Genomic DNA, 56547 nt, shown 5'->3' on the forward strand with positions numbered 1-56547 from the left:
TCGAGGTTGATCGTGACGTCGTTGCCGAGCGTGAAGCCGCCGGCCTCGAGCGCCGCGTTCCAGTTCACACCGAACTCGGTGCGGTCGATCTTCGTGGTCGCCCCGGCACCGCCCCCGCCCCCGCGTAACGTTGGCACGTGCGACGGCACCGCGGGGAATCCGCACGCCAGACCCCGAGTTGCACGAGTTGCACCAACCACGAACACGCCCGCATGACGAACAGGAGCACCACCATGGCCACCGACTGGATCGCGATGCAGGCCCTCGCGGCAGCCGAGTTCGGCCGCCGCGTCGCCGCCGTCGCCGACTGGGACGCCCCCACCCCCGACTCCGAGTGGACCACCCGCGACCTCGTCGCCCACGTCGTGGACGAACAGCGCTGGATCCCGAAGCTCCTCACCGGGTGCGACTACGCCCAGGCCCAGGCCGACCTCGAGCCGATCGGCGACGACCTGGTGGCCGAGTGGCACCGGTTCGCCACGGCGGCCACCGACGCCTGGCGGAACGCCCCGCAGGACACCCCCGTACACCTCAGCACCGATGTCGTGCCCGCCGCGCAGTACCTCACCGAGCAGACGAGCGACATCACGATCCACACGTGGGACCTCGCCCGGGCGACCGGCACCGAGGAGTCCCTGCCCGACGAGCTCGTCCGCGCCGTGTGGGAGTACTTCGAGCCGCAGATCGAGGACCTCGCCGCCACCGGCCTGTACGCGCCCCCGGTCGACGTCACCGAGGACTCCCCGCTCCAGGTCCGCCTGCTCGCGGTCACAGGCCGTGATGCCAGAGTGACGGCATGACCACCGACACGAAGCGCCTCGGCAACTCGGGGCTCGAGATCAGCAGCGTCGTCCTCGGCATGATGTCGTACGGCGACCCGGACCGCGGCTCGCACGCCTGGAGCGTCGGCATCGACGACGCTCGCCCGTTCGTCCGCCGCGCGTTCGAGGCCGGCATCACGACCTTCGACACCGCGAACGTCTACTCGGACGGCAGCAGCGAGGAGATCACCGGCACGCTCCTGGCCGAACTGGCTCCGCGCGAGGACGTCCAGGTCTTCACGAAGGTCTTCAACCGGATGCGTCCCGGCCGGAACGGCGCCGGGCTGTCCCGCGCGGCGATCATGCACGAGATCGACGCCTCCCTGACGCGCCTGGGCACGGACTACGTCGACCTGTACCAGATCCACCGCTTCGACCCGGTGACGCCGATCGAGGAGACCATGGAGGCCCTCCACGACGTCGTCAAGGCCGGCAAGGCCCGCTACATCGGCGCGAGCAGCATGTGGGCGTGGCAGTTCGCCGAGATGCAGCACACCGCGGAGCGCCACGGCTGGACGAAGTTCGTGAGCATGCAGGACCAGTACAACCTGCTCGAACGCGAGGAGGAGCGCGAGATGCTCCCCTTCTGCGAGCACACCGGCGTCGGCGTGATCCCGTGGAGCCCCCTCGCCCGCGGCCGCGTCACCCGCCCCTGGGACGCCTCCGGGTCCGGCTCGCGCGCGCAGACCGACGAGTTCGGCAAGACCCTCTACAAGCAGGACGAGGACGCCAACCGTGCGATCGTCGACGCGGTCGAGGCCGTCGCCACCGAGCGCGGCGTCCCGATGGCGCAGGTCGCCCTGGCCTGGGTCGCCGGCAAGCCCGCGGTCTCCGCGCCCATCGTCGGCGCGACGAAGGAGCACCACATCGACGACGCGGTGGCCGCAGCGTCGCTGACGCTCACCGACGACGAGGTCACGCGACTCGAGTCCGCGTACACGCCCCGGGTGCCGTCGGGTTTCTGACGCCCCCACGAGCGGACGGGAGGCACGGTGCCAGCTGGCACCGTGCCTCCCGTCCGTCAGGTGGTCGCGGTGACAGCCGTGGTCAGGCGACCGCGCTGCCGTCAGCGCGCTGCAGGCGCGCGATGCGCCGCCGCGCGGCTCGTTCGGACCCGGTCTGGTCGTCGAGCACCGCACCGATCCCGTCGAGCACGAGCTTCGTGGTGCGGACCACCGGCAGCTCCACCGGGCCGACGATCGGCGCACGGAGGCCGAGGAGCGAGCGGTGCCGCGGGTCGAGCGTGGACACCGCTCCCTGGAACACGGCGCGGTAGCCGGGTCGCAGCAGGCGGGAGAGCGGCGGGTCCTTGATGAACCGGACGACGTCGCGGGTGCGCGAGTCCACCAGAAGTTCGCCGCGGTCGAGGTACCCGTTCATCTGGGCACGGAGCTCCGCCTCGGACTCGGGCGGGTCGACGATGCGCATGAGGCGCCCGGCCTCGGCCCACTCGCGGACGTAGGCGTCGGCGCCGCCGGGGATCGGGCCGCCCCAGCGCTGGGCGGCGCGGAGGAACGCGTCGGTGAAGGCGAGGTGCACCCAGCGCGCCAGGTCCGGGTCGTTCGCCGCGTAGGGGCGGGTGGTGCCGTGCGCGTCGACGTACTGCCCGCGGACGCGCTCGTGCAGCCGGAGCACCCAGTCGCTGCCGCTGCGGGCGGTCTGCCGGTCGCCGTACGTGACGGTGGCGATCCACCGACTGGTGCCGGCCAGACGACCGAACGGGTCCTCGCGGTACCGGGAGTGGTCGGCGACGCCGGCGAGTGCGCCGGGGTGCAGCGCCTGGACGAGCAGTGCCCGCACGCCGGCCACGATCCCGTGGCTGCCGCCGTGCACCGCCCACGTGGCGGAGCCCGGACCGAAGAAGCCCGCGTCGGTGCCGTGTTCCAGGTCGTCCATCCAGGCTTCCGTGCCGGTCGAACCACCCGTGAACGTCTGGTTGAGGCGGGACCGGAAGACGTCGGAGACAGTGGACATGTCGTCATGTTCCGTCCGTCACCTGGGCGCGGGGGTGGCATCGCGCAAAGTGGCCCTCCCAGCGTGCACGGGGGTGGCCCACTAGGTTGGGTCGGGTGAGCATCGACACGCCTCGTCCCTGGCTTGCCTCGTACGCCCCGGGGGTCCCGCACGACATCGAGGAACAGAGTGGTTCCCTGTACGACCTGGTCGAGCAGTCGGCCCGGAAGTTCCCCAGGCAGGTCGCCCTCGAGTTCTTCAAGCGCACCACGAGCTACGCCGACCTCGAGGAGCAGATCCTCCGCGCGGCGAACGGCCTGCGGAAGCTCGGCGTGGGCGCGGGTGACCGCGTCGCCATCGTCCTGCCGAACTGCCCGCAGCACATCGTGGCGTTCTACGCGGTGCTGCGGCTCGGCGCGATCGTGGTCGAGCACAACCCGCTGTACACGCCGCGGGAACTCCGCCACCAGTTCGAGGACCACGGCGCCAAGGTCGCCATCGCGTGGGACAAGTCCGTCGCGACGCTGCAGGACTTCCCGGCCGACGTGCACCTCGACGCGATCGTCTCGGTCGACATCACCCGGGCCATGCCCCGGAGCACCCGGCTCGCCCTGGCGCTGCCGGTCGCGAAGGCCCGCGAGTCCCGCGCGAAGCTGACGGCGAAGGTGCGCGGCACGGTCAAGTGGGATGACCTCGCCGACACCCGCAAGCTGTCGAAGCGGCACCCGCGGCCGGCCACCGACGACGTCGCGCTGATCCAGTACACGTCCGGCACCACCGGGACGCCGAAGGGCGCGGTGCTGAGCCACCGGAACCTGCTGGCGAACGCCGCGCAGGCCCGGGCGTGGGTGCCGCAGATCCGCCGCGGCGACAACGTCGTGTACGCGGTGCTGCCGATGTTCCACGCCTACGGCCTGACGCTCTGCCTGACCTTCGCGATGAGCATGGCCTCGCGGCTCGTGCTCTTCCCCGCGTTCGACCCCGCCCTCGTCCTGACGGCGATCAAGCGCCACCCGCCGACGTTCCTGCCGGCCGTGCCGCCGATCTACGCGCGGCTGCAGCACGCGGCCGACTCGGCGAAGGTGTCGCTCAAGGGCATCGAGATCGGCATCTCCGGCGCCATGCCGCTGTCGCAGGACATCGTCGAACCGTGGGAGGCCCGGACCGACGGCTACCTGGTCGAGGGCTACGGCCTGTCCGAGTGCTCCCCGGTCCTGATGGCCAACCCGGTCTCCCCCGAGCGTCGACTCGGATCGATCGGCCTGCCGCTGTCCTCCACCGAGGCGCGCGTGGTCGACCCCGACGACGACACGAAGGTGCTCGGCATCGACGAGCCCGGCGAACTGCAGGTCCGTGGCCCGCAGGTGTTCCGCGGCTACTGGGGCAAGGCCGAGGCCACCGACGAGGTCTTCACGCCCGACGGCTGGTTCCGCACCGGTGACATCGTGGCCATCGACGCCGACGGGTACGTCCGGATCGTCGACCGCCTCAAGGAACTCATCATCACCGGCGGCTTCAACGTGTCGCCGTCCGAGGTCGAGGACACCCTGCTCAAGCACCCCAGCGTCAAGGAGGTCGCGGTCGTCGGCATCACGCAGGGCGGCAACGAGCAGGTCGTCGCGGCCGTCGTGCCGAAGGACCCCTCGACGTTCGACGCGGCCGCGCTCCGGGCCTGGTCGCGCGAGCACCTGGCGGCGTACAAGGTGCCGCGCCGGGTCGTCGTGGTCGAGGACCTGCCGCGCTCGATGATCGGCAAGGTGCTGCGGCGGAAGGTGCGGGACCAGATCCTGGACGGCTGACGGGCGGGCGCCGGGCGCCGCCGCTGATCAGCGGGCGCGCCGCGCGGGCAGCGCCAGCACGGACAGCCCGGCGACCACCAGCACGATGCCGGCCCATCCGCCGACGCCCAGGCGCTCCCCCACCACGAGCACCGCGAGCACCGCGGCCACGACGGGCTCGAGCAGCGACAGCAGCGTCGCGACCGACGCGGTCACCGTCCGGAGGCCGAGCGCGTACAGCGAGTGCCCGATCACCGTCGGCACCAGCGCCAGGTAGAGGAACACCGGCCAGTTGCCGGCGTCGGTCAGGAACGGCCCGCCCGCCACCACGGCGAGCACGACGAGCGGCACTGCGGCCACCCCGAACACCGCGCCGACGAGGCCGCGTTCGTTCGGCCCGCGGGCAGCCCGTGCGGCCGCGACCCCGACGTCCCCGCCGACCGGCATGTTGTCGGACTCCGCGCGACCGACGGCGATCGGCATCCGGCTCGTCGCGGCGTGCATCCCCCGCGCCACCGCCCACGAGTACAGCGCGTACGTCAGACCGGCGACCAGGGCGCTGCCGACGCCGACCGCGAGTGAGCGCCCGCCACCGTCGTGCTCGGAGCGCGCGAGGGTGACGACGACCATGCCGACCACGCCCACCAGGGTGGCGACGACCCACCGCCGGGTGACGCGCCTCCGGTCGGCGACCCACTCGACCAGGCCGGCGAAGACGGGCGACGAGCCGATGGCCAGGGTCGTGCCGAGCGCGACCCCGGCGTCGGCGAGGGCCGCGTAGAACGCGACCGCGTAGACCACGAGCGACGCGGCGCCGAGCAGTGCCCAGTCGCGGGTCCGGCGCTGCGTGACGGCACGCAGCGTGCCCCGACCAGCGGTCGCGGCGAGCACGAGGCCGCCGAGCCCGAAAGTGACCGCACCGAACACGAACGCCGGCACACCGGGCGCGAAGTGCGTCGCGGTCCCGGTGGTGCCCCAGACCGCCGCCGCGACGGCGATCGCCGCCAGGCCGCCGACGGGCCTGGAGGCACGCCCCGCGCCCGGTCCGTGGCTCACGAGACGTGGACGCTCGGCCGTCGGTTCACTTCGGGTTCCGCTTCGCGCAGGACCTCGCGCGTGACGGGGGCGACGTCGCCGGCACCGGTGAACACGAAGCGCAGGGCGTTGCGGATGGGGCTGCCCTCGTTCCACTCGAAGTAGATGCTCGGCACCACCCCGGCGAGGTCGCGGATGGCGAGGAGCGTCGACGCGATGGTGTTCGGGACGTTCCCGGAACGGACCTTGAGCACGCGGAACCCGTGGATGACGTGGCCTTCGACCACCAGGTCCTCTTCGAAGTCGGAGGAGTCGGCGGGCAGGACCTCGAGGAACATCGTCGGCACGCGGGCCGGGATGCCGGAGTCGCGGCGTTCCTCGCGCCCCTTCGCCCGGTACGCCTCGGCCGTGCCGGCACCGGGTTCGTTCGCGATGATGCAGACGGAGCTGAACTGGTCGGCGTCGGCCTCGACGAACTGGCGGGCGGTCGCGTCGAGCTCGATCGACGATGCCCGGAGCTCGAACGAACGCCGCACGCGCGAGATGAGCGACACCACGACGATCGCGATGATGAAGATCGCCGCGATCCGCACGCCGTCGGGCCGCTCGATGACGTTGGCGACGGTGGTGTAGACGAACACGACCGAGATCACGCCGAACGCGATGGTGCGCTTGCGCTGCTGCTTGCGGCGCGCGGACAGCGTCACCGCGACCGCTGCGCTCGTGATGAGCACGAGCACGCCGGTGGCGTAGGCGCCACCCTGGGCGTCGACGTCGGCCTGGAAGATGATCGTGATGACGAACGCGATGAGCGTGAAGATGATCACGAGGGGACGCACCGCACGCGCCCACTGCGGTGCCATGCCGTAGCGCGGCAGGAACCGCGGCACCAGGTTGAGGAGCCCCGCCATCGCACTCGCGCCGGCGAACCACAGGATGGCGACGGTCGAGAAGTCGTAGATCGACCCGAACACGCCGCCCATGTACTCGTGCGCCAGGTACGCCAGGGCGCGCCCGTTCGCACCGCCGCCCGGCTGGAACTCGCGCTGCGGGATGAGGAACGTCGTCACGATCGACGACGTGATGAGGAACGAGCTCATGATGAGCGCCGCGACGGTCAGCAGGCGCTTGGTGCCACGGATCCGGCCCTCGGGTCGGTCGCTGGTGTCATCGGTGGCGTCGCCGCGGACCTGCGGCATCACCGCGACACCGGTCTCGAACCCGGAGAGCCCGAGCGCGAGCTTCGGGAACACGATCAGGGCGATGCCGACCATCACGAGCGGGTTGCCGTGCTGTGCCGTCAGCCCGGACCACCAGTCGCTCGCCACCATCGGGTTCTCGAACACGTGCCAGAGGGCGACGATGATGACGACGGCGTTCAGGGCGAGGAACACCGCGACGAGGCCGACCGCGATGCCGATGGCCTCCTTGAACCCGCGCAGGAACACGATGCCGAGCAGGAGCAGCAGCGCCAGGGTGAGCGGCACCGGGATCTCGGTGAACCAGTGCGGCGTGTACGGGTTCTCGGCGATGTGCGCCGTGGCGTCGGCCGCCGACAGGGTCATCGTGATCATGAAGTCCGTCACGGCGAACCCGAGCAGCACCAGCACGAGCAGCTTGCCCGCCCACCACGGCAGGAGCTTCTCGAGCATCATGATCGACCCGGCGCCCCGGAAGCTGTCGTGCGCGATCCGGCGGTAGACCGGCAGCGCCCCGAACAGCGTGACGAGCACGAGGACGATCGTCGCGATCGGCGACAGCAGCCCCGCGGCGAGCGCGGCGATGGCGGGCTGGTACCCGAGGGTGGAGAAGTAGTCGACGCCGGTCAGGCACATGACCCGCCACCACGGGTGGGTCTTCTCGACCTCGACCTGGTGCGGGCCCTGGTGGGAGGCTCCCTGGTCGGCCCCGTGCAGCATCCACCGGCGCAGGCGGGTGCTGCGGTCGAGGGGCTGCTCGGTGGCGTCGCGCTGGGCGGCCCGCTCGGCGTCTGTCGCGGTCACGTGGATGATGCTAAGCCGTCCGGGTGACCCCCGTGCACACCCGGACGGTCCTGTGGACGGGGCGCTCCCACTACCGCCGTGTGCGGGACAGTGTCGCCACGATCCCGGCCACGACCAGCAGCACACCGGCGGCGATGCAGGCGGCGAGCAGCAGGGTCGTGGTGTCCACTGAGAACATCGGCAGCGCACTCACGGCCATCGCCCCGGCGAACACGAGCATCAGGACACCCCACAGGATCGTGCCGAACCGTGCGCCACGGCGTGCGGGCCGCCGGACGGGCCCGTCGAGAGTGGCCGGTGGAGCCATCGGCGCAGTCGTCTCGTCGTTGGTCGTTCCGTCGTTCGTCATCGTCCCGTTCCTCACTCGCCGACCGTGATCGCCCGCGGCACGTCGACGCCGCCGCCGAGGATCCACAGGTGCACCGTCGTCGTCTCGTCCGCATCGGCCGTGCGTGCCGCACGGTTCTCGAGCGTGGTGGTCCGGAGCACCCCACCGGTGCCGTCGTCGTCGCCCCCGCCGGTGTCGACCCCGTAGCCGACACCGCTCACCTCGACCCGCACCGGCAGGTCGGTCGGCAGCAGCACCTCGGCTCCGCCGGCACCCAGCCAGAGGCTCACGTCGCCCCCGACCGCCGACGGTTCGAGCTCGCGGAGGTCCAGCGTCGGGCCGCCGGCCAGCATCGCGAAGTTCCGTTCAGTCCCCGGGGCGGCCCGTTCCACCTGCCACGTGGTGCCGCCGATCAGCGAGACCTGGGTGCCGGCGGGCAGGACCCCGGTGACCACCAGGGCCACCGCTGCGACCGTCGAGAACAGCCCGAGCACGTCGTCATCGCGGCCGCGGATCCCGGCGACGATCGTGGCGATCGCCAGCACCGCGAGCGCCGCGGCGATCCCGAGGACCGGGACGGACCACCCGGCCTGCTGCGCCCAGAACGCGACCCCGGCTCCGGCGACGAGTGCGAGTCCGAGGGACACGGCGACGTACGCCGCCCCGGGTCGCCGCTCCACCCGCTCGGCCCGCCGTTCGGCCGCCCGCTCGCGTTCGGCGCGCATCCGCTCCTCCTGCTGCCGTCGCCGGTCCTCGGGGCTCGCGGGTGCACCCCACTGCCAGGAGGCCCGTCCCGCGTCCGTCGCGCCGGTCGCCTCCGCGGTCCACGCGTTCCGGGCCGGGTGCGGCTCCTCGGGGCTGGTCCAGAAGTCGCCCCGCGGTGCAGCGGTCGGGTCGTTGCCGGTGCCGGTGCCGGTGCCGGTGCCGCTGCCCGCTGTCCGATCACCGTCCACCCCGCGTCGGGCCAGGACCACGATGAGCCAGACGATCCCGCCGACGAGCACGATGCTCCACGCGGTGGCCAGGGTCGCCTCGAGCCAGCCGGGCATCCCCCAGGCGTCCGGGACCCCCTGCCACCAGAGGCCGCGGGCGGCGGGCACGAAGGTGAGCGCCACGAAGGCGCCGATCGCGATGAGCGCCGGGTCGAGGACCCCGCGGATCATCCGCTCGACGTGGATGCGTCCGGCGGTGTCGGGCAGCAGTGCCCAGCCGACGGCGTAGGCGAGGAAGACCGGCCCGCCCAGCAGCGCGACGACGATCGTCACGCCGCGCACCACGAGCGGGTCGAGCCCGGTGCGGCGGGCGACGGCACCGCACACGCCGGCGAGCCAGCGGTCGTCGGTGCGCGCGATGCCGAGGCCGCGGACCCAGTCGAAGAACCGGGTCGTCGAGTCGGCGCTGCCGGCGGCGGTGCCGGGAGCGGAGTCGTGCTGGTGATCGGTCATGGCCACCAGCATCCCGGCAGTGCTGCGCCGACACCATCGGGGTTCCCCCTGACCGGTCCCTGATCCCGGCCCCGGATCCTGCTGCGACCGCCGTCCGGGTGCCAGGATTGCCCCATGGCCTCCGCGACGATGACGCGCCCGACCCCCAGGGTCGTCGGCGGGGTCTGCACCGGGTTCGCGGCGCACACCGGGTTGCCGGTCGGGGCCGTCCGGCTCGCCACCGCGGTCCTGGTGGTCTGCGGTGGCGCCGGGCTGCTGCTCTACGCCTGGCTCTGGGCGACCGTGCCGAGCGCCGCCGTCGGGGCAACCGCCGGACGCGCATCGCTCAAGTCCGTGCTGACCCCGGCCGCCGTCGTCGACCAGGACGAGACCACCGCGTCCGCCCGGCGTGCCCCGGTCGTCGAGATCCTGCTCGGCGTGGCACTGCTCGCCGCCGCCGGCGCGGTGGTCGCAGCGCGGATGGGGGTGGCCGTCCCCCTCGAGGTCATCGTCCCCGGCGTCGTGGTCGTCACCGGCGCCGCACTCGCCTGGCGGCAGTTCGACGCGCTCCGCAACGTCCGCACGGCCGGGTCCTCCGCCCTCGTGGTCCGGGCGCTCGGGGCCCTGGTGCTCGTCGTGCTCGGCATCCTGCTGTTCTTCACGACGAGCAGCCGCCCGAACGTCTGGACCGTGCTCACCGCGGCGGTGGCCGTCCTGGTCGGGGTCGCCGTCGTGGTCGCCCCGTGGGTGGTCCGACTCGTCCGCGACCTCGCCGAGGAACGCGCCGCCCGCGTCCGCGACCTCGAGCGCGCCGAGTTCGCGGCGCACCTGCACGACTCGGTGCTGCAGACCCTCGCCCTCATCCAGCAGAAGGCCGAGCCGGGTTCGGACGCGGCACGGCTGGCGCGGGCGCAGGAGCGCGAACTGCGGTCCTGGCTCTTCACCGAGCGGGCGGAACCGGCGCGCGACCTCGGCGCGCAGCTGCGGGACGCCGCCGTGGACATCGAGGCCGAGTACCCCGCCCGCATCGAGGTCATCGCGGTCGGACCCGCCCGCAGCGACCTGCCGGACGGGCTCGTCGCCGCCGCCCGCGAGGCGATGCTCAACGCCGCCCGGCACGCCGGTGGGACCGTGAGCGTGTACGCCGAGACCGCCGGTGACCGGGTCGAACTCAGCATCCGCGACCGCGGCCCGGGCTTCGACGTCGACTCCGTGCCCGAGGGCCGGTACGGCGTCCGCGAGTCGATCATCGGCCGGATGCAGCGCCTCGGCGGCCACGCGACCATCGCGCCGGGGCCGGGGCACACCGGCACCGAGGTCCGGCTGACCCTGCCGCTCGCACCCGCGGCCCAGGACGAGGAGCACGCATGACCGAGCCCGCCCCGTTGACCGTCGCGATCGTCGACGACCACTCCATCTTCCGAGCCGGCGTGCGCGCCGGGCTGCCACCGGGCCTCCAGGTCGTGGGTGAGGCGGCGACCGTCGACGAAGCCGTGACGCTCGTCGCGGCCACGCGCCCGCGCGTCGTCCTGCTCGACGTGCACCTGCCGGGCGGCGCCGGCGGCGGCGGTGCCGAGGTCATCACGCGGTCCGCACCGGGGAACCCGGACACCCGGTTCCTCGCGCTGAGCGTGTCGGACGCCGCTGACGACGTGGTGCGGGTCATCCGCGCCGGCGCCCGCGGGTACATCACGAAGAGCTCGTCGAGTGCCGAGGTCGCCGAGGCCGTGACCCGTGTGGCGGACGGGGACGCGGTGTTCTCGCCGCGCCTGGCGGGCTTCGTGCTCGACGCGTTCGGAGCGGTCAGCGGCGAGACGGCGCAGCACGACGCCGAGCTGGACCGCCTGTCCGCGCGCGAGCAGGAGGTCATGCGGCTCATCGCGCGGGGGTACGCCTACAAGGAGGTCGCGACGGAGCTGTTCATCTCGGTGAAGACCGTCGAGACACACGTGTCGAAGGTCCTGCGGAAGCTCCAGCTGTCGAACCGGCACGAGCTGACGGCGTGGGCGCTGCAGCGCAAGCTGCTCTGAGCGCCCACGCCGGCGTCACTTCGCGCTGATCCTGGTGTACTTGTTCACCGCCCACGGCACGAAGACCACGAGCATCACAGCGATCCCGATCAGCACGGTCAGCACGGGGTGCTGCATCGTCCAGATGTCCGGCACCGGGGCGGATCCGACGTTGCCGAAGAGCTCTCGCGCGGCCTGCACGAGCGACGACACCGGGTTCCACTCCGCGAACACGCGCAGCACCAGCGGCAGGGTGTCGCTCGGCACGAACGCGTTCGAGATGAACGTCAGCGGGAACAGGATCATGAACGAGGCGTTGTTGATCACCTCGGGCGTCTTGACGCTCATGCCGAGCAGCGCCATGACCCAGCTGAACGCGTAGCTGAACAGCAGCAGCAGAGCGATGCCGGCCAGGAACTCGAGCGGCGACGAGTTCACCCGCCACCCGACCGCGAGCCCGGTGAGCATCATGATCGCCATCGAGATCGAGTTCAGGACGAGGTCGGAGTTGGTGCGCCCCACCAGCACGGCGGACGCCGACATCGGCAGCGTCCGGAACCGGTCGATCAGCCCCTCCTTCAGGTCCTGCGCCATCGCCGACCCGGAGAACGTCGCACCGAACACCACGGTCTGCGCGAAGATCCCCGCCATCAGGAACTGCGTGTAGTCGGTCCCCTGCACCTGGATGGCACCGCCGTAGACCTGGCTGAACAGCAGCACGAACATGATCGGCTGCAGCACGGCGAACACGAGCATGTCCGGCGACCGCTTGAGCTTGATGAGGTTCCGCTTGGTGACGGTCCAGCCGTCCTCGATCCAGACGGCGAGCGGCGAGGTGACGACGACGGGCAGCTGGCGGCCCGGCGCGAGGGACGTGGTGGTCATCGTGCCGTCTCCTTCTGCTTGGTGGCCGCGGGTGCGCCGGCGTCGTCGTCCGTCGCGGCGTGCCCGGTCAGGCGGAGGAAGACGTCGTCGAGGGTCGGGCGCCGCATGCCGGCGTCGTGGAGTTCGATGCCGGCCTCGCCCAGGTCGGCGAGCACGCGCTGCAGGGCGGCCGGACCGGCCTCCACCGCGATGGCACGGGTGCGGCCGTCGCCCGAGGTCTCGACCTCGCCGACCCCGTAGCGGCGCAGCACCGTGGTCGCCGCGTCGCCGTCGGCCTCGTCCACCAGGGTCACGACCACGCGGTGCCCGCCGACCTGCGCCTTGAGCTGGTCGGCGGTGCCCTCGGCGATGACGGCCCCGTCGTCGATGACCGCGATGTCGTCGGCGAGCCGGTCGGCTTCTTCCAGGTACTGGGTGGTGAGGAGCACCGTCGCCCCCTCGGCCACGAGGTCCTCGATGATGCCCCAGAGCGCCAGACGGCTCCGGGGGTCGAGGCCCGTCGTCGGCTCGTCGAGGAACAGCACGCGCGGGTTCATCACCAGCGCCCCGGCGAGATCGATGCGTCGCCGCATGCCGCCGGAGAAGCCCTTCACCGGACGGTCCCCCGCCTCGGACAGGTCGAAGACATCGATGAGCTCCCGGGCACGATCGCGCGCTGTCCGGCGGCCCAGGTGGTAGAGCCGCCCGATCATCTCGAGGTTCTCGAACCCGGTCAGGTTCTCGTCCACCGCCGCGTACTGCCCGGACACCCCGATCGACCGCCGGGTAGCCTGCGGGTCGGCGATCACGTCGATGCCGTCGATCGTCGCGGTGCCCGAGTCGGGCGTGATGAGGGTGGTCAGTACCTTCACCACCGTGGTCTTGCCCGCGCCGTTCGGCCCGAGCAGCGCCTTCACGGTGCCCTGCGGCACCGACAGGTCGAGCCCGGCCAGCGCGTGCACCGGCCCGGACTTCGACTTGTAGGTCTTGGTCAGCCCGGAGGCTTCGATGATGGCCATGTCGCTCCTTCGTCGGACACGGTGGGTACCCGGGGGTCCGGTGGAGCGACGGACGTCACTCAGACGTCGAAGTCACCACCACCGAAGTCGCTGAAGCCACCGCCGAAGTCGGATCCGCTGTCGCCCCAGCCCGCATTGTCGAAGCCGCCGCCGTCGGATGCGCCGCCGTCGGACGCCCCGGCATCACCGGATTCAGCACCAGTGTCCTCCGAACCACCGTCACCCGCAGCGTCGGTACCGCCATCGAACGAACCGGGGTCCGGCAGGAACGCGCTCATGATCGCCGAACCGATGACGTAGCCGGCCACGGTCCCGAGGATCGAGGCACCGATCATGCTGCCGAACGACGGACCGCCGCGCTGGCCACCGAAGCGTCCGCCGCCACCGCCGACGCCGCCAAGCGAGCGCTCCATGAAGCCCGGCTGGCGGATCTCGGAGCGGGTCGCCGACTGGGCGAGCGAGCGCGGGTCGTCACCACGGGGCGCCTCACCGGGAGGCGCGGTCCGGGTGAACTCGTCGTAGACCATGCGCCGCTGCTCGTCGGTCAGCTTGGCGAAGGCCTCGGCGTGGACCTCTTCGATGCGCTCCGGCGGTGCGGTGCGGAGCAGGTAGCGGTAGCGCTCGACCGCACGTTCGTCGTCGGTCGTCGCACCCTGCTGCTGCGTCGGTGCACCGCCCCACTGCGGGACGCCGTACTGGTCGCCTGCGCCCTGCGGTGCGGACGGCGCCGGCTGCTGGTAGGACTGCTGGCCGTACCGGTAGCCCTGCTGCTGCGGCGGCTGCCCCCACTGGTTCTGCTGTGCGTCAGCGGATCGGTCACGCTCCGGACGTCCGAGCAGGCGGTCGAGGAATCCCATGGTCGATGCTCCTTCGGGTGCACGGTGGGCCCGGTCGGACCCGTCGTGGACTGCAACACTACGAACCCCCGACGTCGGATGACTGAGCGCCCGCTCAGAGTCGGCCGGGAGGCGCGTGCCGGGCTGGCACCGCGCCTCCAGCCCGCACCGTGCGCACCTGCGCACCCCGTGCGCGGTTCGCAGCCCCATGCGCGGTTGCAGCGCCGAACCCAGCAGCCAACCCCACACCGTGCGCACCACCCACCGGCCGGGAGGCGCGTGCCGGGCTGGCACCGCGCCTCCAGTCCGCACCGTGCGCACCTGCACACCCCGTGCACGGTTCCCAGCCCCGTGCACGCTTGCAGCGCCGCACCCGGCAGCCAACCCCGCACCGGATCGCCGACCCCGCACCGAATCGCAGACACCGCACCGTGCCCACCTGCACACCCCGTGCGCGGTTCCCAGCCCCGTGCACGCTTGCAGCGCCGCACCCAGCGGCCAACCCCGCACCGGATCGCCGACCCCGCACCGAATCGCAGACACCGCACCGTGCGCACCTGCGCACCCCGTGCACGATTCCCAGCCCCGTGCCCGCTTGCTGCACCGCACCCAGCAGCCAACCCCGCACCGGATCGCCAACCCCGCACCGCGCGCACCTGCGCACCCCGTGCGCGGTTCCCAGCCCCGTGCGCGCTTGCAGCGCCGCACCCAGCGGCCAACCCGGCACCGGATCGCCGACCCCGCACCGTGCGCACCACCCACCGGCCGGGAGGCGCGTGCCCGGCTGGCACCGCGCCTCCAGTCCGCACCGTGCGCACCTACGCACCCCGTGCGCGGTTCGCAGCCCCATGCGCGCTTGCAGCACCGCACCCAGCAGCCAACCCCGCACCGGATCGCCAACACCGCACCGTGCGCCGCGGCTCACCGCGCGGCTCACCCCGCGGCGAGCGCCGCCGTCCACACCGCGTGCAGCTCGTCCGCGGCACCCGGGTGCGCCACGAGGAACGGCTCCCCCACGGGCGGGAAGCCCTCGACGGGGCCGGACCGCGTCAGCACGACGCCCCCGGCCTCGTGCACGAGCAGCACCGCGGCACCGTGGTCGACCGGGTTGAACGCCGAGACGCAGCCGCCGATCCCCCGCCCGGCCGCGACCTGGGCGATCGTCAGCGTGCCCGATCCCTGCACCCGGAGCGTGCACGACCGGTCGGCCAGGGCGTCGAGGAACGCCCCGAACCCCGGCCACGGGCGGTGCCCGTCGAGCTCGGTGCCGACGACGGCACCGGCGAGCGGCCGGGGTGTGTCGTCGAGTCGGAGCTGGCGGTCGCGCAGGGTGGCGCCGCGGCCGCGTCGGGCCTCGAGCACCTCACCGCGCCAGGGGTCAGCGACGACGCCGACGAGCGGGCGGCCGCCACGGGTCAGGCAGAGCGACATCGAGGTCCACGGCACGCCGTTCGCCAGGTTGGTGGTGCCGTCGACGGGGTCGAGGAACCAGCGGTGGCGGTCGCCGGGGGCCTCGCCGTACTCCTCACCGGTGAAACCGTGCGTCGGGAACACCATCCGCACGCGGGAGCGGACGTGCTGCTCCACCAGGCGGTCGACGTCGGTGACCAGGTCGGCGGGGTTCGCCTTGGTGTGGACCTCGCTGACCGGGTGTTCACGCGTGTAGGCGATGACCTCGTGGGCGATGCGGTGGGCCAGGGCCTGGGCGCGCGAGGCGACCTCGGTCTCGGTGGGCTCGCGGTCGCGCTCGGGCCAGCCGTCGCGCTCGGCCGCCGACAGGGCTGCCCCGATGGACCCGACGTCGTTCGTGGTGATCGAGTCGACACCGAGCCGGGCTGCCCAGATGGCGGGCTCGACGTCGTCGATGGTCCAGACGGCGACGCGCAGACCCAGGGCGTGCGCGACCTCGACCGTGCGCGGGGTGAGGAACGCGACGTCGAGGTTGAGCGTCGACGGGTCGAGCACCTCGAGGTCCGCAGCGACGGGCGGTTCGAGCGACTCCCATGCCAGCCACACGTCGGCATCGGGCAGCACGGAGCGGACGGCCGCCATCGCCGCCGGCGCCCCGCACCAGGCCACCGCGGTGGAGCCGGTGAAGCCCGCGACGGTGCGGGCGGCGACCAGGGCGTCCTCGGCGTCGGTCAGGTCGACGAGCAGGGTCGACCGGCAGCCGTCGAGGCGTTCGAGCGCGCCGTCGAGCCGCGGGATCCGGTCGAGGCCGTTGCCGAGCCGGGCGACGTCGCACCAGTCGACGTCGGACACCCGGCGGGCGTCGCCCCACATCCGGCCGAGGGTCTCGTCGTGCAGCAGGACGGCGACGCCGTCGGCGGTGCGGCGGACGTCGACCTCGATCACCTCGGCGCCGAGCGCCTCGGCGACCGCGATGGCGGGCAGGGTGTTCTCACGCCGGACGCGCGGCGCACCGCGGTGGGCGACGAGGCGTGGCGGACGCACGCCGGGCCTCCCGTCCGGGCTGGTGGCGACCACACGGTCGACCGCAGCCGCAGCGGACTGCGCAGTCGAGACCGTCGACGTCGGGACCCCGGCGCTCATCGGGCGACCTCGAGCAGCACGCCGTCGCGGTGGACGAGCACTTCACCCAGGCGCACCCCGGTCTCGGTGCCGACCGCCGGCGGTGGCCCGGTGACGTAGGCGCGGAGCTCCGCGCCGTCGGTGCTGAGCACGACCTCGGCGAAGTGCCCCCGCATGAGCACCCGCGCGACCGTCGCGCGGATGGGCGAGTCGTCGGTGAGCACGACCTGCTCCGGGCGGACCAGCACCGTGTCGGCCGCCGTCGGGCTGACCGAGGTGCCGGCGAGGAACCGTCCGGTGACGACGCTCGTCGACCCGATGAACGACGCCACGAAGCTCGTGGCGGGGCGGGCGTAGAGCTCGGTCGGGGTCGCGATCTGCTCGATGCGGCCGTCGTGCATCACGGCGATCCGGTCCGAGATGCTGAGCGCTTCGTCCTGGTCGTGCGTCACGATCACGGTCGTGATGCCGAGGCGCTGCTGGATGCGGCGGATCTCGTCGCGGACGCTCACGCGGAGCTTCGCGTCGAGGTTCGACAGCGGCTCGTCGAGGAGCAGGACGTCCGGCTCCTGCACGATGGCGCGGGCCAGGGCCACGCGCTGCTGCTCACCGCCCGAGATCGCGGTCGGCTTCGAGCCGGCGTGGTGGCTCAGGCCGACGAGCTCGAGCGCGTCGCGCACCCGCTCGGCGACCCGCGCCTTCGGCACCCGTCGGGTCCGCAGCGGGAACGCGACGTTCTGCGTCACCGTCATGTGCGGCCAGAGCGCGTAGTTCTGGAACACCATCGCGCTCGGCCGGCGCTCCGGACCGAGCGACGTGACGTCGCGGTCCCCCATGGTCACGACGCCGCCGTCGGCGGGCAGGAACCCCGCCACCATCCGGAGCGTCGTGGTCTTGCCGCAGCCGGACGGACCGAGGAGCGAGACGAGCTCGCCCTTCGCGACGTCGAGGTCGATGCCGGCGACGACGTCGCGCCCGCCGAGCGTCTTGCGCAGTCCGCGAATGGTGAGGCCGCCGGATCGGGTCCGGTCCGTCGTGCTGCCGTCGGCCTGGAGGCCCGGTGCGCGTTCCGCGACGAGCGTTGCGTCCGTCATCTGGTCGCCTTTCGTGCTGGTGTGGGTCATCGGTGTCGGTCCGGGTGTCTGTCCGGGTGTCGGCCCGGTCGGTTGCGGCCGGGTCATCGGATCTGGAAGCCGTCCGCCAGACGGCCGCCCATGATGTGCTTCCGGGCGAGCAGCAGCAGGACCACGGACGGGATGCTCAGCGCGATCGCGAACACCGCCGAGACCTGGCGTGGGGAGTTCAGGACGAGCGAGTACATCGCCGTCGGCATCGTCATGTACGTCGGGGCGCCGACCAGGTACGTGCCCTGCGCCTCGTCGAAGGACGCCAGGAACGACATCACCATCGCGACGAGGATCCCGGGCCAGGCGATCGGGAACGTCACCTTCCAGAAGGTGCGCCAGCGGCTGGCCCCGGCGTCGCGGGCGGCTTCCTCGAGGGACCGCGGCACGGCCGAGAACGCTGCGGCGGGCAGCCAGGTCATGAACACGACGCAGCCCAGGACGTGCACGATCAGGATGCCGGTGACCGTGTTCATGAGGTTCAGCGCGGTGAACATCGCCGACATCGTGACGAAGAGGCCCATCTTCGGGAACGCGTTCGTCGCGAACAGCCCGACGAGCACGAGGCGCCGCCCCGGGAACTCGATGCGGCTGATCGCCCACGCGGCGGGCAGGCAGACCACCGCGGCGATGAGGACCGTGAGCGGGGCGAGGACGAGTGAGTTCTGCACCGCGACGGCCAGGCTGCGGTCCTCGAACACGGTGCCCCACCACTGCAGGGTCCAGCCGTCGGGCAGCAGGTTCGGGTAGGTCCACGTCGTGGCGAAGGCACGGGCGGCCAGCCAGACGAGCGGCCCGAGGATGAACACGGCCAGCACGATCGCGGTCGCCCAGACGAGGGCGTTGCCGGTCAGACGCTTGATCACTGCTGCTCCTGACGCTTCTTGTCGAGCTCGCCCGCGTTCGAGCGGACCGTCGAGCGGAGGTAGAAGACGCTCGCGGCCGCGGCGAACGCGAACACGATGAACGCCATCGCTGTCGACTGCTGCGGACGGTTGTAGGCCTGGAAGTACTTCGAGATGTCGACGCCGAGCATCGTCGGCGCGTTCGGACCGGTGAAGTACGGCACGGTGAACGAACCGAGCACCCCGATCACGGTGAACGTCGTCGCGATGACGAGCGGGGTCGCGGCCATCGGCAGGAGCACCTGCCAGACGACGCGCCAGGTGCTCGCCCCGGCGTCCTTCGCGGCCTCGACCAGGGCGTCCGGAGTGCCCTGCAGCGCCCCGGCGATCATCAGCACCGCGAACGGCAGGCTGGTCCAGACGCTGCCGAACACCACGGCGACGAGGGTGTAGCCCCACACCGGGACGTCGAGGCCGAACTGCGCACCGAGGCTCCGGAGGAACCCCTGCGCGTCGGTGAAGGTCAGGATCGACCAGCTCGCGATGACCACCGGCACGAAGATCGGCACCACCGCGAGGACACTGAGGGTCTTGCCGAGGAAGCCGCCGCGGAGCCGCAGGATCACCGCGACGACGACGGCGAGCCCCACGGTCAGGCCGGTCGACAGCGCGGTGACCCCGAGCGTCGCGACCAGGTCACGCAGGAACGTGGCGTTGCCGAGCAGGGTCGCGTAGACCGCGAACGAGAAGCCGCGCACGGTGTCGCCACCGATGTCGGCGAGCGCCTGGTTCAGGCCGCCGGTGAACCCGAGGCTGAACAGGGCGGCGTTCACCACCGGGACGCCGACGAACAGGACGACGACCAGCACCGGGGCGGCGACGAGGGCGAGGCCCTGCCACCGCCGGCGGCGGGCCAGCCGCTCCTGCGCCGTGCGCCCGATGGCGGGGTGCGACGGGCCCTGGGCGTGGGGCGGGACGGGCGTGAGGCCCGTGGCGGAGTCGCCACGGGCCTCCCGGCCGGTTGCCGGGCCGTCCTGGACGGTCTGGGTCACTGCGGGACCTTCGCGTCCCACGCCGCGTTCATGTCGGCGGCGAAGTCGCTCTGGAACCCGAGGCGGAGCTGCGAGGGGTTCGCGTCGGCGAACTGCTCGGCGACCGACTTGGGCAGGCTGTCGAGCGGGATCACCGGGTAGCCGGAGACGGCGCTCGCGACGAGCTGCTGCCCCTTCGCGCTGAGCACGAAGTCGGCGAGCTTCTCGGCCGCCGCCTTCTTGGCCTTCGGCTCGGTCTTGGGGATGCCGAGGAAGCTCGCGCTGCCGGTGAACGACGGGTCCTCGATCTGCACGGCCTTGGTGGTCTTCGGGATGATGCCGGTCTTCTGCGAGGTGATGAACTGGTCGCTCCAGACCGGGGCCATCGCGATCTGGCCACTGCCGAGCAGCTGCACGACCTGGTCGTTGCCGTTCGGGTAGACGCCCTTCTGATACGTCGACGGACCGAGGTCCTTCAGGGCCGCGAAGCCCTTGTCCCACTTCGACTCGAGCGACTTGTCGTACTTCGTCTGCATCGTCTCCTGCTCGGCGGGCGTCAGGTACTTCGCGAGCACCGTGGCCACGAACGAACCACCCGAACCGCCGGACGACGGGGAGTTGTAGGCGAACTCGCCCGGGTTGGCCTTGATCCAGGCGAGCAGGTCGTCGAGGGTCTTCGGCGGGTCCGTGACCTTCTTCGCGTCGTACGCCAGCAGCACGCTCGAGGCGCGGTACGGGATGGCGCTGTCGCCGCCCTGCTGCTTCGTGGCGTCCGGGACGTCCTTCAGGTTCGGGATCGTGCTGTCGCTGACCGGCGCCATCAGCCCGGCCTTGCCGGCGGTGGTGACGAAGCCGGCGTCGACGAGGTCGTACGCGACGGACTTGCCGGCCTTGACCGCGGTGGCGAGGTTCGCCTGGGTCTGGGCGTCGTGCTCGCCGTGCAGGTCGATGCTCGTGCTGACGTGGATCTTCGGGTTCGCCTTCTCGAAGGCGGGGATGAGCGACTTGTCCCAGAGGTCCTGGACGTTGGTGTCGCCGCTGATGAACACGGTGAGGTCGGTGGTGCCGTCGGTGTCGGAGGCGTTCGAGGCGTTTGCGCTCTGGACGCAGCCGGAGAGTGCGACGGTCGCGGCTGCCGCGATGGCGAGGCCGGCGAGGACTCGGGTCTTCACGTGGGTTCTCCCTGTTCCGTGGTGCGTGGGGTGTGCGGGGTGGGGGCGTGCGGGTGTGCGGGGTTCGTGCGGGCGGGACGTGTGGGAACGTTCCCGCGCCGGGGTCGAGTGTGGCGCTGCCGGGTGAACTCCGGGTGCCGCCGGCGTCGCCGCCGGGTGAACTCCGGGTGCGGTGGGGTGCGGTGCAGGGGCGGCGGGGGCGGGCGCGGTGCTGCGGTGCTGCGCGTCGGATGCGGTGACGGCGCACGGTGCGAGTTCCGCCGACCCGTGCGAGGTTGACGGCTTCGTGCCCGGCTACAACCCTGCACGGAGCGGGCTGCTCGCCCCCGACCGGCGAACGATGCACGGTGCGCGGCCCCGTTCGCTGCCGACGACCCCGCACCGAGCAGCCAGGTCCACGGTGGGCGACGAACCGCGCACCGTGCGCACCGGCAAGCGGCCGAACAATCTCGCACGGTGCGTGGCTGATACCCCTCAACGCGACATGCGGACTCCGGCCTGGCGGAGCTTCGCGCGGAGGACCCACTCGTTGCGCAGGTCCGACCAGGTGAGCCGCACCACGGTTCGCACCTCGGGGAACGCGCGGAGCCGGTCCTCCCGGATCTTCTCGTCGAACAGCGCTTCCTCCGGCGTCCGTCCCCGCAGGTACGCACTGCTCCGGTACTTCACGGCTCCGTCGAACTCGACCACGACCCCGGCATCCGGGAACCAGAAGTCCACGACGATGTCCGGCTCGCCGGGCGCTCGGAAGCGGTGCTGGAGGACCGGCGGCGGTGTCCCGAACTGGTCGAACCGCGCTCGTGCGTACGACTCCCCCGGTGAGTCCGATGCGGGATCGGCGAACCCGATCGCCCGGAGCGCCCGACGTCGTCCCTTCTGCCCGCGCCGCTCGATCGCCGACCGGACGTCTTCGCGCTCGACCTCGCGACGGAGGAGCGCATCGAGGGACACGACTGCGTCGGTGAACGGCAGTGTGAGTGCGAGGTCGGTCGCCAGCCGGTCGAGTCCGCACACCAGCAACCCGTCGGGCGTGGCGACCGGACGCTCGTTCCGTTCGGCGTCGAGGTCGGCGTGCACCACGAAGGTCGCGTTCGTGGTGCGCCGGTCGGCACCGCGTGAGGTCACGTGGATCCGTGTCGGTGGTGGGGTGAGCAGGGGCACACCGAAGACGACGGCGGCCGAGACGTGTGAGATCAGGTCTCCGGGGCGGATCCGGTCGGCGAACGAGCGCAGCCGGACGTGGTGCTGCTCACTGGGGCGGAGCGCGGCCCATCCCGCAGACTCCGCGTACAGGCCGCGTGCTACCCGTGTGAGTTCCCCCGCAGCGGCCCGACGCCTGATGACATCGGACTCGTCGGGGCGCTGTGCGGACGTTCGGAACGTGAGGACTTCGGGGACCGGTGCGAGCTTGAGGTTCATCGACATACTCGTGATGCTCCGGATCCTCCGCCTTCGGAGCAGCACCGCGTGGGCGTGCTGTGGAGGACCAGCCGCGCCGAGCACCTTGTGGAGGAATGAGCGAGCAGCCCGGGGCCTGCGAGAATGAGCGGGTGAACGCACGCACCTGGGGTTGGCTCGCAGCCGTCATCGACGTCGTCCTCATCGTCGTCTTCGCGCTCATCGGGCGCTCGTCGCACGGTGAGGCCAACACGGCACTCGCGCTCTGGACCACCGCCTACCCGTTCCTGGCCGGTTGGGCGATCGGGTACGTGACGAGCGGCGCCTGGGCTCGACCGCTGCGCTTCTGGCCGACCGGTGTCGTGGTCTGGGTCCTCACGGTCTTCGTCGGTCTGGCCATCCGCGTCGCCACCGGGCAGGGGGACGTCGACGGCAACCCGCTGCCGATCTCGTTCGTCATCGTCGCGACGATCGTGCTCGGGGTGTTCCTGCTCGGCTGGCGTGCGATCGCCCGCGGTGTGCTCCGGTTCACCGCGTCGCGGTCGCGACGGGACGCCGCAGCGTCCGACGCGTGAACGGCAGCCGCGGTTCCCAACCGACGATCCTCGACGTCGCCGCACGTGCGGGGGTCTCGAAGTCGGCGGTGAGCCGAGTGCTCTCCGGGACCGGACGGTTCTCGGACGAGACCCGCGAGCGCGTCGAACGCGCGGCAGCCGAGCTCGGGTACGTCGCGAACGCGATGGCTCGCGGGCTGGTCAGCGGTCGCACGAACACGATCGGGATGCTCGTCCGTGATGCATCGTCGATGGTCTACACCGCACTGCACGCCGTGATGGAGCGCCGCGCGTCGGAGCTCGGCTACCGCGTCGTCACCACGACGGGCGTCGGCCGGGTCGAGGACGAGAAGTCCGCCCTCGCCGCACTCGTGTCCATGCGCGTCGACGGGCTCGTCGTGTGCAGCGGCCTGATGCCGTCCGCCGACATCGCCGAGTTCGCGCCCCGCATCGCCACCGTCGTCGCGGGTCGGCCCGAGCTGCACCCGGCGCTCTCGAGCGTCTACTGCGACGAGGTCGACGGTGGGGCTTCCATCGCGGACGCCGTCGCCGATGCCGGCCACGCCACGGCCGTGGTGTTCACCGTCCCGCTCGACAACGCGATCACGCAGCACGCGCGATCGTCGGCGATGCTCGAGCGGCTCCGAGCACGAGGCGTCCGGGTGATCGACATCGACGCGAGCTTCGTGCGGCCACCCGACGACCTCGCCGCCGACCTGGTGGACGCCGTGCAGGAGTCGGGCGTGACCGCGGTGATGTGCCCGACCGACCGGCTCATGCTCGACGTGTGCGAGGCGCTCGCCCGCCGCGGTGTCGAGGTCCCGCGCGACCTCTCCGTCACCGGGTTCGACGGCGTCTACCCACTGGCGAGCGACTGGATCGGCTTCACGACACTCGAGCAACCGATCGAGCGCATCGGCCGCGAGGCCATCGACCTCGTCATCGGCCGCATCGACGACCCCACGCGCCCGGTCGAGCACCGCTCACTGCGCGGCACCGTGATCCCCGGCCGCACCCTGCTCCCCCGCTGACGCCGACCCGCTGATCTCGCACGGTGCGCGTCGACTCGACCCGTGCAGGCTCCGGGCCTGGCGCACGGTGCGAGGTCGCTCAAACCGCGCACGGTTCGTGTTGCGGTGCGAGGCTCGAGAGGCACGCACGGTGCGAGGTCCGTCGAGCGGTGCCACCATGGTGGCTCGGTGCGGCGCTACAAGCGTGCACCGAGCGGACAACCTCGCACGGGCCGACACAGACAGCACCGTGCGGCTTCGGCCCACGGCCGCAGCCGCGCCCGCGCACCGCACCCGCGCCCGCGCCCGCACCTAGAACAGCCCGCTGCGCGGCCCGTCCTCCGGCCCGTCGAACCCGCGGAACATGTCCGACACCAGCGCCTCGATCTGCGGCTCCACCAGGCGTTCGACGGCCTCGGCGATCCGCGGCCGGTGGTCGATGAGCGCCAGGCACACCGCGGTGCCGGTCGACCGCGCGCACTCGTCGGACAGCGCGATCTCGTGCCGGAGCGCAGCCTTCGCTTCGTCGGACAGCGGCTCGCGCGGCGTCTGCTCCCCCGCACCGGTGCCGGCCAGCTCGCCGAGCGTGAACAGGAACGGCGACCCCGGCGACGGCTCGGGGTCCACGTCGAGGCCCTGGAACTCGGGCGACAACCCCTCGGCCGGCTGGTACCCGGCATGCCGCTTCCGGGCCGCCGCCCGCTCGAGTTCCCGCTGCAGCAGCGGCAGGTTCTTCGCCGTGTAGTCGTCGACGGCGTCCTCGACGATGGTCGAGATCCGCCCGATCAGCGCGTGCTGGACGGCGTGCGGCACGTCGGGTCCGAACCCCGCGGCCGCGGCGATCGGGGACCCGGTGCACTTCCGGCAGATGCGCGTGCGCGGGCGGGCGGTCCCGATCTGCCAGCGCGGCAGCCAGCGCAGCCACAGGTCGACCGCGCCCCGCACGCGTCCGTCGATGCCGTCCATCCCTCAACAGTAGGCCTGGAGGCGCGGATCACCCCCGGCACACCGCGCCGGTCGGGCAATCCACCGGTTCTCAGGCCTGTGGTTCCGTCACGAAGTCGATCAGCTCCTCGACACGGCCGAGCAGCTCAGGCTCGAGGTCGGCGAAGGTGCGCACCTGCCCGAGGATCCGCTGCCATGCCCGGGCGATGTCGGCCTGCTCGGCGTGCGGCCAACCGAGCGCCTGGCAGATGCCCGCCTTCCACTCGATCGAGCGCGGGATCGTCGGCCACGCCCGCAGCCCGACCCGTGCCGGCTTGACCGACTGCCAGACGTCGACGAACGGGTGCCCGACGACGAGCACGTGCGCGCCCCACTTGCCGCGCATCACCGCGTCGGCGAAGCGGGACTCCTTCGACCCGGGCACCAGGTGATCGACCAGGACCCCGACCCGGCGCTCCCGCGTCGGCTGGAACTCGTCGAGCACCGCGGCGAGGTTGTCGACGCCGGACAGCTCCTCGACCACGACGCCCTCGACGCGCAGGTCGGCACCCCAGACCTTCTCGACGAGTTCCGCGTCGTGCTTGCCCTCGACCATGATGCGGCTGGGGAGCGCCACCCGAGCACGCTGCGACTCCACGGCGAACGATCCGGACGCGGTGCGGAGGCGACCACCGTCGGACGCCTGCCGCACGGCGGGCGCACCCCCGGGCCTCCAGTCCGAATGAACGGAACCCAGCGAACCCGGCGAGCCGGCAGCGGCTGCGGCCGACCGCCCGACCGGCGCCGACGGCCGCCCCAGCGTCACCAGCTCACCCTCGAGCAGGAACTGCCCGGTGAAGGGGAAGGAGCGCGTGCGGCCCTTCCAGTCCTCGAGCGCGATGTTGCCCGCCTCGAGCCCCACCACGGCACCGGCCCACCCGGAGTCCGGGTCCTCGAGCACCATGTCCCGTTCGAGCGGCACCTGCCGCACCTTCTTCACCCCGCGCGAGCGCCAGTCCCCCGAGAGCACATCGCCGCCGTACCGGTCGTCGTCCACCCGCACGAGGGTACTGTCGACGACGGCCCGGACGACGTCGACCGCGCCGGTTCCCCATCATCTCGACGGAAGGCCCGCCCGTGCGCGCAGCGATCATCCACGCCCCGAACGACATCCGCGTCGAGGAGCGCGACCGACCCGGGCTCCTGTCCGGCAAGGACGTCGTCGTCAAGGTCCTCGCGGCCTGTGTCTGCGGATCGGACCTCTGGCCCTACCGCGGCGTCACCGAGACGAAGCAGCCCCGACCGATCGGCCACGAGCTCGTCGGCGAGGTCGTCGCCGTCGGTGACGACGTCACCGGCCTGCACGAGGGCGACTTCGTCATCTCCCCCTTCACCATGAACGACGGCACCTGCCAGGCCTGCCGCAACGGCATGACCACCGGCTGCGACCACCTGTCCGGGTTCGGCAGCACGGACGCGTACGGCGACCCCGTCGGTGGCGCACAGGCCGAGTACGTGCGGATCCCGGACGCCGACGCCACGCTCGTCGCGGTCCCCGGTCCGGTCGACCCGGCCCTGGTGCCGTCGCTGCTCACCCTGTCCGACGTCTTCTCGACCGGCCACCACGCCGCCGTGTCGGCAGCGGTCGGCCCCGGCAAGACCGTCGTCGTGGTCGGCGACGGCGCGGTCGGCCTGTCCGCGGTGCTCGCCTCGAAGCGGCTCGGTGCGGACCGCATCATCGCGATGAGCCGGCACGCCGACCGTCAGGCGCTCGCTCGCGAGTTCGGTGCCACCGACATCGTGGCGGAGCGCGGCGACGAGGGCGTCGCGGCGGTCCGCGCGCTGCTCGGCGGCGACCTGGCCGACTGCGCCGTCGAGGCCGTCGGCACCGAGGAGAGCATGGACCAGGCGCTGCACTCGGTGCGCCCCGGTGGCAACGTCGGCTTCGTCGGGGTCCCGCACGGCGTACCGACCATCGGCACGCGCTACCTGTTCGACACGAACATCGCGATCGCAGGCGGCATGGCCCCGGCGCGGAAGTACATCCCCGAGCTGCTGCCCGACGTGCTGTCCGGCGCGATCGACCCCGGTCGCGTCTTCGACCTGGAGCTGCCGCTCGACGAGGCTGCCGAGGCCTACCGCGCGATGGACGAGCGCCGGGCCATCAAGGTGCTGCTGCGCCCGTAGCGGCGCGCGTCGTGGACGCACCGACAGACGGACGGGAGGCCCGTGGCGGCGTCGCCACGGGCCTCCCGTCCGTCGTCTGGTCGCGTCGGACCCCCGGCGGCCGCCCGCTCAGGCGTCGCGGATCGCCAGCACCCGGTGCGGCGCAGCCGCCTCGGCCCGCCACCCGCCGGGCAGCACGTCGCGGAGTTCGGGCACGGTGAAGCTCCGTCGGATCGACCGCAGGCCGTCGACCCGGATGAACGTCCCCGCCGCCACGAGCGGTGACGCCAGCGCGTACGCCCGGTAGGCCGCCGGCGACCGCCGGATGTCCGAGTGCAGGCTGCGCCCGCTTGCGAGCAGCTCGGAGTCGGCCAGGAACCCCCGCCGCTCCTCGACGCCCAGGTGGTGCAGCACGTGGTTCGACACGACGACGTCGAACCGCTCACCCGCCGCGACCAGGTCACCGCTCGACTGCTGCCGGAACGTCACGCCGGTCGGGGACGACCGCCGTGCTGCGGCGATGGCACGTTCGTCCGGGTCGACCCCGACGACCTCGAGGTCGAAGCCATCGCTCGCCGCCCAGCGAACCAACGAGCGGGCCAGGTCGCCGCCGCCGCACCCCAGGTCGAGCACCCGGCCACGGCCGCTGGCGGGCAGGGCCGGCACGACGTGGGACCGCCAGGCCGCGCGCCAGCCGCTCACGAGTGCGTTCACGACGGCGAAGCGCCGGAAGGTGCGCGCGAGCGCACGCGGGTCGCAGTCCGGGTCGTCCATCAGTTCGGTCAGGTCGAGCGCGCGGGTGCGCAGGTCGACGGCCGGGAGGCCCGTGGTGCCGCCGCCCTGACGGCTCACGCCGCGCCCGTGGTCGCGACGGGCACGCGGGCGGGTGCGACAGCGGGTTCCGCCGCGGGTTCCGCCACGGGCTCTGCCGCGGGTTCTGCCGCGGGTTCTGCCGCGGGTTCTGCCGCGGGCGACGCCTCGGTCCGCACCGCGGTGAGCCGTGCGCTCTCGACGGTGAGGCCGGGGCCGAAGGCGAGCGCGACGACGGCGCTGCCGTCCTCGAGACCGGCGTCGACGGCGTCGCGCAGCACGAAGAGCACGGTGGCGCTCGACATGTTCCCGTGTTCGCGCAGCACCCGCCGGCTCGACTCCATGGCGCTGTCGGGCAGGCCGAGCGACTCCTGCGTGCGGTCGAGGATGGCCCGGCCGCCCGGGTGCACCGCCCACACCGGCACGTCCGACGCGGGCCCGCCGTCGAGCAGCGGTTGCACGGCGCTCGGGACGTGCAGGCCGACGAGCTTCGGCACAGCGGTGGACAGGACCATCTCGAAGCCCTCGTCCCCGATGTTCCACGCCATCTCGGATGCCCCCTCGGGCACCACGGCCGTCGTGAACTCGTCGAAGCGCAGACCGGCTCCGTCCCGGGCGACGACCGCGGCGGCCGCACCGTCGCCGAAGACGCTGTTCGCGACGATCTGGTCGGGGTCGTTCGAGGCGCGGACGTGCAGGGTGCAGAGTTCACCGCAGACCACGAGCACGACGGCGTCCGGGTCCTGGTCGACGAAGGCCGCGGCGATCCGGAGCGCGGGGAACGCGGCGCAGCACCCCATGAAGCCGATGTGGTGCCGGAAGACGCCCCCGGGGAGCCCGAGCTGCTCGACGACGTCGATGTCTGGCCCAGGCTGCGTGAACCCGGTGCACGACACGGTCACCAGGTGCGTGACGGCCTCCGGCGCGATGCCGGCACGTTCGACGGCGTCACGGGCGGCCGCGACGAACAGCGGCGGGGCGAGCTCGCGGTACCGGTCGTTCCGCGAGCCGGTGGACGGCGAGCGCAGGGTGCCGTCGTCGTCACGGAAGGCCCCACCGGCACGCGCGGAGTCGAGTTCCTCGAGGACGGTGTGCCGCTGGTCGACCGCCGACCCGTCGAACGCGGCGGGGACGAGCCGTTTGCCGAGCCGCCCGAGGTCGGGTTGGGCGGAGAACAGGTCACGCACCCGGGGCTGGTCGAGGGTCGTCTCGGGGACGGCGGTTCCGATGGCGCGGATCGTTGCGGACACGACTCATCCTGTCACCGGATCGCTGACGCGTCCCCAGGATGCACACGGCGACCGGGACGCACGGAGGGCACGGCACCGACCGGTGCCGTGCCCTCCGTGGTGGGACTGCCTAGGACTGCTGCGCGCGCTCCAGCACGAGTTCCCGCACGCGTGCGGCGTCGGCCTGGCCCTTCATGGCCTTCATGACCGCGCCGATGATCGCGCCGGCCGCCTGGACCTTGCCGTCCTGGATCTTCGCCAGCACGTCGGGCTGCGCCGCGAGTGCTTCGTCGACCGCGGCCGTCAGGGCGGAGTCGTCCGAGACGACCTTGAGCCCACGGGCCTCGACGACCTGCGCCGGCGAACCCTCGCCCGCGATGACACCCTCGAGCACCTGGCGTGCCAGGCGGTCGGTCAGGTCGCCGGACTCGACGAGCGCGATGACCTCGGCGACGTGCTTCGGCGACACCAGGTCACCGGGAGCGGCGTCCTGCGCGTTGGCGACGCGGCTGATCTCACCGGTCCACCACTTGCGGGCGGCCTGCGGTGCGGCGCCGGCGGCGACGGTGCCCTCGACCTCGTCGAGCAGCCCGCCGTTCACGACGTCCTGGAACTCCAGGTCGGCGAAGCCCCAGTCACCCTTCAGACGACGGCGACGTGCGACCGGTGCCTCGGGCAGCGAGGCACGGAGCTCCGCGATGACGGCCGGGTCCGGCACGACGGGCAGCAGGTCGGGCTCCGGGAAGTACCGGTAATCGTCGGCGTCCGACTTCGGACGACCGGCCGAGGTGCGACCGGTGTCCTCGTGCCAGTGGCGGGTCTCCTGCGTGATCGTGCCACCGGCGGCGAGGATCGCGGCCTGACGCTGGATCTCGTAGCGGATCGCACGCTCGACGGCGCGGAACGAGTTGACGTTCTTGGTCTCGGTGCGGGTGCCGAGCTTCTCTTGCCCGCGAGGGCGCAGCGAGATGTTCGCGTCGCACCGCAGGTTGCCGCGCTCCATGCGGGCTTCGGAGACACCGAGCGCCCGGACGAGGTCGCGGATGACCTGCACGTAGGCGGCTCCGAGCTCGGGGGCACGGTGCTCGGCGCCGAAGATCGGCTTCGTGACGATCTCGACCAGGGGCACACCGGCACGGTTGTAGTCGACGAGCGAGTACTCGGCGCCCTGGATGCGGCCGGTGGCACCACCGACGTGCGTCAGCTTGCCGGCGTCCTCTTCCATGTGGGCGCGTTCGATCGGGATGTTGTAGATCGTGCCGTCGGCGAGCTCGACCTCGACCTCGCCCTCGTAGGCGATGGGCTCGTCGTACTGCGAGACCTGGTAGTTCTTCGGGTTGTCCGGGTAGAAGTAGTTCTTCCGGGCGAACCGCGAGGACTCGGCGATCGAGCAGCCGAGCGCGAGCCCGAGCTGGATCGAGTACCGCACGGCCTGCGCGTTCACGACCGGCAGCGACCCGGGCAGCCCGAGGTCGACCGGGGTGACGTTCGTGTTGGGCTCGCCGCCGAAGAAGTTCGGGGCGTCCGAGAACATCTTGGTCTTCGTCGCGAGTTCGACGTGGACCTCGAAGCCGAGCACCGGCTCGTAGCGCTCGAGCGCCTCGTCGAAGTCCATCAGCGCGTCCTTCTGCGCCATCAGATCACACCTTCCTGCGCAGCGGACTGCTGACTCTGGTCGAGGTCCGGGACGGACGCGATGAGCGGCGCGCCCCACTGCTGTTCGAGCAGACGCTCGAGGGCGGCACCGTATCGGTACAGCCGGGCGTCCTCACGCTGGGGCGCCATCAGCTGCACGCCGACGGGCAGGCCGTCCTCGGGCGCGAGGCCGTTCGGGATGCTCATGCCGGGAACGCCGGCGAGGTTCGCCGGGATCGTGGTGAGGTCGTTGAGGTACATCGCCAGCGGGTCGTCGATGCGCTCACCGATCGGGAACGCGGTCGTCGGGGCCGACGGGCTGACGAGCAGGTCGACCTGCTCGAAGGCGGCCTGGAAGTCCCGCTGCACGAGCGTGCGGACCTTCTGCGCCGAGCCGTAGTAGGCGTCGTAGTAGCCGGCGCTCAGGGCGTAGGTGCCGAGGATGATGCGCCGCTTGACCTCGGGCCCGAAGCCGGCTTCACGCGTGGCAGCCATGACGTCCTCGACGGTGGCACCGTTCTCGGGTGTGACCCGGAGGCCGAAGCGCACCGAGTCGAACTTGGCGAGGTTCGACGATGCCTCGGCCGGGAGGATCAGGTAGTACGCGCTGATCGCGTACGCGAACGACGGGGCGTCGATCTCGACGACGACCGCGCCGGCCGACTCGAGCAGCGCGACCGTCTCCTGGAAGCGCTGGGTGACCCCGGCCTGGAACCCGTCGCCCCCGGCCAGTTCCTTCACCACGCCGACGCGCAGGCCGCGGAGCGTGTCCGCCTGCAGCCCTTCGCGTGCGGCGGCGGCCATCGAGGGCCAGGCGTCCGGGATGGACGTGGAGTCCTTCGGGTCGTGCCCGCCGATGACGTCGTGCAGGAGCGCGGCGTCGAGGACGGTGCGGGACACCGGGCCGATCTGGTCGAGGCTGGACGCCAGGGCGATGGCGCCGTAGCGGCTCACCCCGCCGTAGGTCGGCTTCACACCGACCGTGCCCGTCACGGCACCCGGCTGGCGGATGGAGCCACCCGTGTCCGAACCGAGGGCGAAGGGTGCTTCGTGCGCGGCGACCGCAGCGGCCGAACCACCGCCGGACCCGCCGGGGATCCGGTCGAGGTCCCACGGGTTGCGGGTCGGACCGTAGGCCGAGAACTCGGTGGTCGAGCCCATCGCGAACTCGTCCATGTTGGTCTTGCCGAGCGGCACGAGGCCGGCGGCGCGGAGTTTCGCGACGGGGGTGGCGTCGTACGGCGGCACCCAGCCCTCGAGGATCCTGGACCCGGCGGTCGTGGGCATGTCCTGCGTGCACAGGACGTCCTTGACGGCGATCGGCACACCGGCGAGCGGCCCGAGGTCGTCGCCCGCGGCACGGCGGGAGTCGATCGACTTCGCCACTGCCAGGGCGTTCTGGTTGACGTGCAGGAACGCGTGCACGTCGCCGTCGACGGCGGCGATCCGGTCGAGGTGGGCCTGGGTGGCCTCGACGCTCGAGACGTCGCGCGCCACGAGGGCGTCGGCGAGCGCCGCGGCGCTCAGCTTCGTGATGTCGTCAGTCACTGTTCTTCGCCCTACTGTTCTTCGCCGAGGATGGCGGTCACGCGGAACCGTTCGCCGTCGGAGTCGGGCGCCCCGGAGAGCGCCTGCTCCTGCGTCAGCGTCGTGCCGACCACGTCGGGTCGGGTGACGTTGCCGAGCGGCACGGGGTGGCTCGTCGCCGGGACGTCGTCGGTCGCGACCTCGGCGACCTTGGCGACGCTCTCGACGATGTGCGACAGCTCCCCGGTCAGCTTCTCGATCTCGTCGGGCGTGAGTGCGATACGTGCGAGGTTCGCCAGGTGTGCGACCTGCTCGCTCGTGATGTCAGGCATGGTGCTCCGTCGATCGGTTCGTGGAATGCCCCACAGTCTATTGGCTGCGTCGGGCGCGCAGGCGCGGCTGTGGACAACCCCCTCGAGGCCCGGTGCCGGTCCGCCGGACCGGCACCGGGCCTCCAGGGGGTCGAGGGTCACTTCCCGTTCTGGCCCCTCGCAGCCGGTGCCGCCGGGGCCACCGTCGCGGCGGGCGCCGGCGCAGCCGGGGCAGCGGGTGCAGCCGGAGCGGCAGGCGCAGCCGGCGCAGCCGTCGGCGTCGTCTGGTCGTCCTGCGCCGTCCCCTGCCCGGACGAGGACCCCGACGAAGACGAAGACGAAGACGACGACTTGCTCGCCTGCCCGATCATCGCCTGGCTCGGCGCGGGCAGCGCTCCCCCGCCGACGGTCTGGTCGAGGTACGCCATCATCGACTTCCCGACCCCGAACTTCGCGCTGTACCCGGTGGTGCCCTGCAGGAACGGCCAGTTCGCCAGGCTCACACTCCCCTGCACGTTGCCGACCCAGGTGGCGTTCGTGTACTTCGTCGACGACGCGACCAGCCAGTTCTGCACGTCGCCGTCGGTGGTGCCGGTCTTCGCGAACTTCGCCACGCTGTCCCCGGGGTTCGCGCTCGCGGCCGTCCCCGACCCTGACAGCACGCCCTGCAGCGCGTAGTCGACCGTGCCGGCGACGTCCGCCGAGACGCCCTGCGTGCAGGACGACGGCGTCGGGGTGATCTTCGTGCCGTCCGCCTCGGTCACCGAGTCGATCGCGGTGGGCGTGCACACGATGCCGCCGTTGGCGAAGCCCGCGTAGGCCTCGGCCAGGTCGATCGGCGACAGCTCGTTCACGCCGAGGATCGACGACGGCGTCTGCGTCAGGTCCCCGCCGTCGGCGCGGTGGATGCCCATCGACTGCGCGAGCTGGGCGATCTTGCACAGGTCGAGCTGCTTGCCCATCTGGGCGTACGCCGTGTTGATCGACTCGACCGTCGCCGCCTCGACCGACATCGACGACGGCACGCTCTCGGCGTTGGCGACGTTCCAGGTGCCGCCCGCGACGTTCTGGCAGGTGTTGGTGAACTCGGCGTTCGCGAACTGGTGCTCCGAGGTGGTGACCGAGTCGGACAGGGTGTGCCCGCTGGCGAGCCACTCGGCCAGGGTGAACACCTTGTAGGTCGAGCCGGTCTGGAACCCACCGGAGTTGCCGTACGCGGAGTCGGCGCTGTAGTTCACCGCCGTGGCCCCGGCCGCAGCGTTGTCCCCCTGCGTGTACGTGGTGTTCTGGACCATCGACATGATCCGGCCGGTGCCGGGCTCCACGGTGACGTTCGAGCCGCCGACGTCGACGCCCGCCATCGTGGCCGGCACGTAGGTGGACAGGGCGGACTGTGCCTGGCCCTGCAGGTCGAGGTCGAGCGAGGTGTGGATCTGCAGGCCCTTGGTGTCGAGCGTGGCGATGCGTGCCGCCGCGGTCTTGCCGAACGCGGGGTCCTGCAGCACCTGGTCGCGGACGTAGTCGCAGAAGTACCCGGCGTCGTGGTGCGTCGCGGCGGTCGAGCACCCGTTGGCGGTCTCGGTGATCTTCGGCGTGACCGGCGTCGCGATCGCCTTCGTCATCTGTGCCTTCGTGATCGACCCGTGCGCCTGCATCCGGCGGAGCACGTAGTCGCGGCGCTCCTTCGTCAGCTCGTACCCGTTGGCCTTGCCGTTGTCCTTGTCGCTCGGCACGTCGATGCGCAGGTTCGACGGGTTGTTGAGGATCGCGACGAGCGTGGCCGACTGCACGAGCGACAGGTCCTTCGCGTGCACGCCGAAGTAGTACTCGGCCCCGGCCTCGGCCCCGTAGACCCGCCCGCCGAGCCCGACGATGTTGAGGTACCCGGTCAGGATCTCGTCCTTCGAGTACTTCTTGTTCACCGCGATCGCGTACCGCATCTCCTGCAGCTTGCGCTGCGGCGTGACGCCGGCCGCGTCCTCGTAGCAGGCCTCGACCTTCTTCTCGGTGGCGGCCTGGTCCTTGCCCGTGAGCTCCTCGCACTGCTGCACCAGGACGTTCTTGACGTACTGCTGCGTGATGCTCGAGCCGCCCTGCACGTCCCCGCCGACGACGGTCGCGGCGACCCCGCGGAGCGTCCCGAGCACGTCGATGCCGCCCTCGTCGTAGTAGCGCGGGTCCTCGGTGTCGATCGCCGCCTGCTTGAGCGAGTCCGCCATCTGGTCCGCCGTCACGTTCGTGCGGTTCTCGGCGTAGAACGAGGCGATCTTGACCTGCTTCCCGCCCTGCTCCGCGTACACGGACGACACCTGCTGCGGGGTCTGCACGTCGAGGTAGGTCGGCAGGTCCTCGAAGAACGAGACCGCCCCGGACGTCCCCTCACCCGCGACGGCGACCGCCGGGGTCACCGCGACGGCGACGAGCATGCCGGCGAGCACGGACATCACCACGAACATCAGGAGAGCACCAGGCCATCGCACCACACGCATGACGGCACCGTAGGCAGCAGGGCTGTACTGGTTCTGCCCTGGAACGAGTGCAGGCTGCGGTCGCGCTCAGGTTGCCACCCAGGCGGTTCCGAGGACGCGTCGCGATCCGCGCGGGCGCACCGATCCGGCCGGGAGGCCCGCAACGGCTCCGCCACGTCGGCCGCCGGTCACGATCGGGTCACGTCCACCGCGTCGCCACGACCGGCGGGTCCGTCCGGTCGGTCAGGGCCGGCCGCCCACCGCCCGTCGGTCACGGCCCGTCAGTCACGGGGCTGCAGGTCCTGCGGGCGCACGAGGTACATGTCCGGTGAGGCACCGACGATGCCGTCACCACCCGACTTGCCGCGTCGGACCTGCTCGCGCACCAGGTCGCCGCGCCCGATGCCGATCAGGGCGACGTCGTGCAGCGATGCCGTGCCCGGCTTGAGGTAGTCGTTGTGGCCCACGGGGCGGCGGAACACGTCACCGGCCGACAGCGCGTCGGCGCCCCCGGCCAGGTCGAGCACGGTGGACCCGAACGACGCCCCGCCCGGGTCGGTGCCGAAGTACCCGGAGCCCGCGATGGGGTCGCTGTGCGCGCCGCCGACGAACACCTGCCCGGTGGCGACGGCGAGGTCGTCCGCCGTCCGGACGTCGCTGCCCGGCGACCCGAGCACGGTCAGGGTGTCGGCGGTCATCCGCCCCGACGCCAGGGCCGTCATCGCCGTGGTCGACCCGTACGAGTGCGCGACGATGTTCACGCGCGGTTGGTCGCCGGCACGGATCACACGCAGCCCTGCGACCGTCCGTTCGAGCCGCTCGGCCCCGGTCCGTGCGAGCCCGAGCGACAGGATGTTGGACAGGTCCGGCGTGCGGTACCCCATCCACGCGACGACGGCGGCTCCCGACCCGTTGCCCGTGGCGGCGAGCGGCGCCAGGGTGGCCTGCTCGCGGGACAGGTCGTTGGCGGTGTTCGTGAAGTCGGTCATCTGCCCGGTGACGGTGAAGAACATGCCCGGCACCACGACGGTGACGTCGGCCGCGGTGTCGAGGTCGCCGATGCTGATCGCCGCACGCCCGGACCCCCGGGTGTCGAGCGCCACCAGGAAGCGCCGCGGGTCGCCGGCTTGCTGCACCAGGGAGTCCCGGACCTGCCCGAGCATCGCGGCCCGGGCTGCACCGAGGTCGGCGTCGGCGAGGCCGGACGTCAGCGTCGCACGGTTCGCCTGGTCACGGACGGCGTAGGGCACGCCCTCGAGGTTCCCGACCAGGGCGGGCGCGTGCGCGAGGAGTCGGTCCTGCTCGTCGGCGGGCAGGTGCGACCACCACTGCGCGACGGTCTGCGCGGGCGGCGGGTCGTCCTGCACCGTCGCCACGACGCCGCGGTCGGTGGCCGCGCTCCGCAGGTCGGCGGCGCCGAGCGCACCGAGGTCCTCGACGAAGGCGCGTCCGTGCGCGGCGGCGAGGTCGTCCACCCGCACCGCTGTCGTGGACGACGCCCCTGCCGCCACCGGCGTCACCACGGGAGCCGACACGGATGCCGACGCCGACGCCGACGAGAGCACGTCGTCGACCGGGACGATGCGGGTCGTGGCGGTGCTGGCGACCGTGACCTGGTGCGCCGGGGGCATGCCTGGGGCCTCGATCACTCCGAGCGAGTGCACCGAGGCGGTGAGCAGAGCCGCAGCGATGAGCAGCATTCGGGTCTCCCCCGGGAAGGCCGTCCCGACGTCCCCCTGCAGACGACGGGTGATGCTCGGTCGAGTCTATGGAGATGTCCGCGGATCATCCATGCGCGATGCAACTTGTCCCCCGAACTGGGCGCGTTCGGCGGCGCGCCGCGCTCAGCGGATGCGACCGGGCGTGCTGTGCGCCCGGTCGGTCCTCAGTCCTCAGTCCTCGGTCGTGGGCGCTTCCGGTTCGGCGAGCGCCGCGGGCCCCTCGGTCACGAGCAGGTGGAACTGCTCGGCGTCGATGATCCGGACGCCCAGCTGCTCGGCCTTCGTGAGCTTCGAACCGGCACCCGGACCGGCCGCCACGAAGTCGGTCTTCTTGCTCACGCTCGAGGCCGCCTTGCCACCGGCGGTGATGATCGCCTCCTGTGCACCTTCGCGCGTGTAGCCCTCGAGCGACCCGGTGGCGACGACGGTGACGCCGCTCAGCACGCCGCCCTCGACGTCGGCGCTGCCCGGGCCGGGGTGGCCCGGGGTGGTGAACTGCACGCCGGCCGTGGTCCAGCGGTCGATGATCTCGCGGTGCCAGTCGACGTCGAACCAGGCGAGCAGGGCGTCGGCGATGATCCCGCCGACCCCGTCGACGGCGGCGAGGTCCTCGCGCGATGCCGACCGGATCGCGTCGAGGGACCCGAAGTGGTTCGCCAGGGCCCGGGCGGCGACGGGTCCGACGTGGCGGATGCTCAGGCCGACCAGGATCCGCCACAGCGGCTTCGTCTTCGCGGCGTCGATGTTCGCGAGCATCTCGAACGCGTTCTTCGACGGGTAGCGGCTCGGCTCACCGGTGTAGTCGGCGCCGCGTGCCTCGGGGTCGAACGGCGGGTCGGTCTTCTTGCGCGCCCGGCTGAACGGTGTGACGCGCTTCGGGGTGCCGTCGTCGTCGACCTTCTCCATGCCGGTCTCGGCGTCGCGGACGATGACCTCGATCGGGGCGATGTCCTGCATCGTCAGGTCGAACAGTCCGGCCTCGGTGACGAGCGGCGGGGTCTCCGGGCGGAGGGGCTGCGTGAGCGCCGCGGCAGCGACCTCGCCGAGGCCCTCGATGTCGAGCGACCCGCGCGAGGCGATGTGCTCGACCCGACCGCGCACCTGCGCCGGGCAGCTCTTCGCGTTCGGGCAGCGCAGGTCGATGTCGCCTTCCTTCGCGGGGGCGAGCTCAGTGCCGCACTCGGGGCAGTTCGTCGGCATCACGAACTCGCGCTCGGAACCGTCACGGAGCTCGACCACCGGGCCGAGCACCTCGGGGATGACGTCGCCGGCCTTCCGCAGCACGACGGTGTCGCCGATCAGCACGCCCTTCGCCTTGACGACCTGCTGGTTGTGCAATGTGGCCTGGCGGACGACGGACCCGGCGACCTCGGCCGGGGCCATCACCGCGAAGGGGGTGGCACGGCCGGTGCGGCCGACGCTGACCACGATGTCGGTGAGCGTCGTGTGCACTTCTTCCGGCGGGTACTTGTACGCGATCGCCCACCGCGGCGCCCGCGACGTCGACCCGAGTTCCTCGTGCAGGGCGAGGTCGTCGACCTTCACCACGACGCCGTCGATCTGGTGCTCGACCGACGAACGGCGTTCCCCCGTGGTCCGGACGAAGCCGTTGACCTCGTCGATGGTGTCGAACACCCGGTAGTGGCTGCTCGTCGGCAGGCCCCAGGTCTGCAGCAGCTCGTAGACCTCGGACTGGCTGCGGACGTCGGTGCCCTGCTCGAGTTCACGGACGGGCCACGCCCCGATGCCGTGCACGAGCATCCGCAGACGCCGCAGCCGGTCGACCATCAGGGCCCGCTTCGCCTCGGACTTGCCCTCTTCCTTCTGGCGGAGGGACCCGGCGGCAGCGTTGCGCGGGTTGGCGAACACGCGCTCCCCCGCCTCGCGCTGGTTGGCGTTGAGCTCGTCGAACTCGGCGACCGGGAAGAAGATCTCGCCCCGGACCTCGACCAGGGGCGGGTGACCGGTGCCGGACAGGCGGTCCGGGATCGTGCCCATCGTGCGGACGTTGCCGGTGACGTCCTCGCCGACCACGCCGTCACCGCGGGTGGCGGCCGAGACGAGCCGACCGTGCTCGTACCGCAGGTTGATGGCCAGGCCGTCGATCTTCAGCTCGGTCAGGAACCGCACCCGCTCGGCACCGGCGTCCCGCTGCACCTTGAGGGCCCACTCGGTGAGCTCGTCGGGGCTGAAGACGTTGTCGAGCGAGAGCATGCGCTCGGCGTGCTCGACCGGCGCGAACTGCGTCGTCTGCGCCTGCCCGCCGACCGTCTGCGTCGGGCTGTCGGGCGTCAGGAGTTCCGGGAACCGCCGTTCGATCGCGTCGAGACGGTGCACCAGGGCGTCGTAGTCGGCGTCCGACAGGGGCGAGGCGTTGCCCTCGTAGTAGTCGTGGCGCAGCTCGGTGACGCGGGCGCGCAACCGGTCGACCTCGCGCGCGGCCTGGGCGGCGTCGAGCCCGTCGGGGTCGATGGTCTCGAACGTCGCGTCGGTCTCGCTCATGGCATCAGTTCTACCGTGCACCACCGACGCGGCGTGCAGCGAGCGTGTGCCCCGGGAGCGGCGGGGTCAGGCGTCGACGGGGACGGCGCTGACCGTGGTGTCGATCGTGCACTGGCCGAGCACCCGCGTGCCGACGTAGACCACGGCCGTCTGGCCGGGAGCGACCCCGTGCAGCGGCTCGTCGACGTCGATCACGAGCACGTCGTCCTGCACGCGGGCCGTCGCGGGCACCGGGTCGGCGTGCGCGCGGATCTGCACGTCGCAGGCGAACGGCGTCGCCGGGTCGGCCGGGGCCGTGCCCGCCCAGGTGAACCGCGAGCCGGACATCGAGGTGACGGCGAGGGCCTCCTTCGGGCCGACGACGACGGTGTTGTCCTTCGGGCGGATCTCGAGCACGAACCGGGGCTTGCCGTCCGGTGCCGGGCGCCCGAGGGCCAGGCCGCGGCGCTGTCCGACGGTGTAGCCGGTGGCGCCCTCGTGCGAGCCGACGACCGTGCCGTCACGCTCGACGACCTCGCCGGGCGCGGTGCCGACGCGGTCCGCCAGCCAGCCGCGGGTGTCGCCGTCCGGGATGAAGCAGATGTCGTACGAGTCCGGCTTCTGGGCGACCGTCAGCCCGCGCTCGGCGGCCTCGGCCCGGACCTCGTCCTTCGACGGCGTCGCGCCGAGCGGGAAAATCGCGTGCTGCAGCTGCTCGGCGGTCAGGACCCCGAGCACGTACGACTGGTCCTTCGCCCACGCGGCCGACCGGTGCAGCTCGCGGGAGCCGTCCGGACCGGTGACGATCGACGCGTAGTGCCCGGTCGCGACGGCGTCGAAGCCCAGGGCCAGTGCCTTCTCGAGCAGCGCCGCGAACTTGATCCGCTCGTTGCAGCGCATGCAGGGGTTCGGGGTGCGGCCGGCCTGGTACTCGGCCACGAAGTCGTCGACGACGTCCTCCTTGAACCGGGCCGAGAAGTCCCACACGTAGTACGGGATCCCGAGGGCCGACGCGGCGCGCTGGGCGTCCATCGAGTCCTCGATGGTGCAGCACCCGCGACTGCCGGTGCGCAGGGTGCCGGGCATCCGGCTCAGGGCCAGGTGCACACCCACCACGTCGTGGCCGGCGTCGACCGCCCGGGCTGCGGCCACCGCCGAGTCGACACCACCGCTCATCGCCGCAAGAACACGCATGCCTCCAGGGTAACCCGCCGACGAAGCGGTACCGCTGGCGTACCGTTGGTCGGGCGATGGCCACGACGGGGAACGACTCATTCGACTTCCGGTCCGTCCTGCTGTCCGGGTTCCTGCCCGCTGCGCTCTTCGCGATCGGTGAGGGCGCGATCATCCCGATCATCCCGATCGCGGCCGACTCGCTCGGTGCCAGCCTGGCGTTCGCGGGCTTCGTCGCCTCGCTCATCCTGGTCGGGGAGCTCATCGGCGACGTGCCGTCCGGCATCGTCGTCGCCCGCATCGGTGAGCGGAACGCGATGATCGGCGCCGCGCTCGTGTCCGTGGTCGGGCTCGTGGTCGCCACGACGGCCGCGAACGCCTGGGTCCTGGCGCTCGGGGTGTTCCTGGTCGGCGTCTCCACCGCGGTGTTCGCCCTCGCCCGGCACGCCTACATGACCACCGCGATCCCCCTGCGGATCCGGGCCCGGGCGCTGTCGAGCCTCGGCGGCGTCTTCCGCTTCGGCTACTTCGTCGGCCCGTTCATCGCCGCCGGCGTCATCCACCTGACCGGCACCACCAGCAGCGCCTTCTGGATCCACGTCGTCTGCTGCCTGGCGGCGGCGACCGTGCTCCTGGTGCTGCGCGACCCCGCGACGGGCACACGCGGTCTGCGGTTGCCGCCACGGGCCTCCCGGCTGTCGGCCGACCACGCGACGGACGCGAGCGACCACGCGACCGAACCGCCCGCCGACACGGGCGCGCAGTTCGTCCAGCAGGAGGCGCAGGGGCTCTTCCGCACCATCCGCGCGAACGGGGCGGTCCTGCTGCGGCTCGGCAGCGGCGCCGGCCTGATCGGTGCGATGCGCGCCGGGCGGCAGGTGATCCTGCCGCTCTGGGCGGTGAGCGTCGGCCTCGACGACTCGACCGCGGCACTCGTGATCGGCATCGCCGGAGCCGTCGACTTCGCGCTGTTCTACACGAGCGGGCAGATCATGGACCGGTGGGGACGCCTCGCGAGCGCCCTGCCCTGCATGCTCGGCCTGAGCATCAGCTACTTCCTGCTCGCCTGGAGCGGCCACCTGGACGCCCGGGTCGGCTGGTTCGTCGCGATCGCGATGGGCATGTCCCTGGCCAACGGGGTCGGCTCCGGCATCCTCATGACGCTCGGCGCGGACCTCGCACCGCGCGACGCCCCGGCACCGTTCCTGGGGGCGTGGCGGTTCACCGGCGACTTCGGGTCGGCGGCCGCACCGCTCCTCATCTCCGGCGTGACCGCCGTCGCGTCCATCGCCGTCGCGAGCGGGGTGATGGGCGTGCTCGGCCTGGTCGGCGCGGGCATCCTGCTCCGGTACGTGCCCCGGTACCTGCCGCGCCCGCTGCGCTGACGCGCTGCCGCGCTGGCGCACCGTGCGCGCTCCTCCGCTCCGTGCGCGGTTGACCGCACCGTGCGCACCCACAGCGCCGCGCCCAGCCGCCGAGCTCGCACCGGGTCGCGGACCGCGCACGGTGCGTCCCACGGCCTGGAGGCCCGGCGCACGTCCGCCCCGCACCCCGCGCTCGGTAGACTGCCGCTGCTCGCGGGAGTGGTGGAATCGGTAGACACGCAGGATTTAGGTTCCTGTGCCCCAGGCGTGAGGGTTCGAGTCCCTCCTTCCGCACCGAGTCCCTCCTGGCGCACCGTTGCGGTCATCCGCACGCCTCGTGCAGGTCAACCCTGCGAGGGATGGCCCGGTCACTTCCGGGCGGTACCCTCATCCCGCGGGAGTCCTCCCCGTGACTCCCGCTCCACGACCGGAAGAACCATGCACTCCGTCGCACTCGCCCTGATCCCGTGGCTCGATCCGCAGTACATCCTCGACCACTTCGGGGCCATCGCCGTGCTCGTGGTCTGCGCGATCGTGTTCGCCGAGACCGGTCTGCTCATCGGCTTCATCTTCCCGGGCGACAGCCTGCTGGTCATCACCGGCCTGTTCGCCTTCGACCGCGGTGGCGAGATCGGCGGCATCCCGATCTGGGTCGCGGCGCTGATGATCGGCGCCGCCGCGTTCCTCGGCGGCGAGCTCGGGTACTACATCGGCAAGAAGGCCGGGCCCCCGATCTTCGAGCGCAAGGACAGCGGGCTCTTCTCGAAGGCGAACGTCGAGCGCACCAACGCGTTCTTCCACCGCTTCGGCCCCCTGGCCGTGATCCTGGCGCGCTTCGTGCCGGTCGTCCGCACCTTCGCCCCGATCGCCGCGGGCGTCGGCCGGATGGACTACAAGAAGTACTCGCTCTACAACGCGATCGGCGCCGTGGTCTGGGGCGTCGGCGTGACGTTCCTCGGGTACTTCATCGGGCACATCCCGTTCGTGGCGCACATCGTCCGCGAGTACATCGACATCATCCTGCTCGCCGCGGTCGTCGTGACCGTCGTGCCGATGGCGCTGACGTACCTGCGCAACGCCCGCAAGGCGAAGCACACGAACGAGGCCGAGGCCACCACGGCCCCGACCGTCGACCCGACGCTCTAGCGGCCTACACAACCGAAGTCGCCCCGAACCACGTGATCACGTGGTTCGGGGCGACTTCGGTTGTGCGGAACGAAGAGAGCGCCGGCGCTCAGACGCCGAAGTGCTCCCGCACGATCGGCGCGATGCCCCGGAACGCCTTGCTGCGGTGCGACAGGGCGTTCTTCTCGTCGCGGGTGAGCTCCGCCGACGAGCGGTCGGCGTCGTCCGGCCGGAACACCGGGTCGTAGCCGTGGCCGCCGTCACCGACGGGCTCGGTCAGCACCTCGCCGTTCCAGACGGCCTCGACGACGTGCTCCTGACCGTCGGGCGTCACGAAGGCCGCTGCGCACACGAACGCGGCGGTCCGCTCGACGACACCCTGCAGGTTCGTGAGCAGCAGCGCGATGTTGTCGGCGTCCGAGCGGGTACCGGCGTAGCGGGCCGAGTGGATGCCCGGTGCGCCCCCGAGGGCGTCGACCGCGATCCCGGAGTCGTCGGCGAGCGCCGGCAGCCCCGTGTGTGCGACGGCGGCACGCGCCTTGATCAGGGCGTTCGCGGCGTAGCTGTCGCCGTCCTCGACCGGCTCGGGGCCGTCGTACCCGACGAGTTCGACACCCTCGCCCAGCGCCGACCCGAGGATCTCGCGCAGTTCGACGACCTTGCCCTGGTTGTGGGTGGCCAGCACCACCTCGCGAGACGTCACGCCAGACCCAGGACCGAACGCTGGATCGCCGCGAGCGACTGGTTGCCGGCCAGGCCGAGGTCGAGCAGGACGTTCAGCTCGTCACGGTCGAACGGCGCGTGCTCGGCGGTGCCCTGCACCTCGATGAACTTGCCCGACCCCGTCGTGACGATGTTCATGTCGGTGTCCGCGGCGGAGTCCTCGGTGTAGGCCAGGTCGAGCATCGGCTCCCCCTTGACGATGCCGACCGAGATCGCCTGCACGCTGTCGGTGAGCGGGGTGGCCTTCTTCGCGATGAAGCCCTTGGCGCGGCCCCACTCGATCGCGTCGGCCATCGCCACGTACGCGCCCGTGATCGACGCCGTGCGGGTACCGCCGTCGGCCTGCAGCACGTCGCAGTCGATGACCAGGGTGTTCTCGCCCAGGGCCTTCGTGTCGACGACCGCGCGGAGCGAACGACCGATCAGGCGGGAGATCTCGTGGGTGCGGCCGCCGACCTTGCCCTTGATGGACTCGCGCTGCATGCGCTCGTTCGTCGACCGCGGCAGCATCGAGTACTCGGCGGTGACCCAGCCGGTGCCCTTGCCGGCGAGCCAGCGCGGCACGCCGTTGGTGAACGACGCGGTGCAGAGCACCTTCGTGTTGCCGAAGGAGATGAGCGCGCTGCCCTCGGCCTGCGTGCTCCACCCCCGCTCGATGGTGACGGGGCGGTGGTCGGTGGCGGTACGGCCGTCGACGCGGAGGTTGTCGGTCATGGGGTCCTTTCGGTGCGGGGCAGCGTGATGGCCCCCGTCTGGAGGTGGCCGACGCTCGAGACCTCGGGACCGAGGAAGCGCCGGGCGAGCCGGATGAAGCCGTTCTTGTCGTCGCCCGTCGCCTCGAACGAGTACGTCGGGGCGGTGGTCGCGGTGCGCTCGAGCCCGTGCTCCACGAGCCGGCGGTAGACGTCGTTCGCGGTCTCCTCGGCGCTGGAGACGAGCGTGACCTCCGGACCCATGACGAACTGGATCGCGGCGGACATGAGCGGGTAGTGGGTGCAGCCGAGCACGAGGGTGTCGACGTCGGCGGCACGGATCGGGTCGAGGTAGCCGGCCGCGATCTCGCGCAGCGACGGCGACGAGGTGTCCCCCGCCTCGACGAACTCGACGAACCGGGGGCACGCGGCGGTGGTCAGCGTGACGTCGGCGGCGACCGCGAAGGCGTCCTCGTAGGCGCGCGACGCGATGGTGCCGACGGTGCCGATGACCCCGACGCGGCCCGTTCGGGTCTGCTTGACGGCGGCGCGGGCCGCGGGCTGGATGACCTCGACGACGGGGATGCCGTACGCCTGCTCATACCGTTCGCGGGCGTCGCGGAGCACGGCGGAGGAGGCGGTGTTGCACGCGATCACGAGCGCCTTCACGCCCTGCTCGACCAGGTCGTCCATGACCTCGAGCGCGTAGCGGCGGACGTCGGCGATGGGCTTCGGGCCGTAGGGCGAGTGCACGGTGTCGCCGACGTACCGGATGCTCTCGCGCGGGAGCTGGTCGATGATGGCGCGGGCCACGGTGAGGCCGCCGACCCCGCTGTCGAAGACTCCGATCGGTGCATCCGTCACGGCACCAGCGTACCGACGCAGGCCGACCAGCACCGACGCGGCCACGCGCGCCACGCGTGCCGGGCGGCCGAGGTGATCCGGGCCTCCCGAGGGTCACGTCACTAGTGTCGGAGACGTGACCAGCGCGCTCCTCACCGACCAGTACGAGCTCACCATGGTGGACGCCGCCCTGAAGGACGGCACCGCCGACCGCCGATGCGTCTTCGAGGTGTTCGCCCGGCGGCTGCCGGACGGCCGCCGCTACGGTGTCGCGGCCGGGCTCGGACGCTTCCTCACCGCCCTCGGCGACTTCCGCTTCGGCGACGATGAGATCGGGTTCCTGCGCGACCGCGGCGTCATCGACGCCGGCACCGCCTCGTGGCTCGCCGACTACCGGTTCAGCGGCGACGTCCGCGCCTACCGGGAGGGCGAGGTCTACTTCCCGAACTCACCCATCCTGCAGATCGAGGGCACCTTCGCCGAGGCCGTCGTGCTCGAGACCCTCGCCCTGAGCATCTTCAACGCGGACTCCGCAATCGCTTCGGCCGCGGCCCGGATGGTGTCCGCCGCCGACGGCCGCCCGCTCGCCGAGATGGGCTCCCGCCGCACCGGCGAGTGGAACGCCGTCGCCGCCGCCCGTGCCGCGTACATCGCCGGCTTCGGTGCGACGAGCAACCTCGAGGCCGGGCGCACCTGGGGCATCCCCACGATGGGCACCGCCGCGCACGCCTTCACGCTGCTGCACGACTCCGAGGAGCAGGCGTTCCGCTCGCAGCTCGACGCGCTCGGCAACGGCACGACCCTGCTCGTCGACACCTACGACATCGAGGCCGCGGTCGAGACGGCCGTCCGGCTCACCGACGGCAAGCTCGGCGGCGTCCGCATCGACAGCGGCGACCTGCCGTCCGTCGTCGCCGCCGTGCGTGCGCAGCTCGACCGCCTCGGCGCGACGGGCACGAAGATCACGGTGACGAACGACCTCGACGAGTACACGATCGCCGCGCTCCGAGCCGCCCCGGTCGACTCGTACGGCGTCGGAACCTCGGTCGTCTCCGGCTCCGGGCACCCGGCCGCCGGCATGGTGTTCAAGCTCGTCGCGCACCGGGACACGGACGGCGGCGACTGGGTCCCCGTCGCCAAGAAGTCGGCCGACAAGGCGTCGATCGGCGGCCGGAAGGAAGCGGGCCGACGACTCCGCAACGGCGTCGCCACCGCCGAGATCGTGCTCACCGGTGCGCAGGTCGGCCCGGACGAGCGGCCACTGCTGGTCCCCGTGGTCACCGGCGGCGAGGTCGACCCGGCGTTCCTCGGCACGCAGGGCGTCGAGGCCGCACGCGCGCACCACAAGCGCGCGAAGGCGGAGCTGCCCGCAGACGCGTCGCGCATCGGGCGCGGCGACCCCGCCATCCCCACCCTGGTGATCTAGGGCGCACGCACGCGCGCGTGGCGCGCGCGTCACGCGACGCCGCTTCGTGAGCAGCAATGGTCGGGTCTGCGTGAGGGACGCGACCATTGCTGCTCACGAAGCGACCGACGGACGGACGGGAGGCCCGTGGCGGCGTCGCCACGGGCCTCCCGTCCGTCTGCTGGTCGCGGCTACTCGGCCTTCATCTTCTCGTAGATGGCCTTGCAGTCCGGGCAGACCGGGAACTTCTCCGGGTCGCGACCCGGGATCCACTTCTTGCCGCACAGGGCCTTGACCGGCTTGCCGGACAGGGCCGACTGCAGGATCTTGTCCTTCTTGACGTAGTGCGAGAACCGCTCGTGGTCACCGGGTTCGATCGCTTCGTCTTCGAGGAGCTTCTCGAGCTCCCGGTCCATCACGTCGAGGCCGCCGCCTGGTTCCGTCATGCTCATGGGTCCAGGGTACGACGGTCCGCCCTCGGGCGCGCCGCTCGTCCGCGCTGGGCGATCGTCGCGCGGAGTCGCTCGGTGCCCGATGCGCTGCGCCGCTCGTTGCGCTGTGTCGCTAGTTGCGCTGTGCCGCGGCGAGCAGGTCGGGGCCGCGGCGGTCGAACAGGCGTCCGCCGGCGGAGACACCGATCACGAGCACGACGGCACCGACCCCGATGCCCACCAGGAGCGTCAGGACCGACCAGGGCTCCGGACCCTGCACGACGGCGAGCACCGCGAGACAGGCTGCGGGGACCGTGCAGAGCACGATGCCGATCACCATGGACGCCTGCGCGACCGTGGCGGTGACGCCGGCGGCCTGGGGCTGCTGGAACGGGTGGTCGCCCGGGCGCACCGTCGGGTAGGGCATGAGCACCGACAGGACGCTCGACAACCCGAGGCCGGACAGCAGCGCGCTCGCACTCACGCCGATGAGCAGCGGGAACGCCGCCCAGTCCCCGAACAGCCGGGCGGACAGCGCGGCCCCGGCGACGATCGCGGGCGCCCCCACGACGAGCACGGGCACGACACGACCGAGCCGGTCGCTCCACCCGGGCGCACCCGAGGCGACGTGCAGCCACACGGCGGTGTTGTCGTACGAGACGTCGTTGTGCGGCAGGAACCCGGCGATCAGCGCCATCAGCGGCAGCGGCACGAGCGCGGTCCACTGCCACGGCACCCCGGCGACACCGAGCGGGATGACGACGATCGGCACGAGCAGGATGATCAGGTACGACGTGCGGTACCGCGGGTCGCGGACCCAGTAGGTGAGCGCCCGGGCGGCGACGGCCGACACCGGGGCCGAACCGAACCGGTCGAACCAGCCCAGGCCCTGGTAGCGGCGGGTGCGGGCGCGGTCGTCGACGGTCTCGAGCGCTCGGCCGACGAGTGCCCACCACGCCCAGGCGAGGAGCGCGACGACGGCGACCGCGACGAGGAGCTTCAGGACACCCGCGCCGACGTGGCCGCTCGCGACCTCGGCGGGCACGGCCCACGCGGCACCCCACGGGGTCCACCCGGCGACGTCCGCGACGCGCTGCATCTCGGCACCCTGCGGGTCGAGCCAGTCCACGCGCAGCAGCAGCGCCACCGTCGGGATCGAGAGCGCGATGATGACGAGCGCCACCAGCCACCCGGCGTCGCGGGAGCGGTCCGGCCCGATCAGCCGGGAGCCGACGGTGCAGCAGACCCGGATGAGGAGCGCGCACGTGGCGACGCCGAGCAGCCCGCCGAGCACCGCGAGCAGCCCGAGACCGGGGTCGCGGGCCCAGGCGACGACCTGGCCGACCGCGACGACGACCACACCGATCACCGGGATGCCGACGAGGCCGGCGACGACGAGGCCGATCGCCAGGCGACGGCGCTCGATGCCGAAGACCGCGAAGCGCCGCGGGTGGAGCTGGTCGCTCCGGCCGACGACGAGCGGCACGACCGTGAAGCCGAAGGTGATCAGGGTGCCCACGGGCACGATGACGGCACGCGCGACGTCCGGGTCGGCGTCACCGAGGGTGATGGTCTGCGACGCGACGAACACGGCGGCGAGGAGTCCGACGAGGCTGGCGAGCACGACGGCGACGGACCGGCGGGCGGTGCCGCGGACCTCGCCAGCGAGCAGGTCCGCCCTCAGCCGGAGAAGCTGTGCAACCATTCCATGCTCTCCGCGACGACACGACCGCCGGCGAGTTCGACGAACTTGTCCTCGAGGCTCTTGCGCCCGCGGACCTGGGCCATGGTGCCGGACGCCAGGACCTTGCCGCCGACGATGATGGCGACCGAGTCACAGGTGCGCTGCACGAGCTCCATCGAGTGGCTGGACAGCACGACCGTGCCGCCGCCCCGGGTGTACCGGCGCAGGATGTCCGTGATCGTCGCCGCGCTCACCGGGTCGACCGACTCGAACGGTTCGTCGAGCACGAGCACCCGCGGCGAGTGGATCAGGGTCGCGGCCAGGGCGATCTTCTTCGCCATGCCGACGGAGTAGTCGGCGACCTGGCGGCCGAGCGCCTCGCCCAGCCCGAAGGCCTCGGCGAGGTCGGCACTGCGCTTCCGGGCGGTGGCCCCGTCGAGCCCGCGGAGTGTGGCCGAGTAGTAGAGGAGCTGCGCGCCGGTCAGCCGGTCGAACAGGCGGAGCCGGTCCGGCAGCACACCGAGACTGCGCTTCGCCGCCGTCGGGTCGGCCCAGACGTCGTGGTCGAGCACCGTCACCGAGCCGGCGTCGGGGCGCAGCAGTCCGGTGATCATGGAGAGGGTCGTCGTCTTGCCGGCGCCGTTCGGGCCGACCACGCCGAAGATGGAGCCCTGCCGGATCTCGAGGTCGACCTCGTCGACGGCCAGGGTCTGCCCGTACCGCTTGACCAGGCCGTTCGCCGCGAGGACGACGGGCTGGAGCGTCTGCGGCTGCTTCGGGGCGGCGGTGCGGGGCGCACGCTTCTTCGCCGCGGGCGCGGCGGTGCTCGCCCGGTCCGCGACGTCCGTCGCGTCGTCCGCGTCGGTCGGGACGGGAGGCGCGGCGTCGGTCCGCGGGGCGGCCTTCGTCGGGCGCTTGGTGCGTCCCTTGCCGTTGCGCGCCTTCGCGGGGCGAGGCGCTGCGGCCGTCGCGTCGTCGGTGCGGTTGTCCGTCGTCGCGTCGGTGCCGGTCGTCGCGTCGTCCGACTGGGTCGCCGTCGTCGCGTCGGTGCGGACGGCCGTCCCGTCGGTCATCGCGTCATCAGTGGCGGCGTCGTCCGCATCAGTGTCCCCCGTGTCGTCGTCGGCTGCGTCGTCCTCAGCAGCCGCGGCGGTGTCCGCGTCGTCGGCGTCCCCCGCCTCGGTCATCCAGGCAGCGTCGGCCGTGGCGTACACGTCCTCGTTCTCTGCTCGCGCTGGCATCGACCCACCGTACCAACGCTCTCCGACCGTCGGGAACCGTCGCGGCCAGGGTCACGAATTGAGTACGAAGCACGCAGACCCGTACCCCGCGAGGGGGTGTTTCCGTATCATTCACCAGGGCACGAAGGAGTGTTCACCACTTGGAAACCTGCTCCAGCAGGCGATCCCGGCAGCCTCCTCGCTGCGACGACCACGTCGACGCGACCGGTTCTCGGGCAACTCGGACGTTGGAAGCGCAGACTCGACGAGGCCCGCCCGTACCCCAGGGTGCGCGGGCGGACACCAGAAGGGACCAGCATGACCACGCAGATCGTGATCCTCGCAGCGGGGATGGGCAGCCGTCTCGGCCGCAGCCTGCCGAAGCCGCTCACGGAGCTCAGTGACGGCCGCACCATCATGCAGCAGCAGTTCGACAACATCCGCGCCGCGTTCGGTTCGAGCGCCCGCGTGACGATCGTCGTCGGCTACAAGTCGGAGCACATCGTCGAGGCGTTCCCCGAAGCGAACTTCGTCTACAACGAGTCCTACGACTCCACCAACACCTCGAAGAGCCTGCTGCGTGCCCTCAAGGCCACCGGCAAGAGCGGTGTCCTCTGGATGAACGGCGACGTGGTCTTCGACCCGATGGCGCTCGTCCGTGCGGCCGACATGATCGACGAGGGCCGTTCCTTCGTCAGCGTCAACACCGACAAGGTCTCCGACGAAGAGGTCAAGTATACCGTCGACGCCGAGGGCTTCATCCACAAGCTCTCCAAGCAGGTCGTCGGGGGTCTCGGCGAAGCCGTCGGCATCAACTACGTCTCCGCCGCCGACAAGCAGGCCCTCATCCGCCAGCTCGGGCGCGTCGACGACCAGGAGTACTTCGAGGGCGGCATCGAGGCTGCCATCGCCGAGGACGGGCTACGCTGGACGCCGATCGACATCTCCGACCTGTACGCGGTCGAGATCGACTTCGCCGAGGACCTCGAGCGCGCGAACAACCTGTTCGCCTGAACCACCGTCAGGACCCCCTCGGCGGTTCCGCCCGGAGGGAAACCGTGACCACAGCGAGTGCGCCGACCGCGCCCGTGGCTCCCGCACCCGCGAAGGCCCGGAGCGCCGGTCGGCGCTATCGTCAGGCCCTGTGGTTGCTGACCGTCCGCGACCTCCGGGTCCGCTACTCGACGTCGGCGCTCGGCTACGTGTGGTCGATCCTCGACCCGCTCGTGATGTCGGGGATCTACTGGTTCGTCTTCACGCAGGTCTTCCACCGCGGCTCGGTCGGTGAGGATCCGTACATCGTGTTCCTGCTGTCCGCGCTGCTGCCGTGGATGTGGTTCACCGGCGGCGTCTCGGACTCCACCCGGGCGTTCATCAAGGAATCGAAGCTCATCCGCTCGACCACCATCCCCCGCACCATCTGGGTGGCACGGATCATCGCGTCGAAGGGCATCGAGTTCCTGCTGAGCCTGCCGGTCCTGGCGGCCTTCGCGATCGCGACGGGCGCCCACCTGCACTGGCAGGTCGTGTTCTTCCCGCTGGCGATCGTGCTGCAGTGCGCGCTGGTCTACGGCCTGGGCCTCATCGTCGCGCCGCTGGTGGTCTTCTTCCGTGACCTCGAGCGCGCCACCAAGCTCGTGCTGCGCTTCCTGTTCTACGCGTCCCCGATCATCTACGGCACGCACGCGCTGCCCTCCGCCCTGCGTGACATCGCCGCGATCAACCCGCTCACCGGCATCTTCGGCATGTACCGCGCGGCGTTCTTCCCCGGCCAGCTCGACTGGCTCGAGGTCGGCGCCTCGGTGGTCGTGACCGGCATCGTCCTGGTGATCGGGTTCGCGGTGTTCCGCCGCAGCGAGCACCGCGTGCTGAAGGAGCTGTGATGACCGCGACCGACCAGACCCGTCGCACCGAGACCGTCGCACCGGTCATCTCGGTGCGCGACGCCGGCATCTGCTTCAAGCGCAACCGTCGCGCGAGCCGGAACTTCAAGGACCTGTTCGCCGGACGCGGGCGCCGGAAGCGTGCCGATGAGTTCTGGGCGCTCCGCAACGTGTCGTTCGACGTCCGCCCTGGCGAGGCGATCGGCGTCGTGGGACGGAACGGCCAGGGCAAGTCGACCCTGCTGAAGCTCGTGGCCCAGGTCATGCTGCCCGACGAGGGCCGCGTCGACGTGGGTGCCGGCGTCGCCCCGCTCATCGAGATCACCGGTGGCTTCGTCGGGGACCTCACGGTGCGCGACAACGTGTACCTGACGGCGGGCCTGCACGGCATGTCACGGGCCGAGATCCGCGACGCCTTCGACGAGATCATCGACTTCGCCGAGATCGCCGACTTCGTGGACACCCCCTACAAGCACCTGTCGAGCGGCATGAAGGTCCGCATCGCGTTCGCGGTGATCTCGCGGCTCGACGAGCCGGTCATCCTGGTCGACGAGGTGCTGGCGGTGGGCGACAAGGCCTTCCGCGAGAAGTGCTACAAGCGGATCGAGCAGCTCCTGGCCGGCGGCCGGACGCTGTTCTTCGTCTCCCACAGCGACAAGGACCTCCGTCGCTTCTGCGACCGGGGGCTCTACCTCGACAAGGGTCGTCTGCAGCTCGACGGCACCATCGAGGCCGCGCTGGCCCGGTACGCGGCCGACTACGGCTCCTGACCGGCCGGGGTACTCCCCCTGCACCAACACCGGTATCGCTGGCTCCCTCCACAGCCCCGGCCCTCGTGAGCGCCCCCGGGGTCCCGCCGTCGGACCCTCCCCCTAGCGTTCCACCCATGCACCACCCACCAACCGCGTACGCCGTCCCGTTCGCCGTCGACCGATCGCACGCACCGCGTCGGTACGACCTCGTCAACACCGGCCCCGAGCCGGTCGACGGGCTCTCCCTCACCCATCTGGGCAACGGCTACTGCCCGCCGCTCGCGGTGCGCCGCCTCGACCCGGGCAGGTCGTTGTCGCTGGCGGTGTTCGGCGCCGACCCCGAGGACACGGGGGTCGTCATCGTGCGGTGGCGTCGGCCCGACCGGTCCGAGTACCTCTGGCGGATGTCACTCGTCGGGCCGGGGCTCCAGCCGTGACCCTGCGCCGACCTGCGCCACGGAGCACCCGGGGTGACGATCGGCCGTCAGCGCCCGTCGCGTTCGGCCGCGACGGTCCGCCACCGCTCGAGCAGCCACTCCACGGCCTCGTGGAACCGCTCCGTGGCGGCACCCGGGGTCGTGTCGCCGAAGTACCGTGCGACCCAGTGCTGCAGGCGTGCGAGCTCCTCGGCGTCGCTCGCGGCCGCGTCGACACGGGCGAGCACCGACGGGGCATCGGCCGCGGTCAGCCAGTTCGCGTCGCTCAGGTAACCCCGCTCGTCGACGTCGGCCTCGGGCGAGACCGGTCGCGTGACGATGAGCGGCTTGCCGACCGCCAGCCGGTCGTAGATCATCGCGCTGATGTCCGTGATCGCCACGTCGGCGTCCGCCAGCTGCCAGCCGAGGTCACCGCCGTCGTCGTACAGGTGGTGCGCGGCGGGATCGGCGGCGTTGGCTGCGCTGATCGCCGCCACGATGCGCTCGTGCGCCGCGCGGTACGCCGGGTCGAGCACACCGCTGCGCGGGTGCGGGCGGTAGACCAGCCGGTGGCGGGGCGACGCCAGCACCTGCTCGGCGATGACCGTGCCGTGCGACGCGATCGACCCGTACGCTGCGGCACCGCGGTCGCCCTCCCACGTCGGGGCGTAGAGCACGACGGTCCGGTCGTCGTCCGGGTACGGGGCCGCTCCGGCGAAGTGGTCGGCTTGCGGGCGTCCGATCGCGATGGTCCGGGCGTCCAGGTCGTAGTCCCACAGCGCCTCGGCCAGACGATCGCGTGCTGCGTCCCCCGCGATCAGGGCGTAGTCGTACGCCTTGAACTGGTTCGTGGTCATGTACATCTTGTCGCTCTCGCCGTGGTTGACGAAGACGTGCCACATCCGCCCGTACCGCATCATCTGGAAGTTGCGGGCGTTCTGGTTGACGTACAGCACCACCTTCGGCGCCTGGGTGTCGACGAAGTGCTCGAGGTCGATCACCTGCCGGGCGTAGACCGCGGGCACGGGCGACTCGTCGAGCAGGGTCAGCATGGTGCCCGGACTCCGCGAGACGATCGCCACCGGGTGCGTCTTCGCGAGTTCGGCCAGCGGCGCGTACCACTGGCGCACCTGGTACATGTTGACCGGACCGTCGGCGAAGTACACGGCGATCTCGACCGAACCGGGCGCCGGCTTCGGCGCGGACGGCAGTCGCTGTGCGAGCTGCCGCCGGCTCCGGCGCGACGTCAGGAGTCGCTCGACGAGCCGCAGTGCGGTCCGCAGGTCGCTGATGATCGACATGGTCGTTCTCCGGGTCTGCTCGGGCGGTACGGGGCGGGCGGGTCAGACGACCGGCGGCCGCCCTGCGATGGTCATCCGTGCGACTGTGAGCCAGCCCATCGGGCGGACCGGACCGCAGTCGGTCGTCCATCCTTCACGGATCCCACCGAACCAGGTGGCCAGTCGGCGGGGGTGACGCCACCAGCGCGCGATCTGGATCGCGGCCCACGACCCCACGTACAGCGGTCGCAGCACCGCCGGCAGGTTGCGTCGAGCGAGCCACACCCGGTTCCGGGCGTTCAACCGGTAGTACTCGGTGTGCCGCGCCGGGTCGATCGCGGGGTGGTGCGCGACGAGGTCACCGGCGTACCAGGTCCGACGGCCGGCGTCCCACACCCGCCAGGCGAGTTCGATGCCCTCGTGGGCGTAGAAGTACTCGGCACCCCAGCCGCCGACGGCCCGGTACACGTCCATCGGCAGCACGACGGCGCCTTCCCAGACCGAGAAGACCGGCGACGAGTGGTCCGGCTCGCCCTTCCGGATCCGCGGCACCCACCGGCGGGGGTTCGCGGCGCCAGTGGGGTCGACGACCCGCGGCTGCACGAGGCCGAGCGACGGATCGTGCTCGAACACCGCGATCGCGTCGCGCAGGAACGTCGGCGACGGCACCGAGGCATCGTCGTCGAGGAAGAACACGTAGTCGCCGTCGACGACCTCGGCCCCGGCGTTGCGCCCGGCCGGGATCCCGACGTTCTCGGGCAGGGCCAGCGCCCGAACGCCGTCCGGCAGCCCGGTCGGCGCCCAGCCGTTGCCGACGCAGACGACGTCGAGCTCGACGTCCTGCTGCGCGAGCACGCTGTCCAGCCCGCGGCGCAGGTCGTCCGGCCGGGTGCCCTGCGACAGGCTCACGACGGCGACGCGCGGTCGTCCGCGGCGCACCACCGCGTGGCGGCGCAGCGTTCCGGGCACGGTCGTGTCGTCGGTCACGCCTTGACCCGCTTCGAGGCGATGATCGCCAGGAAGTGCCCGACCGTCGCGAGCACCGCGAGCGGCAACAGCGCACCGACCAGGATGCGGCTGGCGAGCGGGTCGCCGATCACCAGGGCGAGCAGGGCGAAGACGAACGCGAGCATGCTCAGCTCGACCGAGTGGTACAGGCGGTGGAACGGCAGGAACTTCGCCAGGCGGCGGAGCGATGCGAGCTTCCGACCCGACGGCGCGGTGGAGGCGTCCCGCCGGTCGACGAGCTTGTCGAGCCCGGCGTTCGCGCGGGCCACGTGCACCATGTCGTTGAGGGCCTTGTTCAGCACGATGACCAGGCCGAGTGCGCAGCCGATCGTGGTCCACATCCAGTCGGCGTCGTGGATCGGCCAGGTGGCTGCCCGGATGCCGAGCGCGACCGGGATCAGGCCCTCGGTCGTGTAGTGGCCCACCTTGTCGAGGAACACCCCGGCGGGCGACTTGGTGCCGCGCCACCGGGCGACCTCGCCGTCGGAGCAGTCGACGAGCATCTGCAGCTGGCCGAGCACGAGCGCCAGCGCGGCGCCCCAGATGCCGGGGATGAGGAGGGCGGCAGCGACGCTCCAGCCCACCAGGATCATCAGGCCGGTGACCTGGTTCGCGCTGACACGGGTCTTCAGGAGCACCCAGGTCAGGTACGGCGAGACGTCGCGCAGGTACAGCGAGGCCGTCCAGTGCTCGGCGTTGGCGCGGGCACGGACCTCGTCCGGCTGGGCGACGGCCCGGAGCTCGGCGATCGAGGTCGGCCGTGCGGATCCGCGGCCGGTCGTGGGCTGGTCGGTCATTCGGTCACCGTCCCGTGTGGGTGGTCAGCTCGGACGTGCGGGTCAGGAACCCGATGATGAACCCGAGCCCCCAGCCCACGTGGATGCAGGGCAGCACGACGAGCAGCCAGAGAAGCGTCGGCAGCCCGGAGCGGCGCGCCACGGCGATCGACCCCAGGACGACGAAGAGCAGGTAGACGACGGGCACCACGAACCCGAGCAGCGCCCAGGCGAGCGGCGTGCCGAGCACGGCGCCGACGATGCCGACGAGCCCGGCGACGATGCCCAGCGCCATCGCCGCCACCATGGCCGGCGGCACGAAGTAGCGCAGGCCGTTGTTCGCCGGGAACCGACGGGCGAGCTCGCCGCGCCAGAGTCCGGTGGCGACGAACTGCCGCACCAGGCGCTTCAGGCTTGGCCGCGGGCGGTACGTGACGACGAGTTCGGGCGTGAACCAGACGGTCCCACCGGTCTGGCGCAGCCGCCGGTTGAGTTCCCAGTCCTGTCCGCGCTTGATGCCCTCGTCGAAGAGTCCGACGTCGAACAGCCGCTCGCGTCGGAACACCCCGAGGTAGGCGGTCTCGGCCGGGCCCGCGGTGCCGCCGACGTGGTGCGGCGTGCCACCCAGCCCGACACGGCTGCCGTAGGCCAGGGCGACAGCCCGCTCGAAGGGGGTCCGGCCCTCGGCGCGCATGATGCCGCCGACGTTGTCCGCACCGGACTCGAGGAGCGTGTGCACCGCGATGCGCGTGTAGTCGGTGGGC

At 72.0% G+C, this 56547-nt stretch carries 50 protein-coding genes and 1 tRNA gene (1 of these 51 only partly in view); 16 read left to right on the top strand and 35 right to left on the bottom strand.

The genetic code is table 11. The features are described from left to right. The first annotated feature begins 233 nt into the window (after nt 1–233). Both DEJ01_RS05320 and DEJ01_RS05325 read left to right on the top strand, forming a co-directional pair. The gene (locus DEJ01_RS05320; protein ID WP_110864494.1) at nt 234–800 is read left to right on the top strand and encodes a TIGR03086 family metal-binding protein; all 567 of its coding nucleotides are present in this window, start codon (nt 234–236) and stop codon (nt 798–800) included. Then, on the top strand, nt 797–1786 hold the full coding sequence (locus DEJ01_RS05325; protein ID WP_111092415.1) for an aldo/keto reductase: 990 nt from the start codon (nt 797–799) through the stop codon (nt 1784–1786). The genes DEJ01_RS05320 and DEJ01_RS05325 overlap by 4 nt, the downstream gene beginning before the upstream one ends. Before the next feature lie 82 nt (nt 1787–1868). Here the strand turns inward: DEJ01_RS05325 and DEJ01_RS05330 are convergent, their stop codons facing one another. Beyond that, nucleotides 1869–2795: an oxygenase MpaB family protein gene (locus DEJ01_RS05330; RefSeq protein ID WP_110864492.1), complete on the bottom strand. Its 927-nt coding sequence runs from the start codon at nt 2793–2795 to the stop codon at nt 1869–1871. 95 nt (nt 2796–2890) lie between these two features. On the opposite strand from DEJ01_RS05330, the gene DEJ01_RS05335 reads away from it, so the two are divergent. Next, entirely contained in the window at nt 2891–4573 is a 1683-nt protein-coding gene (locus tag DEJ01_RS05335; protein ID WP_071405488.1) for a long-chain-fatty-acid--CoA ligase, read from the top strand. A gap of 27 nt (nt 4574–4600) precedes the next feature. Here DEJ01_RS05335 and DEJ01_RS05340 read toward each other — a convergent pair whose 3' ends face one another. From DEJ01_RS05340 to DEJ01_RS05355, 4 genes are all read right to left on the bottom strand, one after another. Then, nucleotides 4601–5608: a DMT family transporter gene (locus tag DEJ01_RS05340; protein WP_111092416.1), complete on the bottom strand. Its 1008-nt coding sequence runs from the start codon at nt 5606–5608 to the stop codon at nt 4601–4603. Continuing rightward, complete coding sequence (locus DEJ01_RS05345; protein ID WP_250897460.1) at nt 5605–7506, bottom strand: amino acid transporter; 1902 nt, start codon at nt 7504–7506, stop codon at nt 5605–5607. Before DEJ01_RS05345 ends, DEJ01_RS05340 begins: the two co-directional genes overlap by 4 nt. A 154-nt stretch (nt 7507–7660) precedes the next feature. Next, nucleotides 7661–7939: a hypothetical protein gene (locus tag DEJ01_RS05350; protein WP_110864489.1), complete on the bottom strand. Its 279-nt coding sequence runs from the start codon at nt 7937–7939 to the stop codon at nt 7661–7663. Between the two features lie 11 nt (nt 7940–7950). Further along, a complete protein-coding gene (locus DEJ01_RS05355; RefSeq protein ID WP_181438364.1) occupies nt 7951–9363 on the bottom strand; it encodes a PspC domain-containing protein in 1413 nt (470 codons plus the stop codon). 114 nt (nt 9364–9477) lie between these two features. Between DEJ01_RS05355 and DEJ01_RS05360 the strand changes: the two genes are divergently transcribed. Both DEJ01_RS05360 and DEJ01_RS05365 read left to right on the top strand, forming a co-directional pair. Further along, nucleotides 9478–10713 carry an ATP-binding protein gene (locus DEJ01_RS05360; RefSeq protein ID WP_111092418.1) on the top strand — a complete coding sequence of 412 codons (1236 nt, stop codon included), beginning with the start codon at nt 9478–9480 and terminating at the stop codon, nt 10711–10713. Next, nucleotides 10710–11372: a response regulator transcription factor gene (locus DEJ01_RS05365; protein ID WP_111031130.1), complete on the top strand. Its 663-nt coding sequence runs from the start codon at nt 10710–10712 to the stop codon at nt 11370–11372. Before DEJ01_RS05360 ends, DEJ01_RS05365 begins: the two co-directional genes overlap by 4 nt. 15 nt (nt 11373–11387) lie before the next feature. On the opposite strand, the gene DEJ01_RS05370 is transcribed toward DEJ01_RS05365, so the two are convergent. From DEJ01_RS05370 to DEJ01_RS05410, 9 genes are all read right to left on the bottom strand, one after another. After that, the gene (locus DEJ01_RS05370; protein ID WP_111046345.1) at nt 11388–12236 is read right to left on the bottom strand and encodes an ABC transporter permease; all 849 of its coding nucleotides are present in this window, start codon (nt 12234–12236) and stop codon (nt 11388–11390) included. After that, nucleotides 12233–13234: an ATP-binding cassette domain-containing protein gene (locus DEJ01_RS05375; protein WP_111022661.1), complete on the bottom strand. Its 1002-nt coding sequence runs from the start codon at nt 13232–13234 to the stop codon at nt 12233–12235. The genes DEJ01_RS05370 and DEJ01_RS05375 overlap by 4 nt, the downstream gene beginning before the upstream one ends. 59 nt (nt 13235–13293) lie before the next feature. Further along, entirely contained in the window at nt 13294–14091 is a 798-nt protein-coding gene (locus DEJ01_RS05380; protein WP_071405482.1) for a hypothetical protein, read from the bottom strand. A 912-nt stretch (nt 14092–15003) separates the two neighbouring features. Continuing rightward, nucleotides 15004–16623, bottom strand: a complete 1620-nt coding sequence (locus DEJ01_RS05385) for an inositol monophosphatase family protein (protein WP_111092419.1) — start codon at nt 16621–16623, stop codon at nt 15004–15006. After that, a complete protein-coding gene (locus DEJ01_RS05390; RefSeq protein ID WP_258375648.1) occupies nt 16620–17696 on the bottom strand; it encodes an ABC transporter ATP-binding protein in 1077 nt (358 codons plus the stop codon). Before DEJ01_RS05390 ends, DEJ01_RS05385 begins: the two co-directional genes overlap by 4 nt. 83 nt (nt 17697–17779) lie before the next feature. Further along, a complete protein-coding gene (locus DEJ01_RS05395; protein ID WP_017886992.1) occupies nt 17780–18592 on the bottom strand; it encodes an ABC transporter permease in 813 nt (270 codons plus the stop codon). Next, a complete protein-coding gene (locus DEJ01_RS05400) occupies nt 18589–19623 on the bottom strand; it encodes an ABC transporter permease (RefSeq protein ID WP_111092421.1) in 1035 nt (344 codons plus the stop codon). The genes DEJ01_RS05395 and DEJ01_RS05400 overlap by 4 nt, the downstream gene beginning before the upstream one ends. After that, entirely contained in the window at nt 19620–20774 is a 1155-nt protein-coding gene (locus tag DEJ01_RS05405) for an extracellular solute-binding protein (protein WP_111031118.1), read from the bottom strand. Before DEJ01_RS05405 ends, DEJ01_RS05400 begins: the two co-directional genes overlap by 4 nt. A gap of 474 nt (nt 20775–21248) precedes the next feature. Then, nucleotides 21249–22199: a hypothetical protein gene (locus tag DEJ01_RS05410; protein ID WP_111088190.1), complete on the bottom strand. Its 951-nt coding sequence runs from the start codon at nt 22197–22199 to the stop codon at nt 21249–21251. A gap of 125 nt (nt 22200–22324) precedes the next feature. On the opposite strand from DEJ01_RS05410, the gene DEJ01_RS05415 reads away from it, so the two are divergent. Continuing rightward, nucleotides 22325–22747 carry a DUF3054 domain-containing protein gene (locus DEJ01_RS05415; RefSeq protein WP_258367055.1) on the top strand — a complete coding sequence of 141 codons (423 nt, stop codon included), beginning with the start codon at nt 22325–22327 and terminating at the stop codon, nt 22745–22747. Continuing rightward, nucleotides 22744–23757 (top strand): LacI family DNA-binding transcriptional regulator, encoded by a 1014-nt coding sequence (locus tag DEJ01_RS05420; RefSeq protein WP_111092422.1) that lies wholly within the window; start codon nt 22744–22746, stop codon nt 23755–23757. Before DEJ01_RS05415 ends, DEJ01_RS05420 begins: the two co-directional genes overlap by 4 nt. Nucleotides 23758–24048: 291 nt before the next feature. On the opposite strand, the gene DEJ01_RS05425 is transcribed toward DEJ01_RS05420, so the two are convergent. Both DEJ01_RS05425 and DEJ01_RS05430 read right to left on the bottom strand, forming a co-directional pair. After that, nucleotides 24049–24702, bottom strand: a complete 654-nt coding sequence (locus DEJ01_RS05425) for a hypothetical protein (RefSeq protein ID WP_017886998.1) — start codon at nt 24700–24702, stop codon at nt 24049–24051. 70 nt (nt 24703–24772) lie between these two features. Then, entirely contained in the window at nt 24773–25717 is a 945-nt protein-coding gene (locus tag DEJ01_RS05430) for a DUF3097 domain-containing protein (RefSeq protein ID WP_111046338.1), read from the bottom strand. Nucleotides 25718–25797: 80 nt separating this feature from the next. On the opposite strand from DEJ01_RS05430, the gene DEJ01_RS05435 reads away from it, so the two are divergent. Then, complete coding sequence (locus DEJ01_RS05435; protein WP_111092423.1) at nt 25798–26847, top strand: zinc-dependent alcohol dehydrogenase family protein; 1050 nt, start codon at nt 25798–25800, stop codon at nt 26845–26847. A 108-nt stretch (nt 26848–26955) separates the two neighbouring features. On the opposite strand, the gene DEJ01_RS05440 is transcribed toward DEJ01_RS05435, so the two are convergent. From DEJ01_RS05440 to mnmA, 9 genes are all read right to left on the bottom strand, one after another. Beyond that, on the bottom strand, nt 26956–27678 hold the full coding sequence (locus tag DEJ01_RS05440; RefSeq protein WP_111092424.1) for a methyltransferase domain-containing protein: 723 nt from the start codon (nt 27676–27678) through the stop codon (nt 26956–26958). Beyond that, nucleotides 27675–28886 (bottom strand): type III polyketide synthase, encoded by a 1212-nt coding sequence (locus DEJ01_RS05445; RefSeq protein WP_111092425.1) that lies wholly within the window; start codon nt 28884–28886, stop codon nt 27675–27677. The genes DEJ01_RS05440 and DEJ01_RS05445 overlap by 4 nt, the downstream gene beginning before the upstream one ends. Before the next feature lie 109 nt (nt 28887–28995). Beyond that, entirely contained in the window at nt 28996–30501 is a 1506-nt protein-coding gene (gene gatB / locus DEJ01_RS05450; RefSeq protein ID WP_035807593.1) for an Asp-tRNA(Asn)/Glu-tRNA(Gln) amidotransferase subunit GatB, read from the bottom strand. After that, on the bottom strand, nt 30501–32048 hold the full coding sequence (gene gatA / locus DEJ01_RS05455; RefSeq protein WP_027464607.1) for an Asp-tRNA(Asn)/Glu-tRNA(Gln) amidotransferase subunit GatA: 1548 nt from the start codon (nt 32046–32048) through the stop codon (nt 30501–30503). The genes gatB and gatA overlap by 1 nt, the downstream gene beginning before the upstream one ends. Nucleotides 32049–32059: 11 nt before the next feature. Then, nucleotides 32060–32359, bottom strand: a complete 300-nt coding sequence (gene gatC / locus DEJ01_RS05460; protein WP_017887005.1) for an Asp-tRNA(Asn)/Glu-tRNA(Gln) amidotransferase subunit GatC — start codon at nt 32357–32359, stop codon at nt 32060–32062. A gap of 137 nt (nt 32360–32496) precedes the next feature. Continuing rightward, nucleotides 32497–34827 (bottom strand): transglycosylase domain-containing protein, encoded by a 2331-nt coding sequence (locus DEJ01_RS05465; protein ID WP_146247562.1) that lies wholly within the window; start codon nt 34825–34827, stop codon nt 32497–32499. Between the two features lie 260 nt (nt 34828–35087). Beyond that, on the bottom strand, nt 35088–36506 hold the full coding sequence (locus tag DEJ01_RS05470) for an alpha/beta hydrolase (RefSeq protein WP_111092427.1): 1419 nt from the start codon (nt 36504–36506) through the stop codon (nt 35088–35090). A gap of 192 nt (nt 36507–36698) precedes the next feature. Continuing rightward, nucleotides 36699–39029, bottom strand: coding sequence for an NAD-dependent DNA ligase LigA (ligA, locus tag DEJ01_RS05475; protein WP_111092428.1), 2331 nt, complete (start codon nt 39027–39029; stop codon nt 36699–36701). A 66-nt stretch (nt 39030–39095) separates the two neighbouring features. Then, nucleotides 39096–40202, bottom strand: coding sequence for a tRNA 2-thiouridine(34) synthase MnmA (gene mnmA / locus DEJ01_RS05480; RefSeq protein WP_111092429.1), 1107 nt, complete (start codon nt 40200–40202; stop codon nt 39096–39098). 56 nt (nt 40203–40258) lie between these two features. Here mnmA and DEJ01_RS05485 point away from each other — a divergent pair, with 56 nt between their 5' ends. From DEJ01_RS05485 to DEJ01_RS05495, 3 genes are all read left to right on the top strand, one after another. Further along, a complete protein-coding gene (locus DEJ01_RS05485) occupies nt 40259–41566 on the top strand; it encodes an MFS transporter (protein WP_111088198.1) in 1308 nt (435 codons plus the stop codon). A gap of 192 nt (nt 41567–41758) precedes the next feature. Beyond that, nucleotides 41759–41839 (top strand) — tRNA-Leu (locus DEJ01_RS05490). A 144-nt stretch (nt 41840–41983) separates the two neighbouring features. Beyond that, the gene (locus tag DEJ01_RS05495; RefSeq protein ID WP_027464603.1) at nt 41984–42691 is read left to right on the top strand and encodes a DedA family protein; all 708 of its coding nucleotides are present in this window, start codon (nt 41984–41986) and stop codon (nt 42689–42691) included. Nucleotides 42692–42779: 88 nt separating this feature from the next. On the opposite strand, the gene rdgB is transcribed toward DEJ01_RS05495, so the two are convergent. The 3 genes from rdgB to murI are packed head-to-tail and all read right to left on the bottom strand — an operon-like array spanning nt 42780 to nt 44949. Continuing rightward, nucleotides 42780–43373 (bottom strand): RdgB/HAM1 family non-canonical purine NTP pyrophosphatase, encoded by a 594-nt coding sequence (gene rdgB / locus DEJ01_RS05500; protein ID WP_027464602.1) that lies wholly within the window; start codon nt 43371–43373, stop codon nt 42780–42782. Next, the gene (gene rph, locus DEJ01_RS05505) at nt 43370–44107 is read right to left on the bottom strand and encodes a ribonuclease PH (RefSeq protein WP_027464601.1); all 738 of its coding nucleotides are present in this window, start codon (nt 44105–44107) and stop codon (nt 43370–43372) included. Before rph ends, rdgB begins: the two co-directional genes overlap by 4 nt. Next, nucleotides 44104–44949 (bottom strand): glutamate racemase, encoded by an 846-nt coding sequence (murI, locus tag DEJ01_RS05510; RefSeq protein ID WP_111022679.1) that lies wholly within the window; start codon nt 44947–44949, stop codon nt 44104–44106. The genes rph and murI overlap by 4 nt, the downstream gene beginning before the upstream one ends. 115 nt (nt 44950–45064) lie before the next feature. On the opposite strand from murI, the gene DEJ01_RS05515 reads away from it, so the two are divergent. Then, on the top strand, nt 45065–46354 hold the full coding sequence (locus DEJ01_RS05515) for a nicotinate phosphoribosyltransferase (RefSeq protein ID WP_111092430.1): 1290 nt from the start codon (nt 45065–45067) through the stop codon (nt 46352–46354). A gap of 170 nt (nt 46355–46524) precedes the next feature. Here DEJ01_RS05515 and DEJ01_RS05520 read toward each other — a convergent pair whose 3' ends face one another. The 3 genes from DEJ01_RS05520 to DEJ01_RS05530 all read right to left on the bottom strand — a co-directional run bounded on the left by DEJ01_RS05520 (nt 46525) and on the right by DEJ01_RS05530 (nt 49689). Continuing rightward, a complete protein-coding gene (locus tag DEJ01_RS05520; RefSeq protein WP_099051947.1) occupies nt 46525–46785 on the bottom strand; it encodes a DUF3039 domain-containing protein in 261 nt (86 codons plus the stop codon). Nucleotides 46786–46897: 112 nt separating this feature from the next. After that, on the bottom strand, nt 46898–48469 hold the full coding sequence (locus tag DEJ01_RS05525) for an ABC transporter permease (RefSeq protein ID WP_111092431.1): 1572 nt from the start codon (nt 48467–48469) through the stop codon (nt 46898–46900). Then, nucleotides 48445–49689, bottom strand: a complete 1245-nt coding sequence (locus tag DEJ01_RS05530) for an ABC transporter ATP-binding protein (RefSeq protein WP_258375649.1) — start codon at nt 49687–49689, stop codon at nt 48445–48447. Before DEJ01_RS05530 ends, DEJ01_RS05525 begins: the two co-directional genes overlap by 25 nt. A 297-nt stretch (nt 49690–49986) precedes the next feature. Between DEJ01_RS05530 and DEJ01_RS05535 the strand changes: the two genes are divergently transcribed. The 4 genes from DEJ01_RS05535 (at nt 49987) to DEJ01_RS05550 (ending at nt 52740) form a co-directional block, all read left to right on the top strand. Next, a complete protein-coding gene (locus DEJ01_RS05535; RefSeq protein WP_017887019.1) occupies nt 49987–50682 on the top strand; it encodes an NTP transferase domain-containing protein in 696 nt (231 codons plus the stop codon). Between the two features lie 44 nt (nt 50683–50726). After that, on the top strand, nt 50727–51551 hold the full coding sequence (locus DEJ01_RS05540; RefSeq protein ID WP_084741093.1) for an ABC transporter permease: 825 nt from the start codon (nt 50727–50729) through the stop codon (nt 51549–51551). Then, entirely contained in the window at nt 51551–52321 is a 771-nt protein-coding gene (locus tag DEJ01_RS05545) for an ABC transporter ATP-binding protein (RefSeq protein ID WP_071405446.1), read from the top strand. The genes DEJ01_RS05540 and DEJ01_RS05545 overlap by 1 nt, the downstream gene beginning before the upstream one ends. Nucleotides 52322–52437: 116 nt before the next feature. Next, nucleotides 52438–52740 carry a hypothetical protein gene (locus DEJ01_RS05550; RefSeq protein ID WP_071405447.1) on the top strand — a complete coding sequence of 101 codons (303 nt, stop codon included), beginning with the start codon at nt 52438–52440 and terminating at the stop codon, nt 52738–52740. Nucleotides 52741–52787: 47 nt separating this feature from the next. On the opposite strand, the gene DEJ01_RS05555 is transcribed toward DEJ01_RS05550, so the two are convergent. The 4 genes in view from DEJ01_RS05555 to DEJ01_RS05570 are tightly spaced (at most 44 nt apart) and all read right to left on the bottom strand, a layout consistent with a single transcriptional unit that may run on beyond the window. Then, entirely contained in the window at nt 52788–54020 is a 1233-nt protein-coding gene (locus tag DEJ01_RS05555) for a CDP-glycerol glycerophosphotransferase family protein (RefSeq protein ID WP_111092432.1), read from the bottom strand. 42 nt (nt 54021–54062) lie between these two features. Further along, nucleotides 54063–54938, bottom strand: a complete 876-nt coding sequence (locus DEJ01_RS05560) for a glycosyltransferase family 2 protein (RefSeq protein WP_111092497.1) — start codon at nt 54936–54938, stop codon at nt 54063–54065. Between the two features lie 44 nt (nt 54939–54982). Next, a complete protein-coding gene (locus DEJ01_RS05565; RefSeq protein ID WP_110864465.1) occupies nt 54983–55804 on the bottom strand; it encodes a CDP-alcohol phosphatidyltransferase family protein in 822 nt (273 codons plus the stop codon). A gap of 4 nt (nt 55805–55808) precedes the next feature. Continuing rightward, nucleotides 55809–56547, bottom strand: the 3' portion of a protein-coding gene (locus tag DEJ01_RS05570) for a glycosyltransferase family 2 protein (RefSeq protein ID WP_071405450.1). Its footprint extends 305 nt past the window's final position; only the last 739 of its 1044 coding nucleotides appear in the window; the start codon falls outside the window, past its right edge; its stop codon occupies nt 55809–55811.

It is taken from the genome of Curtobacterium sp. MCLR17_040 (genome assembly GCF_003234735.1).
GTDB lineage: Bacteria > Actinomycetota > Actinomycetes > Actinomycetales > Microbacteriaceae > Curtobacterium > Curtobacterium flaccumfaciens.

What these genes read in the sequence shown, in the direction of transcription:
- DEJ01_RS05360 (WP_111092418.1), top strand. Translation starts at nt 9,478, where the DNA reads ATGGCCTCCGCGACGATGACGCGCCCGACCCCCAGGGTCGTCGGCGGG.
- DEJ01_RS05380 (WP_071405482.1), bottom strand. Translation starts at nt 14,091, where the DNA reads ATGGGATTCCTCGACCGCCTGCTCGGACGTCCGGAGCGTGACCGATCC.
- DEJ01_RS05390 (WP_258375648.1), bottom strand. Translation starts at nt 17,696, where the DNA reads ATGACGGACGCAACGCTCGTCGCGGAACGCGCACCGGGCCTCCAGGCC.
- DEJ01_RS05410 (WP_111088190.1), bottom strand. Translation starts at nt 22,199, where the DNA reads ATGTCGATGAACCTCAAGCTCGCACCGGTCCCCGAAGTCCTCACGTTC.
- DEJ01_RS05535 (WP_017887019.1), top strand. Translation starts at nt 49,987, where the DNA reads ATGACCACGCAGATCGTGATCCTCGCAGCGGGGATGGGCAGCCGTCTC.
- DEJ01_RS05485 (WP_111088198.1), top strand. Translation starts at nt 40,259, where the DNA reads ATGGCCACGACGGGGAACGACTCATTCGACTTCCGGTCCGTCCTGCTG.
- DEJ01_RS05365 (WP_111031130.1), top strand. Translation starts at nt 10,710, where the DNA reads ATGACCGAGCCCGCCCCGTTGACCGTCGCGATCGTCGACGACCACTCC.
- DEJ01_RS05325 (WP_111092415.1), top strand. Translation starts at nt 797, where the DNA reads ATGACCACCGACACGAAGCGCCTCGGCAACTCGGGGCTCGAGATCAGC.
- gatC (WP_017887005.1), bottom strand. Translation starts at nt 32,359, where the DNA reads ATGCCTGACATCACGAGCGAGCAGGTCGCACACCTGGCGAACCTCGCA.
- mnmA (WP_111092429.1), bottom strand. Translation starts at nt 40,202, where the DNA reads ATGCGTGTTCTTGCGGCGATGAGCGGTGGTGTCGACTCGGCGGTGGCC.
- DEJ01_RS05370 (WP_111046345.1), bottom strand. Translation starts at nt 12,236, where the DNA reads ATGACCACCACGTCCCTCGCGCCGGGCCGCCAGCTGCCCGTCGTCGTC.
- DEJ01_RS05565 (WP_110864465.1), bottom strand. Translation starts at nt 55,804, where the DNA reads ATGACCGACCAGCCCACGACCGGCCGCGGATCCGCACGGCCGACCTCG.
- gatB (WP_035807593.1), bottom strand. Translation starts at nt 30,501, where the DNA reads ATGGCGCAGAAGGACGCGCTGATGGACTTCGACGAGGCGCTCGAGCGC.
- DEJ01_RS05550 (WP_071405447.1), top strand. Translation starts at nt 52,438, where the DNA reads ATGCACCACCCACCAACCGCGTACGCCGTCCCGTTCGCCGTCGACCGA.
- DEJ01_RS05425 (WP_017886998.1), bottom strand. Translation starts at nt 24,702, where the DNA reads ATGGACGGCATCGACGGACGCGTGCGGGGCGCGGTCGACCTGTGGCTG.
- ligA (WP_111092428.1), bottom strand. Translation starts at nt 39,029, where the DNA reads ATGAGCGAGACCGACGCGACGTTCGAGACCATCGACCCCGACGGGCTC.
- DEJ01_RS05465 (WP_146247562.1), bottom strand. Translation starts at nt 34,827, where the DNA reads ATGCGTGTGGTGCGATGGCCTGGTGCTCTCCTGATGTTCGTGGTGATG.
- DEJ01_RS05520 (WP_099051947.1), bottom strand. Translation starts at nt 46,785, where the DNA reads ATGAGCATGACGGAACCAGGCGGCGGCCTCGACGTGATGGACCGGGAG.
- DEJ01_RS05555 (WP_111092432.1), bottom strand. Translation starts at nt 54,020, where the DNA reads ATGTCGATCATCAGCGACCTGCGGACCGCACTGCGGCTCGTCGAGCGA.
- DEJ01_RS05320 (WP_110864494.1), top strand. Translation starts at nt 234, where the DNA reads ATGGCCACCGACTGGATCGCGATGCAGGCCCTCGCGGCAGCCGAGTTC.
- DEJ01_RS05545 (WP_071405446.1), top strand. Translation starts at nt 51,551, where the DNA reads ATGACCGCGACCGACCAGACCCGTCGCACCGAGACCGTCGCACCGGTC.
- DEJ01_RS05330 (WP_110864492.1), bottom strand. Translation starts at nt 2,795, where the DNA reads ATGTCCACTGTCTCCGACGTCTTCCGGTCCCGCCTCAACCAGACGTTC.
- DEJ01_RS05495 (WP_027464603.1), top strand. Translation starts at nt 41,984, where the DNA reads ATGCACTCCGTCGCACTCGCCCTGATCCCGTGGCTCGATCCGCAGTAC.
- rph (WP_027464601.1), bottom strand. Translation starts at nt 44,107, where the DNA reads ATGACCGACAACCTCCGCGTCGACGGCCGTACCGCCACCGACCACCGC.
- DEJ01_RS05385 (WP_111092419.1), bottom strand. Translation starts at nt 16,623, where the DNA reads ATGAGCGCCGGGGTCCCGACGTCGACGGTCTCGACTGCGCAGTCCGCT.
- DEJ01_RS05375 (WP_111022661.1), bottom strand. Translation starts at nt 13,234, where the DNA reads ATGGCCATCATCGAAGCCTCCGGGCTGACCAAGACCTACAAGTCGAAG.
- DEJ01_RS05470 (WP_111092427.1), bottom strand. Translation starts at nt 36,506, where the DNA reads ATGCTGCTCATCGCTGCGGCTCTGCTCACCGCCTCGGTGCACTCGCTC.
- DEJ01_RS05525 (WP_111092431.1), bottom strand. Translation starts at nt 48,469, where the DNA reads ATGGTTGCACAGCTTCTCCGGCTGAGGGCGGACCTGCTCGCTGGCGAG.
- DEJ01_RS05355 (WP_181438364.1), bottom strand. Translation starts at nt 9,363, where the DNA reads ATGACCGATCACCAGCACGACTCCGCTCCCGGCACCGCCGCCGGCAGC.
- DEJ01_RS05345 (WP_250897460.1), bottom strand. Translation starts at nt 7,506, where the DNA reads ATGCTGCACGGGGCCGACCAGGGAGCCTCCCACCAGGGCCCGCACCAG.
- DEJ01_RS05530 (WP_258375649.1), bottom strand. Translation starts at nt 49,689, where the DNA reads ATGCCAGCGCGAGCAGAGAACGAGGACGTGTACGCCACGGCCGACGCT.
- DEJ01_RS05350 (WP_110864489.1), bottom strand. Translation starts at nt 7,939, where the DNA reads ATGACGAACGACGGAACGACCAACGACGAGACGACTGCGCCGATGGCT.